This window comes from Winogradskyella vidalii, assembly GCF_013403955.1.
In the GTDB taxonomy this organism is placed as follows: Bacteria; Bacteroidota; Bacteroidia; order Flavobacteriales; family Flavobacteriaceae; genus Winogradskyella; species Winogradskyella vidalii.
This window is the reverse complement of sequence record NZ_JABFDG010000002.1, coordinates 1-57671: the sequence shown is the minus strand read 5'-3', so window position 1 is coordinate 57671 and position 57671 is coordinate 1. Positions and strand designations below refer to the sequence as shown.

Annotated in this window: 49 protein-coding genes and 4 tRNA genes; 22 read left to right on the top strand and 31 right to left on the bottom strand. The window is 33.3% G+C overall.

What is annotated here, in order from left to right:
* Nucleotides 1-83 precede the first annotated feature (83 nt).
* The 8 genes from HM982_RS07055 to HM982_RS07020 all read right to left on the bottom strand — a co-directional run bounded on the left by HM982_RS07055 (nucleotide 84) and on the right by HM982_RS07020 (nucleotide 7134).
* Nucleotides 84-1184 carry a hypothetical protein gene (locus HM982_RS07055; protein WP_179352443.1) on the bottom strand — a complete coding sequence of 367 codons (1101 nt, stop codon included), beginning with the start codon at nucleotides 1182-1184 and terminating at the stop codon, nucleotides 84-86.
* 16 nt (nucleotides 1185-1200) lie between these two features.
* Nucleotides 1201-2280 (bottom strand): magnesium/cobalt transporter CorA, encoded by a 1080-nt coding sequence (gene corA, locus HM982_RS07050; RefSeq protein WP_179352442.1) that lies wholly within the window; start codon nucleotides 2278-2280, stop codon nucleotides 1201-1203.
* Nucleotides 2281-2283: 3 nt separating this feature from the next.
* Nucleotides 2284-2817 carry a mechanosensitive ion channel domain-containing protein gene (locus HM982_RS07045; protein WP_179352441.1) on the bottom strand — a complete coding sequence of 178 codons (534 nt, stop codon included), beginning with the start codon at nucleotides 2815-2817 and terminating at the stop codon, nucleotides 2284-2286.
* Between the two features lie 45 nt (nucleotides 2818-2862).
* On the bottom strand, nucleotides 2863-3804 hold the full coding sequence (locus tag HM982_RS07040) for a septum formation inhibitor Maf (RefSeq protein ID WP_179352440.1): 942 nt from the start codon (nucleotides 3802-3804) through the stop codon (nucleotides 2863-2865).
* A gap of 80 nt (nucleotides 3805-3884) precedes the next feature.
* Nucleotides 3885-4478 carry a Maf-like protein gene (locus HM982_RS07035; RefSeq protein WP_179352439.1) on the bottom strand — a complete coding sequence of 198 codons (594 nt, stop codon included), beginning with the start codon at nucleotides 4476-4478 and terminating at the stop codon, nucleotides 3885-3887.
* Between the two features lie 27 nt (nucleotides 4479-4505).
* Nucleotides 4506-5432 (bottom strand): geranylgeranylglycerol-phosphate geranylgeranyltransferase, encoded by a 927-nt coding sequence (locus HM982_RS07030; protein WP_179352438.1) that lies wholly within the window; start codon nucleotides 5430-5432, stop codon nucleotides 4506-4508.
* A gap of 361 nt (nucleotides 5433-5793) precedes the next feature.
* Nucleotides 5794-6327 carry a KdsC family phosphatase gene (locus HM982_RS07025; RefSeq protein ID WP_179352437.1) on the bottom strand — a complete coding sequence of 178 codons (534 nt, stop codon included), beginning with the start codon at nucleotides 6325-6327 and terminating at the stop codon, nucleotides 5794-5796.
* 9 nt (nucleotides 6328-6336) lie between these two features.
* Entirely contained in the window at nucleotides 6337-7134 is a 798-nt protein-coding gene (locus HM982_RS07020; protein WP_179352436.1) for a Rossmann-like and DUF2520 domain-containing protein, read from the bottom strand.
* A gap of 204 nt (nucleotides 7135-7338) precedes the next feature.
* On the opposite strand from HM982_RS07020, the gene HM982_RS07015 reads away from it, so the two are divergent.
* The 4 genes from HM982_RS07015 to HM982_RS07000 all read left to right on the top strand — a co-directional run bounded on the left by HM982_RS07015 (nucleotide 7339) and on the right by HM982_RS07000 (nucleotide 12935).
* Entirely contained in the window at nucleotides 7339-7728 is a 390-nt protein-coding gene (locus HM982_RS07015) for a group III truncated hemoglobin (RefSeq protein ID WP_179352435.1), read from the top strand.
* Between the two features lie 55 nt (nucleotides 7729-7783).
* Complete coding sequence (gene mscL, locus HM982_RS07010; RefSeq protein WP_179352434.1) at nucleotides 7784-8233, top strand: large conductance mechanosensitive channel protein MscL; 450 nt, start codon at nucleotides 7784-7786, stop codon at nucleotides 8231-8233.
* 100 nt (nucleotides 8234-8333) lie between these two features.
* Complete coding sequence (gene ccsA, locus HM982_RS07005; protein ID WP_179352433.1) at nucleotides 8334-11651, top strand: cytochrome c biogenesis protein CcsA; 3318 nt, start codon at nucleotides 8334-8336, stop codon at nucleotides 11649-11651.
* 132 nt (nucleotides 11652-11783) lie between these two features.
* Nucleotides 11784-12935: a trans-sulfuration enzyme family protein gene (locus HM982_RS07000; protein ID WP_179352432.1), complete on the top strand. Its 1152-nt coding sequence runs from the start codon at nucleotides 11784-11786 to the stop codon at nucleotides 12933-12935.
* On the opposite strand, the gene HM982_RS06995 is transcribed toward HM982_RS07000, so the two are convergent.
* Both HM982_RS06995 and pckA read right to left on the bottom strand, forming a co-directional pair.
* Nucleotides 12916-13602, bottom strand: a complete 687-nt coding sequence (locus tag HM982_RS06995) for a DUF2490 domain-containing protein (RefSeq protein ID WP_179352431.1) — start codon at nucleotides 13600-13602, stop codon at nucleotides 12916-12918. The genes HM982_RS07000 and HM982_RS06995 overlap by 20 nt on opposite strands.
* A gap of 52 nt (nucleotides 13603-13654) precedes the next feature.
* Nucleotides 13655-15292: a phosphoenolpyruvate carboxykinase (ATP) gene (gene pckA, locus HM982_RS06990; RefSeq protein ID WP_179352430.1), complete on the bottom strand. Its 1638-nt coding sequence runs from the start codon at nucleotides 15290-15292 to the stop codon at nucleotides 13655-13657.
* A 472-nt stretch (nucleotides 15293-15764) separates the two neighbouring features.
* Between pckA and bshB1 the strand changes: the two genes are divergently transcribed.
* The 8 genes from bshB1 to HM982_RS06950 all read left to right on the top strand — a co-directional run bounded on the left by bshB1 (nucleotide 15765) and on the right by HM982_RS06950 (nucleotide 27431).
* A complete protein-coding gene (gene bshB1, locus HM982_RS06985; protein ID WP_179352429.1) occupies nucleotides 15765-16487 on the top strand; it encodes a bacillithiol biosynthesis deacetylase BshB1 in 723 nt (240 codons plus the stop codon).
* 59 nt (nucleotides 16488-16546) lie between these two features.
* A tRNA-His gene (locus HM982_RS06980) sits at nucleotides 16547-16622 on the top strand.
* 741 nt (nucleotides 16623-17363) lie between these two features.
* Nucleotides 17364-20141, top strand: a complete 2778-nt coding sequence (locus tag HM982_RS06975; RefSeq protein WP_179352428.1) for a bifunctional aconitate hydratase 2/2-methylisocitrate dehydratase — start codon at nucleotides 17364-17366, stop codon at nucleotides 20139-20141.
* A 240-nt stretch (nucleotides 20142-20381) separates the two neighbouring features.
* Nucleotides 20382-22652 (top strand): aconitate hydratase, encoded by a 2271-nt coding sequence (locus HM982_RS06970; RefSeq protein WP_179352427.1) that lies wholly within the window; start codon nucleotides 20382-20384, stop codon nucleotides 22650-22652.
* A 116-nt stretch (nucleotides 22653-22768) separates the two neighbouring features.
* Nucleotides 22769-25036, top strand: coding sequence for a T9SS type A sorting domain-containing protein (locus HM982_RS06965; RefSeq protein WP_179352426.1), 2268 nt, complete (start codon nucleotides 22769-22771; stop codon nucleotides 25034-25036).
* Nucleotides 25037-25144: 108 nt separating this feature from the next.
* The gene (locus HM982_RS06960; protein WP_179352425.1) at nucleotides 25145-25816 is read left to right on the top strand and encodes a Crp/Fnr family transcriptional regulator; all 672 of its coding nucleotides are present in this window, start codon (nucleotides 25145-25147) and stop codon (nucleotides 25814-25816) included.
* A gap of 72 nt (nucleotides 25817-25888) precedes the next feature.
* On the top strand, nucleotides 25889-26767 hold the full coding sequence (locus HM982_RS06955) for an anti-sigma factor (RefSeq protein WP_179352424.1): 879 nt from the start codon (nucleotides 25889-25891) through the stop codon (nucleotides 26765-26767).
* Between the two features lie 28 nt (nucleotides 26768-26795).
* A complete protein-coding gene (locus tag HM982_RS06950; RefSeq protein WP_317167419.1) occupies nucleotides 26796-27431 on the top strand; it encodes a TlpA family protein disulfide reductase in 636 nt (211 codons plus the stop codon).
* Between the two features lies 1 nt (nucleotide 27432).
* On the opposite strand, the gene HM982_RS06945 is transcribed toward HM982_RS06950, so the two are convergent.
* The 7 genes from HM982_RS06945 to HM982_RS06915 form a co-directional block, all read right to left on the bottom strand.
* Complete coding sequence (locus HM982_RS06945) at nucleotides 27433-27879, bottom strand: sterol desaturase family protein (protein ID WP_179352423.1); 447 nt, start codon at nucleotides 27877-27879, stop codon at nucleotides 27433-27435.
* A gap of 18 nt (nucleotides 27880-27897) precedes the next feature.
* Nucleotides 27898-28737 carry a phytoene/squalene synthase family protein gene (locus HM982_RS06940; RefSeq protein ID WP_179352422.1) on the bottom strand — a complete coding sequence of 280 codons (840 nt, stop codon included), beginning with the start codon at nucleotides 28735-28737 and terminating at the stop codon, nucleotides 27898-27900.
* Nucleotides 28738-28759: 22 nt separating this feature from the next.
* The gene (locus HM982_RS06935; RefSeq protein WP_179352421.1) at nucleotides 28760-30220 is read right to left on the bottom strand and encodes a phytoene desaturase family protein; all 1461 of its coding nucleotides are present in this window, start codon (nucleotides 30218-30220) and stop codon (nucleotides 28760-28762) included.
* Between the two features lie 6 nt (nucleotides 30221-30226).
* A complete protein-coding gene (locus HM982_RS06930; RefSeq protein WP_179352420.1) occupies nucleotides 30227-31126 on the bottom strand; it encodes a MerR family transcriptional regulator in 900 nt (299 codons plus the stop codon).
* A 221-nt stretch (nucleotides 31127-31347) separates the two neighbouring features.
* Nucleotides 31348-31431 (bottom strand) — tRNA-Leu (locus HM982_RS06925).
* Between the two features lie 61 nt (nucleotides 31432-31492).
* Nucleotides 31493-31565: transfer RNA gene (locus HM982_RS06920), tRNA-Lys, on the bottom strand.
* A 273-nt stretch (nucleotides 31566-31838) separates the two neighbouring features.
* Nucleotides 31839-31911, bottom strand: a tRNA-Lys gene (locus HM982_RS06915).
* Between the two features lie 128 nt (nucleotides 31912-32039).
* On the opposite strand from HM982_RS06915, the gene HM982_RS06910 reads away from it, so the two are divergent.
* Nucleotides 32040-32558 (top strand): shikimate kinase, encoded by a 519-nt coding sequence (locus tag HM982_RS06910; RefSeq protein ID WP_179352419.1) that lies wholly within the window; start codon nucleotides 32040-32042, stop codon nucleotides 32556-32558.
* Here the strand turns inward: HM982_RS06910 and HM982_RS06905 are convergent.
* From HM982_RS06905 to HM982_RS06895, 3 genes are all read right to left on the bottom strand, one after another.
* On the bottom strand, nucleotides 32555-33058 hold the full coding sequence (locus HM982_RS06905; RefSeq protein WP_179352418.1) for a phosphoribosyltransferase family protein: 504 nt from the start codon (nucleotides 33056-33058) through the stop codon (nucleotides 32555-32557). The two genes, HM982_RS06910 and HM982_RS06905, sit on opposite strands and share 4 nt — an antisense overlap.
* Before the next feature lie 56 nt (nucleotides 33059-33114).
* The gene (locus tag HM982_RS06900; protein ID WP_179352417.1) at nucleotides 33115-33714 is read right to left on the bottom strand and encodes a methyltransferase domain-containing protein; all 600 of its coding nucleotides are present in this window, start codon (nucleotides 33712-33714) and stop codon (nucleotides 33115-33117) included.
* 66 nt (nucleotides 33715-33780) lie between these two features.
* A complete protein-coding gene (locus HM982_RS06895; protein ID WP_179352416.1) occupies nucleotides 33781-34152 on the bottom strand; it encodes an RNA-binding S4 domain-containing protein in 372 nt (123 codons plus the stop codon).
* Between the two features lie 134 nt (nucleotides 34153-34286).
* Between HM982_RS06895 and HM982_RS06890 the strand changes: the two genes are divergently transcribed.
* The gene (locus HM982_RS06890) at nucleotides 34287-35354 is read left to right on the top strand and encodes an FKBP-type peptidyl-prolyl cis-trans isomerase (RefSeq protein WP_179352415.1); all 1068 of its coding nucleotides are present in this window, start codon (nucleotides 34287-34289) and stop codon (nucleotides 35352-35354) included.
* A 96-nt stretch (nucleotides 35355-35450) separates the two neighbouring features.
* On the opposite strand, the gene HM982_RS06885 is transcribed toward HM982_RS06890, so the two are convergent.
* The 3 genes from HM982_RS06885 to HM982_RS06875 are packed head-to-tail and all read right to left on the bottom strand — an operon-like array spanning nucleotide 35451 to nucleotide 37954.
* The gene (locus HM982_RS06885; protein WP_179352414.1) at nucleotides 35451-36056 is read right to left on the bottom strand and encodes an outer membrane beta-barrel protein; all 606 of its coding nucleotides are present in this window, start codon (nucleotides 36054-36056) and stop codon (nucleotides 35451-35453) included.
* A 54-nt stretch (nucleotides 36057-36110) separates the two neighbouring features.
* On the bottom strand, nucleotides 36111-37064 hold the full coding sequence (locus tag HM982_RS06880) for a transketolase family protein (RefSeq protein ID WP_179352413.1): 954 nt from the start codon (nucleotides 37062-37064) through the stop codon (nucleotides 36111-36113).
* A gap of 44 nt (nucleotides 37065-37108) precedes the next feature.
* Nucleotides 37109-37954, bottom strand: coding sequence for a transketolase (locus tag HM982_RS06875; protein ID WP_179352412.1), 846 nt, complete (start codon nucleotides 37952-37954; stop codon nucleotides 37109-37111).
* Nucleotides 37955-38274: 320 nt separating this feature from the next.
* Here HM982_RS06875 and tgt point away from each other — a divergent pair, with 320 nt between their 5' ends.
* The 7 genes from tgt to HM982_RS06840 all read left to right on the top strand — a co-directional run bounded on the left by tgt (nucleotide 38275) and on the right by HM982_RS06840 (nucleotide 46860).
* Entirely contained in the window at nucleotides 38275-39405 is a 1131-nt protein-coding gene (gene tgt, locus HM982_RS06870) for a tRNA guanosine(34) transglycosylase Tgt (protein ID WP_179352411.1), read from the top strand.
* A 72-nt stretch (nucleotides 39406-39477) separates the two neighbouring features.
* Nucleotides 39478-40554, top strand: coding sequence for an LptF/LptG family permease (locus HM982_RS06865; RefSeq protein ID WP_179352410.1), 1077 nt, complete (start codon nucleotides 39478-39480; stop codon nucleotides 40552-40554).
* Nucleotides 40541-41434: a DMT family transporter gene (locus HM982_RS06860; RefSeq protein ID WP_179352409.1), complete on the top strand. Its 894-nt coding sequence runs from the start codon at nucleotides 40541-40543 to the stop codon at nucleotides 41432-41434. Before HM982_RS06865 ends, HM982_RS06860 begins: the two co-directional genes overlap by 14 nt.
* A gap of 278 nt (nucleotides 41435-41712) precedes the next feature.
* A complete protein-coding gene (locus tag HM982_RS06855; protein ID WP_179352408.1) occupies nucleotides 41713-42666 on the top strand; it encodes an acetyl-CoA carboxylase carboxyltransferase subunit alpha in 954 nt (317 codons plus the stop codon).
* Between the two features lie 167 nt (nucleotides 42667-42833).
* A complete protein-coding gene (gene dnaB / locus HM982_RS06850) occupies nucleotides 42834-44366 on the top strand; it encodes a replicative DNA helicase (protein WP_179352407.1) in 1533 nt (510 codons plus the stop codon).
* Between the two features lie 71 nt (nucleotides 44367-44437).
* Nucleotides 44438-45472, top strand: a complete 1035-nt coding sequence (locus tag HM982_RS06845) for an AI-2E family transporter (RefSeq protein WP_179352406.1) — start codon at nucleotides 44438-44440, stop codon at nucleotides 45470-45472.
* A 203-nt stretch (nucleotides 45473-45675) separates the two neighbouring features.
* On the top strand, nucleotides 45676-46860 hold the full coding sequence (locus HM982_RS06840; RefSeq protein ID WP_394354348.1) for an asparagine synthetase B: 1185 nt from the start codon (nucleotides 45676-45678) through the stop codon (nucleotides 46858-46860).
* Nucleotides 46861-46904: 44 nt separating this feature from the next.
* Here HM982_RS06840 and HM982_RS06835 read toward each other — a convergent pair whose 3' ends face one another.
* Together HM982_RS06835 and HM982_RS06830 are read right to left on the bottom strand one after the other, a co-directional pair.
* A complete protein-coding gene (locus tag HM982_RS06835; protein ID WP_179352404.1) occupies nucleotides 46905-47672 on the bottom strand; it encodes an AraC family transcriptional regulator in 768 nt (255 codons plus the stop codon).
* A 45-nt stretch (nucleotides 47673-47717) separates the two neighbouring features.
* Nucleotides 47718-48860, bottom strand: coding sequence for an MFS transporter (locus tag HM982_RS06830; RefSeq protein WP_179352403.1), 1143 nt, complete (start codon nucleotides 48858-48860; stop codon nucleotides 47718-47720).
* Between the two features lie 251 nt (nucleotides 48861-49111).
* Here HM982_RS06830 and HM982_RS06825 point away from each other — a divergent pair, with 251 nt between their 5' ends.
* Complete coding sequence (locus HM982_RS06825) at nucleotides 49112-49534, top strand: secondary thiamine-phosphate synthase enzyme YjbQ (protein WP_179352402.1); 423 nt, start codon at nucleotides 49112-49114, stop codon at nucleotides 49532-49534.
* Here HM982_RS06825 and HM982_RS06820 read toward each other — a convergent pair.
* The 6 genes from HM982_RS06820 to thrS all read right to left on the bottom strand — a co-directional run bounded on the left by HM982_RS06820 (nucleotide 49508) and on the right by thrS (nucleotide 57091).
* Complete coding sequence (locus tag HM982_RS06820) at nucleotides 49508-50311, bottom strand: HAD family hydrolase (RefSeq protein WP_179352401.1); 804 nt, start codon at nucleotides 50309-50311, stop codon at nucleotides 49508-49510. The genes HM982_RS06825 and HM982_RS06820 overlap by 27 nt on opposite strands.
* 72 nt (nucleotides 50312-50383) lie before the next feature.
* On the bottom strand, nucleotides 50384-53641 hold the full coding sequence (locus HM982_RS06815; RefSeq protein WP_179352400.1) for an amidohydrolase family protein: 3258 nt from the start codon (nucleotides 53639-53641) through the stop codon (nucleotides 50384-50386).
* A gap of 169 nt (nucleotides 53642-53810) precedes the next feature.
* A complete protein-coding gene (gene rplT, locus HM982_RS06810; RefSeq protein WP_179352399.1) occupies nucleotides 53811-54155 on the bottom strand; it encodes a 50S ribosomal protein L20 in 345 nt (114 codons plus the stop codon).
* A 100-nt stretch (nucleotides 54156-54255) separates the two neighbouring features.
* Nucleotides 54256-54453, bottom strand: a complete 198-nt coding sequence (rpmI, locus tag HM982_RS06805) for a 50S ribosomal protein L35 (RefSeq protein WP_026753164.1) — start codon at nucleotides 54451-54453, stop codon at nucleotides 54256-54258.
* 108 nt (nucleotides 54454-54561) lie between these two features.
* Nucleotides 54562-55110, bottom strand: a complete 549-nt coding sequence (gene infC, locus HM982_RS06800) for a translation initiation factor IF-3 (protein WP_179352804.1) — start codon at nucleotides 55108-55110, stop codon at nucleotides 54562-54564.
* 40 nt (nucleotides 55111-55150) lie between these two features.
* Complete coding sequence (gene thrS / locus HM982_RS06795) at nucleotides 55151-57091, bottom strand: threonine--tRNA ligase (protein ID WP_179352398.1); 1941 nt, start codon at nucleotides 57089-57091, stop codon at nucleotides 55151-55153.
* Nucleotides 57092-57671 lie beyond the last annotated feature (580 nt).

Below are 57671 nucleotides of genomic sequence, written 5' to 3'. Positions count from 1 at the left end.
ATAGAAAAGTTTGAAATTTATAACCTTGCTTTTAGATTTATTTAACGATTGGAATGCTGTGCTGAAAGTAAGTTGAAGTGTTTTTAATTGTTTAGGTTAATTTCTAAAGGTTCGCCAGTTGACCGCTGGTAAGGATTAAATTTATAGACCTGAAATTTTGTATCTGTTTCAGATAGGACTAAACTTAATTTTTTAGTCTGAACCTCATCGTTTTCACCTTTAAAAAATGTTTTATTGAGTGTTATAGTTTCAATGGTTTTGCTTAAGAAGTGGATGTAGAGTTGTTGTGTTTTGTAATCGATTTTAATTTCAATTGAGGTGATTGGAAATGCTTCGGTTTCAGTTGAATTGATTGTTAAATATTGTGCTGGAATATTAAAATAAGCCCCTTTATATAAGTCTATTGTTATTTTTGGTTGAAGTACTTCAGTTTCAATTTCGTTAATAATAGTTTTATTATTAAAGAGTTGTGCCATGTTGGCTTTGGTGGTTACGTCATTGGTTTTGTCTAGAATAAAAGAATCAAAAATTTGTGGTGCTATGGTTTCGCTTTCAATTTCATCGAGAATAATATCTAGCATTAGCTCTTCGACTTCGGTGCTGAGTAGGTCTTCGTTTTCTTCATCGTTTTCAATTGTGTTGAAATCTAAAGTGTCTTCAATTTCAAAAGCTTCTGCTAAAGTTTCAAAAAACTGTAGACGTTTGGTGTTATAATCTAGTTCTGGTTTATAAATAGAAAGTGTCTTATGAGCCAGGTCATAGTCGTCTAAATCATAATATTTAGTCGCTAAATCAAATATTGAGGATAGTGAAAATGTAGATTCGTTAATATCAAACTCATCAAAATAATTACGGTATTTAAAATTATAACCAACGTGAAACGTATAATCTAATAATGGGGCTTTTGTGGTTTTGTCTAAAAAGTTTAAAGAAAAACCGTTAAGCATTGGTAGCTCAATTTCAAGTCCATTTGTAGATTTTAAATCAAACTGAAAATTTTCGCTTCCACCAAAAATATAATTGTAGATTAAAATATCTGAACTAACCTCTTCAATAAAAGACTTGCTATTTTTCATTTCTTCTGGAAACGAATCTAAATCGTATAAACTTTTGAGTAAATTTTGACTATAGCTAGTGCCAACAGAAATGGTTAGTACCATAAAAATAAGTATTGTTTTAATCATAAAATTAAATTTGATATTACAACCATTTTTTACGCTTAAAATAAAACAAGAGTGTTATAAATATAAAGAACATAACACCTAACAAGATAAAATAACCATTGCGATATTGTAATTCTGGGATGTATTGAAAGTTCATGCCGTAAATACCTGCCAGAAAGGTTAGCGGAATAAATATGGAGGACATTATAGTCAGCACTTTCATCACTTCATTCATTTTATTGCTAATGGTAGTCATGTACATATCCATTAAACTCCATATCATTTCACGGTAAATGTCAATGTTTTCAGAGACTTGAATCAGGTGGTCATAAATGTCTCTATAATAATTAATGGTTCGTGCTTGAATTAAGCTGTGTTCGGCTTTTTCAACTCGATTAATAATTTCTCGAAGCGGAAAAATAGCACGACGAACTTTTAAGATTTCACGTTTTAATTGTTGAACTTCAACATTGATGTCTTCTCTTGAATTTCCTGTAAATAAATCAGTTTCTAGATCTTCAATTTTATTACCGAGTGTTTCAATGATACTAAAATAATTGTCTACTACAGCATCAATTAAGGCGTATAATAAATAGTCCGATTTTAGACCTCTAATTCTTCCGTTTCCACTTCTAAGTCGCTCTCTTAAGTTATCAAATACATCACCTTCAGATTCCTGAAATGATAACACATAATTTTCGCCTAAAATAAAACTTACTTGTTCTATAATGATGTTTTCGTCACTATCATAGTATAGCATTTTTAATACGATAAAGAGGTAGTCATCATACTCATCAATTTTGGGACGTTGTGTAGTATTTACGATATCTTCTAAAACAAGCGGGTGTAACTGGTAGTGTTTTCCTATGTTTTCTATTTCGTCAATGGCATTAAGACCATCGATATTAATCCAAGTTACGGAGTCAGTATCTCTATAGGGTTTGGCCTCCTCAATGTTAGTTAGAAAGTTTTCGGTAAGAGTTTCTTTGGTATAATCGAATGCTTCAATTAAAAGCTCTTTATCTGTTTTTTTTCCTGTATATACTAAGGTGCCTGGCGCTTTGCCAATATGTTTTTTGTAATTCTGAGTACGTTTCTTTGCCGTTTTTTTCTTCATGTGTTATAAAATACTACTGTCGTCTAAAGCATCCTTTTGCAATAAAGTTACGGCTTTTTGAAGAATAAGATTATTGGGGTATGTGACTAAGTCGCCATTGTCGTCTCTTAAAATAAGTTGAAAGGCTCTGATGTCTTCAATAATGGCTTCTACAGGATGATCTTTATCGTGAATTCTTATTTTATCGCCCACTTTATAGGGAAAAGAAAAGAACATAATTACACCAGAGGTAATATTGCTTAAAATAGACCAAATGGCAAAGAGGGCGATGCCAATCACTGCAAAAACAGAAGAGAATACAAGTGTGATGTCTCGTGTTTGGGCACCGAGAATAAAGGCTTCTATTAATATTGCCATTAGTACAAGTGTAACTGTAACATAACGACCAATTAAAGCGGCTCGTGCTTCTGTAGTACCACTTTTTTTACCAATTTTTTTTACGGTAATAACTATAATTGTTCTAATAATCAATAGAATAATTAGTAGTATAGTAGAATAAATAATCTTATCTAAGTGATTAGAGAAAAATAAGGTCATAAATGGATGGATTTACAGCAAAGGTAATTTAGATTGCAAATGAATCTATTGTAAATTTAAAGAATCTCTTAATCTTAAATCTGAATTACTTTTTTTATTCCAATAATCAGATTTTATAGTTTGTAATTTGGTAGCTTTAGTGGTTAAAGTTTCAGAAGTTGTGCTTAATCCCTGCGATGTTGTTTCTTCCCAACCTAATATGTCATAGGGGAAATCAGGATTGAAATTAATTTTTAATATTCTGTTTAAATCTTTATAAGATAAGGTGTAACTATTATTTTCTTTGCTTGCGTAGGCATTATACGCTTTAAATTCGGTAGGATTTAGTCTGTTGTATTCTAAGGAAGGAACGACCTCTATTTGCCCTACAGGAAGACGCTCAGGATCTAACCTTAATTTGGTCCACAATTCATTTTCGGTCCAAGTTTTTTCTAGCGTAAAATTTCTGTCAGCTTCATTTTGAAAGTAGGAATGGGATTGTACTTCAAACGCTTCACGATTATTAAGTTGAGTATAAGTATGACCACACCATTCTTGTACTGATGCCGAAATTTTTATAGCGTGTTGGTTATTAGCAACAGGATAAAAAGTGCTCTGCATAATGGAGTAGGGATAAATCCCTGTGTTAAATTTTTTAGTCGTATTTAATTTTAATACTGGAATATTATTCTCATTGTAATTATCGGCTTTAACTTGTGCTTCTGGTAAAAAATCTTCGGTAACAAATACTAAAACGGCTTTACCTTCTCGTATTTCACCGTAACGTGCTTGTTCTAATTTATAGGATGTTATTTCGGCTTCACCATTGTGCCAATACGCTTTAAAATCTTCGGATAATTTTATTTTTGGTGCTATGGTATCGGCTTCAGGTTTTGAAACTATTGTATCATTAGGAGCTGTAGTGCTGTTTTCTTTACAAGACAGAAAGGTTAAAAGGCAAGTAAGGATTAAAATATAGGCTGTGTTAAGCGGCGTAGTCTTTATCATAGTATATTGAATTTTTAATCCTCAGCAACAATGTGTTTTGACTCAGGATAGTAAATTATTTTTATAATAAAGATAAGGTTCTAAACGTCTTTAGCAATGCTATTTAACGTTTCGTAAAGTAAATGGGTTGGTAAGCCAACAACATTGTTATATGAGCCTTCAATATTAGTGATGCCTACTGCACCTATCCATTCTTGAATACCGTATGCGCCTGCTTTGTCTAAAGGCTTGTAGGTGTTAATATAGTACTGAATCTCATTGTCGGTTAAGGCTTTAAAAGTGACTTTTGTACTGGTGTTTACGAGATGTTGTTTCGTTTTTAAAGTAAAACAGATTGATGTGACAACCTCATGAGTTTTATTGCTTAAGGATTTTATCATCTTAAAAGCATCAGCTTCATCTTTGGGTTTTCCTATGGCTTTATCTTCTAAGCATACAATAGTGTCGCTTGTAATTAGTATATCGTTATCCTGAAGATTTTTAATAAAAGGTTCTGCTTTTAATTGCGCTAAAAAATCGGTTATGGCTTCACGTTTTAAATGCTTCGGGTATATCTCGTCTACAGGTTGAAGCTGAATTTCAAAATCGAGATTCATTTCTTTTAAAAATGCATGACGACGCGGAGAGGCTGAAGCCAGAATAATATTGAAGTCTTTGAGGGTTTCGTTAAGCATTTTTATCAATTTAAAGTTCGATAAACCTTACTTTAGCGTAAAGTTGTATAGCAATAGAGACAGCATGCCTGTAAGCATCACTAATTTTAAAATTAGACTAATATGATTGTATTGCGCTTTGTTTTCAGCACTAAATAATTTTATGCTAACATAAATTAGAGGTGCAACAACCAGAATTAAAAAATAGCCCACAACCAATTCTTGTTTAAACATATAGGTCACTACGTAGTAGCTAATAGCAATGATTGGCACTATAGAAAGAACAAATATGATTTTGTTAGCACGTTCTCTACCTATAAGGATAGGGAGGGTCTGGATACCTGCTTTATAATCGCCATCAATATCTTCGACGTCTTTAATCAATTCTCTAACGAGATTTATCATAAAAGCAAAAATAGCATAGTCTCTAATGATATTTAGAAAAGTGGTTTGAACGGCTTTGTTATTGCTTGTCATTACCGGAATTAATTCAAAAATCCCTACCAATAAAATACTCAAAGCAACGACTATAGAAACAACAACGTTACCTACAACTGCAATTTGTTTTAAAGAGGTGGAATAAATGTAGAGTAGTGCTGAAGCTATAAAAAAGATAGCGAAAAAACTAGATTTACCAATGCCTTGAGATAAATAAAATCCTAGACCAACACCGATAATATTAAGAATAATAAATAATGTGGAGCCTGTTTTTTCTGCTATATATTTATTGATTACAATTTGATTTGGTTTATTGATTTTATCCGTGTCAACGTCATATATATCGTTAATAATATAACCACCAGCAGCGATACATAAGGTAGCTAAAACCATGAGGAAAAAGTTGAAATTACTTAGCGTTATATGTACACCATGGCTCTCTTGAAAAGGCAACAAAAGCGCATATTTAATTAAGTATTGCATTAATGCAATCATTAATAGGTTTTTCCAACGGATTAATTTAAAAAAGTGAATCATTTTAGGATTTAGTGGGATAATATTATAGTAATTAAATAATAAGCAAAGCATGCAATTATAACAAAAAGAACTGTGCTAATAATCGTTGTCTTAATTAAAAGTAAGCGCTCTTGCTGTTTTATTTTGTCTTTAATTTTTTGTTTTTCTTCAAGCGATAAATCTTTGTGCAAAAAATGCATTTTATAATGCAGATGCGCTTCAGTATTTAGTTTGTCTTTATATCTAGAAAAAGGTTTTGAAGCCGTTTGGTTATGTGTCGCTCCACTATTACCAAAGCCAACATATCCAAATCCTGTACTATGTTTCCGCTTACGTAAGATATTATTTCAGTTTAAAAAAGTTATACTTTAAAGTTTTATAATTAATCATATTTAGCATTAAAATTTCCATTCCATTTCCCTTGGACTTTAAGGACTTGCTCTATAACATCTCTTACGGCACCTTTGCCACCGTTTTTATGAGAAACATATTTAGATATGGCTTTAATTTCTGGAACGGCATCTTGCGGACAACATGGCAAACCTACCAATTTCATGACAGGGAAATCTGGAATGTCGTCTCCCATATATAACACTTGTGATTTTGAAATACGGTGCTGCTCTAGGTAGCTATTAAGTTGATCTATTTTATTATGAGCTCCTAAAAAAATGTCTTTAATTCCTAAACCGGCTAAGCGTTTACGAACCCCTTCGTTAGATCCACCAGAAATAATACAAAGATTGAAACCAGCATCAATGGCTGTTTTTAAAGCGAATCCATCTTTAATATTCATCGTTCTTAGCATTTCGCCATCTGTCGTTACGGTAATGTTTCCGTCGGTTAATACACCATCGACATCAAAAATAAAGGTAGTGATGTCTGCTAAATATTCTTTGTAACTTTTATCGTCGCTCATTGTTTTATGTTAGTTGGTTTTGGTCTGTCCTTTTCTAGGTCGAAAATTAGATACACCATGAGTTTTTTTAATCGAAGCGGTAAGCATTTTATAAATTGACTCATGCTCTTCTTTTTCGATTAGTTTTAATTGTCGCTTAATGGTTTTTTTATCATTCCGTTTTGCAGGACCTGTTTGTGCCATAAAAGGCGACATATCTTGAATTTTTTTAGCTGTTTCTTCAATTAAAGGATGTAAAATCTCAAACTCAATATTTTTAGTTTCACAAATTTCATGACCAATTCTATAAAATTGATTGGTAAAATTATTAACAAAAACAGCTGCTAAATGGAGGGTTTGTCGTTGTTCTGTTGTGATTTTGTGAGGTTTGCAATTTACAGCAATTGCTAAATCTTTTAAAAGTTGAAGGTTTTCCTTTTCATAAACTTCAATACATATCGGAACTTCAGAGAAATTAATGTCTGCAGCTTTTGAAAATGTTTGTAAGGGATAGAAAACACCAATCTGATTTTTTTTATCAATATCGTGCATGGCAACACTCCCGGAAGTGTGTACCACAAATCGATTTGTAAAAGGTAAATCCGATGATAATTGCGCAATGCTATCATCGCTAACTGCAATGATATAAATGTCGGCTTCTATTAAATCTTCTAAAGTGTCTGTTATTGCAACATCATTAGCATAAGAAGAAATGGAAGACCGTGTACGATTATACCATTGTGTAATCGAAATAGTTTCAGAATTTGAAAAGGCTTTATATAGGTGTGTGGCAACATTACCAGCACCAAGTAATACAACTGATATCATGCCGTAAAAGTAATAAGATTTCTTATTTTAGTAGCAAATGATAGCGATTAAAATTGATGAGCTTGGAGATGTAAAATAATCATCAAAATTAATTGATTTTCCCGTCGAGGGACAACCTACAGGTAATAAAAAGGCACAATATCAATATCATGTCTCTTAAGGGACAACATATCGGTAGCACATATCGATAAACAAAAAAACAAAATGAACAAAAAAGACATAAAAACAAGAGAAGATATCTACCTATTGGTATCTAAATTTTACGAGAATGTTAGAAGAGACGACACATTAGGACCATTTTTTAACGAGACCATTACAGATTGGGACGCACATTTAAAACATTTAACCACCTTTTGGGAATCGAGTTTGTTTCTAAAAACAAAATATTATGGTAATCCGTTAGAAGCTCATACTAAGGTGGATGCTGCGTTTAACCATAATATAACAGAATTACATTTTGGCCTATGGTTAAATTTGTGGTTTCAAACCATAGATGAATTATTTGAAGGCGATTACGCCGAAAATGCTAAACGTAGAGCGCGTAAAATGGGCACCTTTATGTATATGAATATTTTTGAAGCACGAAAATCTTAATTGTAGCTTACATCTTTCTAAATTTGCGCCATTAATTATTTAAATAAATAATAAAATGGGTTTATTAAAAGAGTTTAAAGAATTTGCTGTAAAAGGAAATATGATGGATATGGCTGTAGGTATCATCATTGGCGCAGCATTTAATAAAGTGATTGATGTATTAGCTAAGCAAGTGCTTTTGCCGCCAATCTCATTATTAACAGATGGGGTTAATTTTAGTCAGAAAAAATGGGTGTTAAGAGAAGCAATAACTGATACCTCTGGTACAATTACTACAAGTGAGGTTGCTATAGCCTATGGTGAATTAACCGAAGTATTTTTCGATTTTATAATTATCGGTTTTACAGTCTTTATTGTTGTGAAATTCATGAATAGACTCCGAACCAAATCTCATGATGCTAAAGATAAAACCGTTCAAACACCAAAAGATTTACAATTACTTTCCGATTTAAAAGACTTAATGGAAGAGCAAAATAAAATCTTAAAAGCTAATACAAGATATTAAAAAGTAAGCTTAGAATTTTAACATCTTTTGATGCGTTAAAGGGATTACCTAAATGGTTTAAAAATCATATCTTTGCGCGAGCTTAAAAAAGCCTTTACTTATGCAAAAGAAAATCGCTAACTTCCTATTCAACACCAGACTCACTGCGTTCTTATTTATTGCCTTTGCCGTTGCCATGGCAGCAGGTACTATTTTAGATAGAAACATGGATACTTCACCAACGCCATATACCAGAACATTAATCTATAACACTTGGTGGTTTGAAGCTATAATGGTATTTTTTGTAATCAATTTTGTAGGAAATATTTTTAGATATCGACTGCATAAAAAAGAAAAATGGGCGACTTTAATATTGCACTTGTCTTTCGTATTCATTCTTTTCGGTGCTTTTATAACGCGTTATATTGGTTATGAAGGTATGATGCCAATTAGAGAAGGTGCTACAGAAAATGAGTTTTTCTCTCAAAAAACATATTTAGGTGGACGTATTGTAGGCGATTATAAAATAAATGGCCAGTTACAACAACGAAAAATAGAAGAAGAAGTTGATTTTTCGCCCCGTCTCGATAATGAGTTTGAAGAAACGTTTGATTATGGTGACACTGATGTCACTATTAAACTCGAAGAATTTATACAAGGTGCTGAAAGTGATGTGATTCCTAGTGACACCGGAAACCGTTATTTAAAGATAGTTGAAGCAGGGGATGGTGCACCACACAATCACTTTTTAGAAGATGGAAAGGTGGCCAACCTTCATAATATGTTGTTCTCTTTGAATAAGTTTCAAGAAGGCGCTATCAACATTATGGAAACTGAAGAAGGCCTTTTTATTCAGTCGCCTTATGATGGCGATTACTTAACCATGGCTACCATGGCTAGTGGTAAGTTAGTTAAAGATAGTTTACAACCTTTAATTCTAAGGTCTAGGTATATTATTGGTAATATGACAATTGTACTGCCAAAACCAATAATTAAAGGTGAGTTGGGAGTTGTAAAAAAATCACAGCTTTTAAAAACCGATAGCGACGGTTTAATTTTAAATGTAACGGCTAACGGAGAAACAAAAAAAATAGGTTTATTAGGTGGTCCAGGTAGCTATTCCGCTTTAAAAGAGTTTGAAGTTGGTGGGTTAGAAATCGCTTTACAATATGGTCCTAAAATTTTAAAATTACCTTTTGATATAAAACTCAATGATTTTATAGCCGAAAAATATCCTGGTACAGAAAATGCTTATTCATCTTATGAAAGTAAAGTTTCTGTTTTTGATAAGGAGGAAGGCGATTTTGATTATCATATTTATATGAATCATGTGTTAGATCACAGAGGATATCGTTTTTTTCAAGCCAGTTTTCACCCCGACGAAAAGGGAACGGTACTTTCTGTAAATCATGATCAATGGGGAACTTATATTACTTATATCGGTTATATGCTATTGTATTTTGGCTTGTTGGCTATTCTATTTGCTAAAAATACCCGCTTTGATGATTTACGTAATAGGCTAAATAAATTGCGAAAGAAAAAGTCAGAAATGATGACTATGATTTTGCTTTTAATTGGGTTTTCTGGTTTTGCCCAAGTGCATAATGATGACGATGGACATGATCACGTTAATAAGCCAAAGGTAGAACAGATAGATTCTATTTTAAAAGTTCATATTACACCAGAAGATCATGCGTCTAAATTCTCCGAAATGGTGATTCAGGATTACAGTGGTCGTATGATGCCAATGCATACTTATACATCTGAGTTGCTCCGTAAGTTGAGTAAAAAAGATAGCTATGGAGATTTTAATTCGGACCAAGTTTTTTTGTCTATTCAAGAAAGTCCAATGTTATGGTATAATGTACCCATCATTTATTTAAGAGCAAGAAAAGCAGATTCTATAAGAACGATAATAGGGGTAGATTACGATGAAGAATATTCGAGTTTAGTCGATTTCTTTACGCCAGAAGGACGGTATAAATTGGCCCCCTATTTAGAAGAAGCTTATAAAGCGCAAGTGCCTAACGGTTTTCAAAAAGAAGTTAAAGAGGCCGATTCTAAAGTTAATTTGCTGTACAATGCGATTGAAGGGCGTTCTAATAAAATATTTCCTGTCCCAGGTGATGAAAATAATAAATGGATTTCATCATTAGAGTTTCGAGAACAAAATTACAGAGCTCAAATTGAAGATACCCTTTACGGAAACTTTATAAATAATGGTTTTAGTGCTTATTTAGTGACATTAAATAATGCGAAACAAACAGGCGATTTTACCAAGGCAGAAGAGTTGTTATTAGGTATTAAAAAAACACAACAACGTTTTGGAAGTGATGTAATGTTGACTGATGAAAAAATTCAAGCAGAGATACTTTATAACGATTACGATATTTTTAACCGACTGTTTAGTTGGTATATGTACGCCAGTACAGTACTAATTTTGCTAATTATTGTTCAGATATTTAAATATAGAAGCAATTGGTTAAACGCTGCTATTAAGTTTTTTGTTGGTGTTTTAGTGTTTTTGTTTTTACTTCACTTAGGAGGCTTAGCTTTACGTTGGTATTTGTCGGGTCATGCACCATGGAGTGATGCTTATGAATCAATGATTTATGTGGCTTGGTCCGTAATGTTCTTTGGTTTTGCCTTAACTGTAGATCAATGGACAATGACGACTAGGTTATATAAATTTAATAAAAAGTACTGGCCATTGTTTATCATTACATTTCCGGTGGTGTATTTTTTAACCACTTTATACGATTTACTTTTTGCTAAGAAAACGTCAGCGTTAACAGTGGCATCTTCAGCATTTGTATGTTCTATGATTTTAATGGTAGCTCATTGGAATTGGATGGACCCTGCAATTGGTAACCTAGAGCCTGTTTTACAAGGGTATTGGTTAATGATTCACGTATCGGTAATTGTAGCGAGTTATGGACCTTTTGCCATCGGAATGATTTTAGGTGTCGTTTCTCTATTACTGATGATTTTAACCACTAAAGAAAACAAGCAACGTATGTTGGTCAATATTAAAGAATTAACCATTATCAATGAAATGGCTTTAACGGTTGGTTTAGTTTTACTTACCATAGGAAATTTCCTTGGTGGTATGTGGGCTAACGAAAGTTGGGGACGTTATTGGGGTTGGGATCCAAAAGAAACTTGGGCACTTATTAGCATAATGATTTATGCCTTTGTAATACATATGCGTTTGGTACCTGGTTTAAGAAGTCGTTGGATTTATAACCTCATGTCAATATTAGCTTTTGGAAGTATTCTAATGACTTATTTTGGGGTGAATTTCTACCTTTCTGGGTTACACTCATATGCTAGCGGAGATCAGATATTGAGTTTCCAGTTTATCGCAATTACCATAGGAGTTATTGCTGTTTTAGGATTTTTCTCATATTTACAGTATCGCAAGCATTATAAGAAGTAAATATAAACGTCATTTTAGTATAATAGTATTAAATTGGTTGATGAACATTTAAGTTTGTCAACCAATTTTGTTTTATAATTAACAAAAATTGTTTTCATAATCATTAATTTTATAGTTCTAATATATAAAGTTATGTCTAAGAAAAAACCAGGATTAAATACCATTTGTACCCATATAGGAGAAGTAAAAGATGAACAGTTTAAAGGCGCTGTATCACCTATGTATTTAAGTTCTTCTTATGAGTTTTTAGATGTTGATGTTAAACGTTATCCTAGATATTTTAATACACCCAATCAAGAATATCTAGCCAAAAAAATAGCTGCTTTAGAACATACAGAAGCCGCATTAATTTTTGGTTCGGGTATGGCAGCGATTAGCACTATGTTTTTAGCGTTTTTAAAACAAGGTGACCATATTGTTGTTCAAAATACGTTGTATGGTGGTACGGTTAATTTTATAAAAGAAGAATTTCCAAAATATGGAATTGAATTCACATTTACCAATGGCTATAATGTTGACGATTTTGATATTGCTATTAAACCCAACACCAAACTTATACATATTGAAACCCCTTCTAATCCTTTAATGACTGTAACAGATATTAAAGCGATTGCTAATTTAGGAAAGGAGAGAGGCGTGTTAACATCAATAGATAACACATTTGCATCGCCTGTTAATCAAAATCCAATGGATTTAGGAATTGATATGGTGATGCATTCGGCCACAAAATATTTTGGTGGTCATAGTGATATTTTAGCAGGAGCAGTTGCAAGTTCTAATGAACATATAGAGCGCATTTGGAATGTGGGTAAAAACCTCGGCGGAAACTTAAGTGATATGACCGTCTGGATGCTAGAACGCAGTATGAAGACTTTGGGTTTACGTGTAAAAGCGCAAACCAAGAATGCTATGAAATTAGCAAAATGGTTAGAAAAGCAGCCTAAAGTTTCAAGAGTCTATTATCCAGGATTAAAATCACATCCGGAACATCAATTAGCAAAATCTCAAATGCGTGGCTTTGGTGCTATGTTATCGTTTGAATTAACAGACGATTTAGAGGCGCAACAATTTCAAAAGCAATTACAATTGATAAAATCCTCTATGAGTTTAGCTGGTGTAGAAAGTACAATGCTTTCTCCGCATTTAACTTCGCATGCCTTATTAACGCAAGAAGAACGTGATGCTGTTGGGATTAGTGACCAATTGATTCGTTTTTCTGTTGGAATTGAAGATGTCAAGGACTTAAAACACGATATCAGTCAGGCTATTGCTGCTTTAGATTAGATTTCCTAGAATCTGTTTGAATACTAATACCAACCTGAATTCTATTGAGATTATTTTTTTTAATATGATGTTTCATATAACCCATTTGTAATTGTGTATGCGCTATTAAGTTAAAACCTATACCAATATATAATCGGTTTTCATGAAACGCTTGATTTTCAAAATTTACAAAAGGTTCTTCTGTAAGTCCTAAAAACAGAAGCCGGTTAATATTGTATTTTAAACTTAAGCGGTATCTAAAGCGGTTTTGTAATTCGTGTTTATCTACGAACTTTAAGAAGCGTTGCTCTAGTCTAAAACGGTGTTGTACATTTAAAGTCCCTATATTATGTCTTTTTGAGTATTGCTCCATAATCCGATGTTCTATTGTGTTTGGTGTGTTATCTGTACCAAAAGCACTATCGATATCTAAATAGGCACAAGCAAGTGTAAGGGTATTATTGTTTTTAAAATGGTAATTAGCATTTAAACTTAAGAAAGTTAAATTATAATTAGAAGTGGGTTCATACAGTCTTAATTCAGCATAAGGCATTAAGCTAAAATGTTCTGTAAATCTATGATTCAGTCCAAATGTATTCCAGGTTCCTAAATAGTCTTCCTTGTTATCTTGGGAATACAAATTCACGCTTAAAAACAGCGTTATAGAAAAAGCTATAAAATATTTCATAATAAGTCAAAAAAAAAGAGCCCATAAAGGGCTCTTTTAATTCATGGAACTATTAAACATGGTCGTTTAATTGATGATGTTGGTCAATTAACGGTCCACCTTCTACGATTTCTTGAGAAGCTTCACTTGCGAATTTTTCAAAATTCAAGTGGAATGAATGTGCTAAAGCAATAGCTTTACTAATATAAGCTCCTTTTTGTAACCACGTGTTCATTGGATCTAATATTTCCGTTGGAACACCAGGACAATATTTTGGCATAAATAATCCAAATACTGGGTGTTGTTCAAAATCTACATTATCTAATTCACCATCTAATATAGCAGTAATCATAGATCTTGTATATTTTAATTTAATACGAGACCCTACACCGTAAGGACCGCCACTCCAGCCTGTGTTAATTAGCCAAACATTTACACCTGCATCTTGCATTTTTTTACTTAGCATTTCTGCATATTTTGTTGGGTGTAATGGCATAAATGGTTCTCCAAAACAAGCAGAGAAAGATGGTACTGGCTCAGTAATCCCTGCTTCTGTACCAGCAACTTTAGCGGTGTAACCAGAAATAAAGTGGTAAGCCGCTTGTCCTGGTGTTAGTTTAGATACTGGAGGTAAAACACCAAACGCATCAGCAGTTAAGAAGAAAATGTTCTTAGGATTGCCAGCGAAAGATGGCTTTTGGATATTGTCAATATGGTAAATAGGGTAACTTACACGTGTATTTTGTGTAATGGTACTATCCATATAATCAACTTCTCCATTGTCTTTAAAAACTACGTTTTCAAGAATCGCTCCTGGTTTAACAGCTCTAAAAATGTCTGGTTCTTTTTCTTCAGATAAGTCAATAACTTTAGCGTAGCAACCACCTTCAAAATTAAAAATATTGTTTTCAGCAGTCCAACCGTGTTCATCATCGCCAATTAACTTACGTGAAGGATCGGCAGATAACGTTGTTTTTCCTGTTCCAGATAGTCCAAAGAAAATAGCCGTATCACCTTCTTCGCCTACATTAGCAGAACAGTGCATTGGTAAAACATTCTTTTCAACAGGAAGGATAAAGTTTAAAGAAGAGAAAATTCCTTTTTTAATTTCACCTGTATAAGCTGAACCACCTACTAAAGCTACTTTTTTAGTAAAGTTAAGGATTGAGAAGTTACCTTGACGTAAACCAACAGCTTTTGGGTCTGGTGCTTCATAACCTGGTGCACAAAGTACCAACCATTCTTCTTCAAAGTTTTCTAACTCAGATTCGTCAGATCTTAAAAACATGTTATAAGTAAACATATTAGACCATGGTAACTCAGTTACCGTTCTAACATTTGTTTTATATTTTGGGTCTGCACATACATAAGCATCTCTTACATAAATTTCTTTACCACTTAAGTATTTAGTGATTTCAGTTTGTAACTTATCAAAGTTTTCAGGAGAAAGGCCTTTATTAGTTTTTCCCCACCAAACACGGTCTTTTGTATAATCGTCTTTCACAATAAAACGGTCTTGAGGAGAGCGTCCTGTGTATTTTCCTGTGTTAACAGCTAGTGTTCCATTTGCTGTTTCTTTTCCCATGCCTTTCTCAATGGTAATGCGTTGCAATTCTTCTGGTGAAAGGTTCCAATGAGCGTTCGTGTCTTTTAGTCCGTACTTTGTAAGGTCTCTTGTTTTCATAATTGGATTATTTAATAAAGTTTCCATGATTTAATTTCTTTAATTAGACTTGTCAATTTAACTTGCCAACTTTTGGCGTTATTTGTGATTATGTTACTATAATAAGAGCAGTATTGCTCTCTATAATTTAATAACCATTTTCACGCGTTGCAAAATCTTTGTTGATGTAATTAGTAAAAGTAAAATATTGAAGTGCTGTCAGCAGCTACAATTTTAAAACAACATAAGAAATTCTAAGTATATTAACATCATTATTATAAATACTATATTGTATCTGTGTAAATGGTATGTTTTAATTATGGTATAAAGGTAAAGTTCATGGTAAGTATTATATATGACGAATGTCATACTTTGCTATTATTGTGAATTTTTAGATTTTGATTAGTAAATTTTGAAAAAAAAATATAATACGCTAATCTATAACGTTTGCGCATTAAAAATAAAACGGATATCCATATACTTTTTAATATTTTTGACATTCTAAAAAACCAAAATAAGTATGAAATTAGACATTTTAGCAATCGGATCACATCCTGATGATGTTGAATTGGGTTGTGGAGCAACTTTAGCAAAGGAGATTTCTAAAGGAAAGAAAGTTGGTATAATAGATTTAACACGAGGCGAATTGGGTACTAGAGGTACTGCCGAAACAAGAGATGAAGAAGCTTTTAATGCCGCTAAAATATTAGGTGTTCAGTCACGAATCAATATGCAGTTTGCGGATGGTTTTTTTCTTAACGATAAAAAACACCAATTAGAGATTATAAAAATGATTCGCTATTACCAGCCAGAAATCATAATTTGTAATGCTATTGACGATAGGCATATTGATCATGCTAAAGGAAGTCAATTGGTAAGTGATGCTTGTTTTTTAAGTGGTTTAAAAAAAATTGAAACGACATATAAAGACAAAAATCAACCCCAAGAACCATGGCGACCTAAGGTAGTTTACCATTATATACAGTGGAAAGACATTGAGCCAGACCTTGTTGTAGATGTTTCTGGTTTTATTTCTAAAAAAATGGAATCTGTGCTAGCTTATAAGACTCAATTTTTTGATCCTAATAGCAAAGCCCCTGAAACTCCGATTTCTAGTAAAAACTTCACCGATAGTGTAGATTATAGAGCTAGAAATTTAGGAAGATTAATTGGCGTGGAACATGCTGAGGGTTACACTGTTGAGCGTTATGTTGCCGTAGATTCGTTATTTGATTTAAAATAAAATGGAAAACTATTTGCAAGAAATAGAAATTAATTTACCTTTGCAATCCAATTTAAAATGGTGGTTGTAGCTCAGCTGGTTAGAGCGTCGGTTTGTGGTACCGAAAGTCGCCGGTTCGAACCCGGTCTTCCACCCAAAATCACAAAGCTTCTCTGAAAAGAGAAGCTTTTTTTGTGGAATAAACTTTAGTTGTATAACGGAAATTGCTTGTTTTTAAATAACATAATTTTCTCTTTAAAGATTAGCTCCAATAAATTACAACCCCTTTTATAGAATTCTTAAAAAATGAAAACGTTTTCGCTAGAATGAATTTTTAGAGCTCCTTTGGTGTGTTTGGCGATTAAACTTGTAGATGTAGAAAACAGGTGGATTGTTAAATTGATATTAATTGGTGTTGTTTTTTGTGAATAATATAAATTATGATTGGTATTTGTGTTTTGTTTTGAATTATTTTTACCATATAGCCATTTTTATTACATATTTTAAAAAACACTTTAAAATTTGTAAATTTGTGTCACTAAAAAATACAATTATTAACCTTTAAAAAAACATTATGGTTTTTAGCATTCATAGGTCATATAAGGTTTTTACTTATATCACAAAATGTTTAGATATTTCCATAAATTTAATAGGTCAATCATTAACCTTTTTAGAACAAAACATTATACTTTCACTTATGGGGCAAATGCGCTATAAAGATTTTTATAACAGCTAACCACAATAGGCATATCTTCAATGTCTAGAATAGCCGTTTCTCAATATACAACACACCTAAAAAAGGCGTCTTTAAAAAATTAAAGAAGCTAAAAATAAAACTTCATACCGTTACAGTTATAAAACTTGGATTAACATTAAAAGAATTCTATTAATTATTATATGAACATTTATACAGATTACATTAAAGAGATTGAAGAACGCAAAGGTCAGGGTCTTCATCCTAAGCCAATCGATGGCGCAGAATTGCTTAGCGCAATTATTGATCAAATTAAAGATTTGAACAACGAGTATAGAGAAGATTCTCTCAACTTTTTTATCTATAATGTTTTACCGGGAACAACAGCTGCCGCAAATGTGAAGGCTAAGTTTTTAAAGGAAATCATATTAGGAACATCTGTAGTTGAAGAGATTACGCCAGCTTTTGCATTTGAACAATTATCTCATATGAAAGGAGGCCCTTCTGTAGAAGTGTTATTAGATTTAGCATTAGGTAGCGATGCTGCTATAGCTAAAGAAGCTGCTGAAGTTTTAAAAACACAAGTATTCCTTTACGAGGCAGATATGGCACGTTTAGAAAAAGCTTATAATGAAGGTAGTGCAATTGCAAAAGAATTATTGGAGAGTTATGCTAAGGCTGAATTCTTTACAAAGCTTCCAGAAATAGAAGAAAAAATAGATGTAGTAACGTTTATCGCTGGAGTAGGAGATATTTCTACAGATTTATTATCGCCAGGTGGTGATGCACATTCACGTTCGGATAGAGAATTACACGGTCAGTGTTTATTTGAGCACAATAAAGAGCAACAAGCCGAATTAAAAGCGGTACAAGCACAGCATCCTGATAAACGTGTGATGTTAATTGCAGAGAAAGGGACCATGGGCGTGGGGTCTTCAAGAATGTCTGGTGTAAATAATGTAGCGCTGTGGACAGGTATTAAAGCAAGTCCTTATGTGCCATTTATTAATATTGCTCCAGTAATTGCAGGAACAAACGGTATTTCTCCAATATTCTTAACTACGGTTGGAGTAACTGGAGGTATTGGTTTAGACCTTAAAAACTGGGTACAACAAAAAGATGCTGATGGAAACACAATTTGTGATGAGGAAGGCGAGCCTATTTTAAAAGAGGTATATTCTGTAAAAACAGGAACAGTACTTACAATCAATACAAAAGAAAAGAAATTATATAATGGTGACACCGAATTAAAAGATATTTCTGCTGCATTTACCCCACAAAAAATGGAGTTTATGAAGGCAGGTGGTTCTTATGCTGTTGTTTTCGGTAAAAAATTACAAACATTTGCATCTCAAGTTTTAGGTGTAGATGTGGTGCCAGTATACGCACCATCAAAAGAAATTTCTATTGAAGGACAAGGCTTAACTGCTGTTGAAAAAATATTCAACAAAAACGCCGTAGGTACAACGCCAGGAAAAACTTTACATGCAGGGTCAGATGTTCGTGTTGAAGTAAATATTGTAGGGTCGCAAGATACTACAGGGTTGATGACGTCTCAAGAATTAGAGATGATGGCTGCTACGGTAATTTCTCCTATTGTAGACGGAGCTTACCAATCGGGTTGTCATACCGCTTCTGTTTGGGATGATAAGTCTAAAGCCAACATTCCAAGATTAATGAAGTTTATGAACGACTTTGGTTTAATTACCGGTCGTGATCCTAAAGGGGTATATTTTCCAATGACGGATGTTATCCATAAAGTATTAAACGATATTACTGTTGGCGATTGGGACATCATTATTGGTGGAGATTCACACACACGTATGTCTAAAGGAGTTGCTTTCGGAGCCGATTCAGGAACTGTGGCTTTAGCATTAGCTACAGGCGAGGCTTCTATGCCAATTCCACAGTCAGTGAAAGTAACGTTTAAAGGTGAAATGAAATCTTATATGGATTTCCGTGATGTGGTACACGCAACGCAGCAACAAATGTTAAAGCAATTTGGTGGTGAAAACGTATTTCAAGGTCGAATTATCGAGGTGCATATTGGAACCCTAACTTCAGATGAAGCTTTTACATTTACAGATTGGACAGCTGAAATGAAAGCCAAAGCGTCTATCTGTATTTCAGAAGATGATACCTTAATCGAATCTTTAGAGATTGCTAAAGGGCGTATCCAAATTATGATTGATAAAGGCATGGATAACGAAAAGCAAGTGCTAAAAGGACTTGTGGATAAAGCAAATACGAGAATTACTGAGCTTAAGACCGGCATTAAACCATCATTAAGACCAGATGCTAATGCTAAATATCACGCTGAAGTTATTATTGATTTAGATGAAATTGCTGAGCCAATGATTGCTGATCCAGATGTAAATAACGAGGACGTTTCTAAACGTTATACGCACGATAATATTCGTCCGTTATCTTATTACGGTGGAACTAAGAAAGTAGATTTAGGTTTCGTGGGGTCTTGTATGGTGCATAAAGGTGATATGAAAATATTAGCTCAAATGTTGAAGAATATTGAAGCGCAAACAGGCAAAGTAGAATTTAAAGCGCCGCTTGTAGTCGCACCTCCAACATACAATATCGTAGATGAATTGAAAGCCGAAGGTGATTGGGAAGTATTGCAAAAATACTCAGGATTCGAGTTCGATGATAGCGCACCAAAAGGTTTAGCGCGTACTAAATATGAAAACATGTTGTATTTAGAGCGTCCTGGTTGTAACCTGTGTATGGGGAACCAAGAAAAAGCTGAGCCAGGAGATACTGTTATGGCTACATCTACACGTTTATTCCAAGGTCGTGTTGTAAAGGATGATGGTGAGAAAAAAGGCGAATCTTTATTATCGTCAACACCAGTTGTGGTATTATCTACAATTTTAGGTAGAACGCCTACTTTAGCTGAATATGAAGCTGCAGTTGATGGCATTGTTTTAACGAAGTTTAAGCCTTCTCAAAAGCAACTAGTGAGATAATAAAACTTTTAAATATTAGTTTATAATGAAAAGCCTGAATCTGTGATTCGGGCTTTTTTTATTCCTAATAGATAATTTATAAATACAGAACGCTATCGGTTTTTATCTAAAAAATAATTGGAGATGTGTTAAAAACAAACTTTTTATGAATGATTTAAACTTAACGCCTTTCATTTTTATAGTTATTCGATATTTTGTATATTGTAGGATTGAATTAATTTAAATATAACAAGAAATAATATGGCATTTGATATCGACATGATTAAAGGTGTTTACAACCAAATGACTGAACGTGTAGACAAAGCACGCAGCATTGTGGGTAAACCACTAACACTTTCAGAAAAAATACTTTACTCACATTTGTGGGATGGAAAAACAGATAAGGCATTTACCAGAGGAAAGGATTATGTAGATTTTGCACCAGACCGTGTGGCTTGTCAAGATGCAACGGCACAAATGGCGTTGTTACAATTTATGCAAGCTGGTAAACCAAAAGTGGCAGTGCCCACAACGGTTCACTGTGACCACTTAATTCAAGCCAAAGATGGTGCTGCTGCAGATTTAAAGCATGCGAATACGACTAGTAATGAGGTTTTTAGTTTCTTAGAATCGGTGTCTAATAAATATGGTATCGGATTTTGGAAACCAGGAGCTGGTATTATTCACCAAGTTGTATTAGAAAATTACGCATTTCCAGGAGGAATGATGATTGGTACAGATTCACATACTGTAAACGCAGGTGGATTAGGAATGGTGGCTATTGGTGTTGGTGGAGCAGATGCAGTTGATGTGATGGCAGGAATGGCTTGGGAACTTAAATTTCCTAAGTTAATTGGTGTTAAGTTAACCGGTAAATTATCGGGCTGGACGGCACCTAAAGATGTAATTTTAAAAGTGGCTGAAATTCTTACTGTAAAAGGGGGAACAGGAGCGATTGTAGAATATTTTGGTCCAGGAGCAACGGCTATGTCTTGTACCGGAAAAGGTACTATTTGTAATATGGGCGCTGAAATAGGAGCAACGACTTCTACTTTTGGTTATGATGATTCTATGGAGCGTTACTTACGTGCAACCGATAGAGCTGACGTGGCAGATGCGGCCAATGCAATTAGACCATATTTAACTGCAGACGAAGAAGTTTATGCCAACCCAGAACAATATTTTGATCAGGTTATTGAGATTAACCTTTCAGAATTAGGGCCTTTATTAAATGGTCCTTTTACACCAGATTTATCTACAACTGTCGGTTCAGAAATGACAGAAAAAGCAAAGGCTAACGAATGGCCAATGCAAGTAGAATGGGGACTTATTGGTTCTTGTACCAACTCCTCATACGAAGATTTATCTAGAGCATCATCTATAGCACAACAAGCCTTAGATAAAGGTTTGAAAATAAAAGCAGAATTAGGAATCAATCCAGGTTCAGAGCAAGTGCGTTACACAGCTGCTCGAGATGGAATTATTGATATTTTCGAAAAATTAGATGCAAAAATATTTACAAATGCTTGTGGACCATGTATTGGACAATGGGCAAGATATAACGATCCAAAAAATGCACCTAAGAATAGTATAGTGCATTCTTTTAATAGAAATTTCGCAAAACGTGCCGATGGAAATCCAAATACGCATGCTTTTGTGGCGTCTCCAGAAATAACAGCGGCTATTGCAGTTGCTGGCCGTTTAGATTTTAATCCAATGACGGATAAATTAATCAACGAAAATGGTGAAGAAGTCATGTTCGATGAGCCAACAGGATGGGAATTACCACCTAAAGGTTTTGAAGTTAAAGAAAATGGTTATTTAAAACCGGAAGCTGATGGAAGTGGTGTTGTAGTTTCAGTAGATCCAACTTCAGAGCGTATTCAATTATTAGAGCCTTTTACACCATTAGGAAGTTCTATTACTGGAGCTAAATTATTGATTAAAGCTTTCGGTAAGTGTACAACTGATCATATTTCTATGGCAGGACCATGGTTACGATTTAGAGGGCATTTAGATAATATTGCCAACAATACCTTAATTGGTGCTGTAAATGCTTTTGGTAAGAAAACTAACTTTGTTAAAAACCAATTGACAGGAGAGTTTGGTGGTGTACCAGATACGGCGAGAGCTTATAAAGCTGCAGGAATAAAATCGATAGTAGTAGGTGATCATAATTATGGTGAAGGTTCTTCTAGAGAACATGCGGCTATGCAACCTAGACATTTAGGAGTTGCTGCTGTTATAGTGAAGTCTTTTGCGCGTATTCACGAAACCAACCTTAAAAAACAAGGGATGTTAGGTTTAACCTTTGATAACGAAGCGGATTATGATTTAATTCAAGAAGATGATACCTTCAACTTTACAGATTTAAATGAGTTTGCTCCTGACAAACAATTACATGTAGAAGTTGTTCATGCAGATGGAACTAAAGACCTTATTGCATTGAATCATACCTATAATGACGCGCAAATTAAATGGTATAACGAAGGTTCTGCTTTAAATTTAATTAAAAAAGAAAACAACGCTTAGTTGTTAAATTATAATTAATAAAAATCCGTTAGTGTTTCTAACGGATTTTTTTATGCCAATTAATAAAGGATTAACACTAAACTAAAAAGAGTATATTCGTTTTTAAATAAAATCATATGAAAAAAACACTACTCTTTTTAAGTGTCATCTTATTATTGCAAACCAATGCAATTTTTGCTCAAACCATCGATTTGCCACCTAGTTTATATTTGTGTGATACTGGTTCTCTTGAACTTGATGGAACTGTAATAAACACAACCGATACAAATATTACTTATCAATGGTATTACGGATTCTCATTTAGTTCTGCAAATGAAGAAATTGTTGGAGCAACGAATCCTTTACTAACAATCACTGGAAACAGCAATGGACTTGGGTTTTACAAGGTGGTAGCCACATTATCTGACAATAGCAATCGTATTGGTTGGGTTGAAATCTTAAAGAGTGACTATCTATACAATAACAACGATGAATTTGTTCAGTGTAATGATTTTTTTATTCATGAATTGCAGAGCTATAACTATTTATCTAGCGCTTCTAATATAACAACTAAATATTATCATACTGAGAGTGGAGCTATTCTGGGTAATGATAACAATATTTTTTATTATAGTTTATATGACTACGTAGCTATATTATATCTACGTATTGAAGAAAATAATGGTTTATGTGTAGATATTATTCCTCTAGAGGTTATTACTGAAATTCCGAATTTATTTCCTAACTGGGTTCCTAATATGGGGGATTGCTCTACTGATTCCGCAAATAATGTATTTGATTTAACAAGTAATGATAATCAAATTTTAGGAGGTCAACTAGCAACAGTAGGCTATTTTGAAAGCTATAATGATGCTAGTAATTTTAGTAACCAAATAGCGAATGCTTCTACTTATACGGCATTGTCACCTAGTCAAACTATTTATGCTAGAGTCTATGATCCAAGTAACGTTAATTTTAATTGCGATCCATCTCAAAGTATTATCCAATTTCAATTATTATCAATTTCAGAACCAACGCCAAATACCGAATTAGATTATATCGTTTGTGATACTACAAGTGGTTCTGATACTGATGGTATTGGTGCTTTTAATTTAACGAGCAGAAATAGTTTAGTCCTATCTGGCTTAAGTACATATCAGTATAATATAAGTTATTATAATACTTTAGTTGATGCTGATGCTAATACCAATCCCATTTCATCTCCTAATAATTATATAGGGAGTAATGAGGTAATCTATGTTAGAGTAGAGAGCAGTATAAACTCTGAATGTGTTCAAATTTCACAGATGAATTTAATAGTACAAGATACTTGCGATGATATTTCAGTAAATTTACTTTCTTATTGGCAGGCTCCAAGACCAGGATTTACATACAGAAATATGCTAATTGTAAAGAATAATGGCGAGTCAACGGTAAGTTTTGGTAGTGTAACATTTGCTAACGATGCTATTGCGGCATATTCAGGCGCAACAGGATTAAGTGCAGGCAATACCATTACACCAACAACAACTGGATTTACTTTAGACTTTGTGGATTTACTACCAGGAGAAAGTGAAGTAATTTATATTGATTTATTGATGTCCACGTCTGCGAATTTAGGAGATATGATCACCAATGTTGCTGAGTATACAACATCTTCAAGTGATGTGGTCATTGAAAATAACACTTCTAGTTTATCAGAAATTATTATTGGTTCTTATGATCCTAATGATATTAATGAGTCTCATGGACCAGAAATTGAACATGTTAGTTTTACGGAAGACGATTATCTATATTATACCATTAGGTTTCAAAATGTAGGTACTGCTAGTGCCATAAATGTAACCATAGAAAATACTTTAGATCTTAAGTTAGATAAAACGACTTTCCAAATGTTAAGCGCTAGTCATTCGTATGGCATTGAGCGCGATTTTGATAATTTAACATGGAATTTCTATAATATAAATCTAGCAGATGAAACTACTGATGAACCTAATAGTCATGGATTTGTTTATTATAAAATAAAACCATTAGCAGGCTATGAAGTCGGTGATATTGTACCAAATACAGCAGCTATTGTTTTCGATTTTAATGAACCTGTAATCACCAATACGTTTAATACAGAATTTGTAGCTCCCTTAAGTATATCAGAAAATAGTATTAAAAGTGATTATTTATTATCTCCTAATCCTTCAAAAGATATGGTGAGTTTAAGTTTTACATCAACACAATCAAATATTGAAATTGCCGTTTTTGATATTTTAGGAAAAATGGTATTAACACGCAAAGCGCAACAAGTTTTAGCAATAGATCTAAATATTTCAGTATTAGAAAAAGGAGTTTATTTTGTGAAAGTAAAAAATGATATAGGAGAACTTAAATCGAAAAAGATTATTAAAGAGTAATCTCTGATATTTTAGTAAAAGCAAAGCCTTTGAGAAATCAAGGGCTTTTTTATGTTAGGATGCTATTTTTATCTCGACAATTATGCTATCTAACAAATACGTCCTCAAATGCAGTCACTGTGGTTCTTTGACAATGTTAACCTGTTCAAGGTGCTCTGTCCTCACAAAGTCAAAATTTACGCTAATGAACATGATTTTTGTTCTTATAAAAAGAAAGACTACATCTATATTCAAGCAGATGCAGCCAATAAAGTTTATTTGATAGCGCATGGAAAAGTTAAAATTGGCTATTACAGTGAAGATGGAAATGAAATTGTAAAAGCTATTCTTACTAAGGGTGAATTATTTGGTGAAAAAGCTATTTTAGGAGATGAAAAGCGGGATGAATTTGCGCAGTCCATAGATAATGAAACGTCTATATGTCCTATTAGTGTTGATACTATGCATGATTTAATGCGAGACAACCAAAATTTTAGTTTTAAGATCTATAAGTTTATTGGTTTAAAATTTAAAAAATTAGAACGTCGGTTACAAATGTTATTATTTAAGGATACTAAAACACGCTTAGTTGAATTTATAGATGAGCTTTGTATTGATTTTGGTTCCGATTGTGACAAAACAGGAGATCATGTTATTAAGCATCCCTACACTCAAAAAGATATAGCATCGTTAATTGGGACCTCGAGACCAACAATTAATATCCTTTTGAATGAACTTAAAGAGGAAAATTATTTAGATTTTAACAGAAAAGAAATAAGAATCTTAAAAAAATCAGCATAGTGTTAGCTATCTAACATTTCATTAGACTTTAGGGCTTTAATTTTGAAATATAATTTTAAAATTAAAAAAGCGATGAAGAAAACAATGATTTTAGCGGTATTGGCATTAGGTATTTTTGCCAATTCGTGTAGTAATGATGACGACAACAACAGTTCTGTAAATTCTAATTTAACTCTTAATCTTGATGGTTTAGAAGCGTTAGGAGATGATTTTGTTTATGAAGGATGGATTATAGTAGACGGATCTCCCGTATCTACAGGGACCTTTAGTAGTGTAGATTTTCCACAGACATTTAGTGTAAATTCAGAAGAATTAGATATGGCGACAACGTTTGTATTGTCTATTGAGCCAGCAGTGGATTCTGATCCTTCACCGGCAGCAACAAAAATTTTAGCAGGCGATTTTTCAGGTGCTTTGGCTAGTGTAGATTCTAACGGTATAGTTGCAGATTTTAGCTCTGCTACAGGTAATTATATTTTAGCAACACCAACAGATACAGATGATACTAATGAAGAAAGTGGAGTTTGGTTTTTAGATAATTCAAGTGGAATTGCTGTTGCAGGTATAGACTTGCCAACATTAACAGAAGGATGGAAATATGAAGGTTGGGCTGTATTTGATGGTACACCAATTAGTACAGGGACATTTACCGAAGCAACATTAGCAGACGATAATGCAACGACTTCAGTTTTTAAAGGTGATGCTGGAAATGGACCAGATTTCCCTGGTGAAGATTTTTTGCAAAATGCACCAGCAGGACTAACATTTCCAACGGATTTGAGAGGAGCTACAATTGTAATATCAGTTGAACCGAGTCCAGATAATAGTCCAACACCTTTTACTTTAAAGCCATTGGCACATGATGTACCTAGTGATGCTGCGGTTCATACGACTATTTCGATGGGAGTAGGACCAACTGCAATTATTTCAGGTTCTGTAACACGAAATTAAAGCAAATTTAAATTGTTAGATTTGAAGCGTGATACCTATTTTTGGTGTTGCGCTTCTTCAATTTGATTATGTTATGACTAAAGATAAAACGACCAAAGATAAAACGACTAAAAATAGAATCTATAATGTTTTAGCTATTTTGATGATTATTTTGTTTGTGATTCCGCAAACCAGAGAGCCAATTCAGGTCTTGTTTCATAAGGGGTTTAGTTACATTAATACATCAACACTTATAGATAAGGTAGAACGAAAAACGGTTAGCAACCTGAATTGGGATCTAGTATCTGATAAAGGTGAACGGTTAGATTTTAACGCTATAAAAGGTAAAGTCGTATTAATAAATTTTTGGGCTACATGGTGCCCGCCATGTATTGCAGAAATGCCAAGTCTTCAAGAATTGTATACTGATTATGGAGATGAAGTTGTGTTTTTATTTGTAACCAATGATGATTTTGAAAAAGTAGAACAGTTTAAATCTAAAAACGGATTTAATTTTGAAGTTTTTAATCCTCTGAGTCAACCTCCATCAGAATTATCAGTGCACTCTATTCCAAGAACGTTTATAATTAATAAAAAAGGTGAAATTGTTGTTGATGAATCTGGAGCTGTAGATTGGAATAGTGCTAAAGTGAGAAGTCAACTAGATGCTTTGCTTTCTGAGTAATCTACTTGAAATATTTAAAAGGCACAATTAACATCCCAAAATTTTCACCCTTGTGTTTCCCTAAGTGTTTATGATGTATTTTGTGCGCACGTCTTAATCCTCTTGCATATTTATTGTCAACATTTCTAAATAATTTAAAGCGTTGATGAATAAAAATATCGTGAACAATAAAATAAGCCATACCATAAACTAATATACCTAAACCTATAGGAAGGCAGTACCAAATATTTTCATAGCTCCACAAGTAAAAGCAAGTGATACTTACAATAGCATAAAAGATAAAGAAGGCATCGTTGCGTTCAAACCAGCTATCGTGATCTTTATGATGATGATCTTTATGTAAATTCCATAAAAATCCATGCATAATATACTTGTGGGTAAACCATGCATTAAATTCCATGATGAAAAAGACGCCTAAAAAGATTAATATCCATAAAAAGGTTTGCATAATAATTCTTGTAAATAGTTATAGTAAATTGAGTTGATATTTAACATAACTACGAGTTAGTAATTCTATTTTTCGATAATTGGGTACTCTTATTCGGGTCGATTTTATTTGTAAAGCCGGTGTCTTTTTTAATTTTTCTAATAATTTACTGTAATAACGGTAAGCCATAAATACACCAAAACGAGCTTCTAAAGGTAAGTGCTTTATGCCTTCTAAACCATGAGCAAAATCAGTTTCTATCTCGTTAATAATTGTTTTTTTAGACACTTCATCCAATTGGCTTAAATCCGTGTTTGGAAAGTAAGTACGACTCAAATCTTCAAAATCTGCTTTTAAATCTCTTAGGAAATTTACTTTTTGGAATGCAGAACCTAAGCTCATCGCTGAGTCTTTTAAATCGTCATATTTTTCAGTATCACCTTTTACAAAAACCTTGAGACACATGAGTCCTACAACATCTGCTGAACCATAGATATAATCATTGTATTCTTTTGTTGTTAAATAGTCTGTTTTGTGCAGGTCTAAACGCATGCTGTTCATAAACGAATCTACTAGATGTTTGTCTATGCCGTAATTGTGATAAGTCTCTTGAAAAGCATTTAAAATAGGATTTAGGCTAATTTTATCTTCTAGAGCGGCTTCAAGATCTCTTTCAAAATTATTAAAAAGTTTCGCTTTGTCATAATCATGAAACGTATCTACAATTTCATCAGCAAATCTTACAAAGCCATATATATTGTAAATATCTTGTCTAATACTCGTCGATAGCATTTTTGTAGCTAAGGAGAAAGAGGTGCTATAAGCGTTGGTAACGGCCTTGCTGCATTCTTTAGAAACATTGTCAAAAATTAATTTCATAGGTGTAATTTTTTCTTTGTTGTTAAACTTCATTTTTTCTAATCAGTTCAGCAACGAGCTTTCCTGAGATTAAAGCAGGTGGAACGCCTGGTCCTGGTACTGTTAATTGTCCGGTAAAGTACAGTCCTTCTACTTTTTTGCTTTTTAATTTTGGTCTTAAAAAAGCAGTTTGCATAAGTGTGTTTGCCATGCCATAAGCGTTTCCTTTATAAGAGTTGTAGTCTTTTACAAAATCGTTGACACAATACGATTCTTTAAATAATATATGTTTTTTAATGTTTTGTTGTGTTATGTTTTCGAATCTGTTAATTATAATGTCAAAATATTGTTCACGTAATTGTGGTGTGTCTTTTAAGCCTGGAGCAATTGGAATAAGGAAAAAACCTGTTTCACAACCCTTTGGCGCCATGCTTTTATCGGTTACCGAAGGGAAGTTAGCATAAAATAATGGATTTTTAGGCCATTTAGGATGGTCATATATTTCTTCGGCATGGATTTCAAAATTGGTATCAAAAAATAAATTGTGATGACCAATTGCTTGTAATTCCTTGTTAAACCCAACATAAAAAAGTAGGGAAGAAGGCGCAAACGTCTTACTTTCCCAATAAGATTCGCTGTATTGCCGGTGTTTATTATCTAAAAGTGTTTCGGAATGGTGATAATCTGCGCCACTTAAAATAACATCAGAATGTACATGCTTTCCGTTTACAATAATACTTTTTGCTTTCCGATTTTCTACATTTATTTTCTCAACATTGCTATTGGTGTAAATTAAGACTCCTAAGCTTTCGGCTAGACTTTTCATAGCTTTAATAACTTGGTACATACCACCTTTGGGATGCCATGTGCCTAAGCCAAAATCAGCATAGTTCATAAAACTGTAAAATGCTGGAGTTTGATTAGGTTTTGCGCCCAAAAACAACACAGGAAACTCTAACGTTGAAATCAATTTTGGGTTTTTAAAGTTCTTGCGTACTTCAGAGCTAATCGTTTTGAAAAAGCGATCGATACGAGTAATCGTATCTTTTGTCACCAGTTCAAAAGGTGAAAGACCAGGTTTTAAAACTATTTTATTTATGGCAATATTATAGTGGTCTTGTGCTTGGGCGATAAATTTGCGTAATGGTTTTGAGCTGCCAGCTTCAATACGTTCAAACTCATTACAGATTTGATCCATGTGGTCACCTATAGTAATGACATCATCTGAAAAGAAAATTTTATAGGCAGGGCTTAGTTTATCGAGTTGGTAATAATCATTTGTTTTTTTACCAAAATCATTAAAGAATTTATCAAAGATATCGGGCATCCAATACCAGCTCGGTCCCATATCAAACGTAAACCCGTCTTTAATTAATTGTCTAGCTCGTCCACCTACGGTGTCGTTCTTTTCAAAAATAGAAACCTCATAACCTGCTTGTGCTAAGTAGCAAGAAGCTGATAGCGCAGAAAATCCGGAACCTATTATAGATACTGTTTTAGGCATTGGCTGTTATAAGGTTTGAGTTAAGGATTTTATCGTTTCAAAAGCTTCAATACCATTTGGTAATTCATCAGTATTAATAGTAGAGAGCATTTGTCCAAGAATCCACAATTTAGTTTTAGGTGTTTTTATGATAAGTTGTTCAAAATCATTTAAATATTTCAAAAGACCTTCTTTATGTGGTTTAATGGTGAAATATGAAATAAAGGTGACGTCGTCATAATAATTAAGAAGGTCAACTAAACTTTCTATAGGTACACTTTGTCCTAAAAAAATAGAATGATACCCCTTATTTATCAGTTGATGGTTAATAAACATTAAGCCGAGCTCGTGTATTTCATTTTCTGGTAAATAAAGTACAAAAGTTTTGGTGGATTTGTTAACTTGATTAAATGCTGTTTTTTCGGTGTTTAGTAAGGTTTTCTGACGAATAAGCATACTTATAAAATGCTCGTGTGCAGGCGTGATAGTATTGGTTTGCCATAATATACCTGTCTCGTTTAATAGAGGAATAAATATATCGTAGAAAATAGCCTCAAAATCTTTTTCTTTTAATAGCGATTCGTAGGTTTTATAAAACAAAGCCTGGTCAAAGTTGAGCATGGCTAGCTTAAATGCATTTATAGCATGACTTTCTACATCGCTATCCGTAGCTATTTCTCTTACCAACTGTGGTATTTCTTGTTCTTCAATAGTGGCAATTTTAGAAATTTTATAGCCATTGTTATTGAGGTAGCTTACGTTAAGCAATTTCTGAAAGCTTTCTAAATCATAATACCGTATGTTGGTATCTGTACGCTTAGGCTCTAAGAGATTGTATCGTTTTTCCCATATTCTAATGGTGTGTGCTTTTATACCTGTAAGATTTTCTAAATCTTTTATGCTAAAGCTATTTTTTATATTGTTCATTTTTTTGTAAAAATGTTTAAACAAAAATACAACTTATTATAATATGATTTTAACTTTAACAAAAAAATAGTAAAAGAAATACGGGTTTTTGCTGTTTAGTTGTTTCAGTTAGTGCTGAACATAGACTAATTTTGACCTAAATATATAATGGAGAATTATAAAAAGTGCTTAATGCTTCTCCTAATGTATTAGAAAATAAATGGAATAGATTTGAGTAATTGTGCGCACGAGAAGACTCGAACTTCCACGGACTAATGTCCACCAACCCCTCAAGCTGGCGCGTCTACCAATTCCGCCACGTGCGCATTATAATTACAATAAAGTAAAGATATAAAAAAAGTTAAGCTTAATGCTTAACTTTTTTAGTGACCAGTCTGGGGCTCGAACCCAGGACCCTCTCCTTAAAAGGGAGATGCTCTGCCAACTGAGCTAACTAGTCTAGTTGAGATGTTTCTCAAACGAGGGTGCAAATATAATATCTTTATTTAAATACAAAGAATAGAATTAATAAAATTTTCAAAATTTATTTTTTGTTAAAACTAAAGGATGCTGTGTTATTAAATTCATAATCTTAAAAGTGTTGATTATTAGTTGTAATTGGTTGTTTTATTTGTTTGGATTGATGTTTGGGCTAGTAAAATTTTTTTATTTCAATGGAAGAAAAACTTCATTAAAACAAAAAAAGTTAAGCTTTTACACTTAACTTTTTTAGTGACCAGTCTGGGGCTCGAACCCAGGACCCTCTCCTTAAAAGGGAGATGCTCTGCCAACTGAGCTAACTAGTCTTTTGAGATATTTCTCAAACGGGGTGCAAATATATAAGCTTTATTCAATTTAACAATATTTTTTTTAATTTTTTTTGTTTTTTTGTAGTCTGATTTTCTATCAGTTTAATAATCAATTTATAAGTAATATGATCATAGTTTTAATTGGGTATATGGGATCCGGAAAATCGACACTTGGTAAGGAATTAGCTACAGCGCTTAAATTCAGTTTTTTAGATTTAGATGATTATATCGCTAAAGAAGAAAACGCATCAGTACCAGAGGTTTTTAATAATAAAGGTGAAATCTATTTTAGAAAAAAAGAAACCGAATATTTATCTAAAATTATAAATTCTTCAGATAATTTAGTTTTAGCGCTTGGAGGTGGTACACCTTGTTACGGAAATAATATGGCCTTGATATTAGAAAATGAAAATGTAACATCAGTCTATTTAAAATTGTCAATACCGCTTCTTGCGCAGCGTTTATTTTTAGAACGTAGCACCAGACCTTTAATAAGTCATATTAATTCAGAAGAAGATTTGCAAGAATTTATTGGTAAGCATTTATTTGAACGTATCCCGTTTTACAGTCAGGCAGCACAAACAATAAATACAGATGCTAAAACCCAAGAAGAGGTTTTAGAAGACTTAATTGCGCTTTTTTAATCTAAATACGCTTCGTAAGGCTGCTTAGAAAGGTTAACATGTACATGTTCAAATAAAGATGTAGAAAGTGAAATACCTTTAAAATCTGCCTTTACAGGGTATTTTTTGTGGTTTCTATTCACCAAGACAGCAGTTTTAAACTGTTTTAGAGGAACATCTAAAAAATGCTTAATACCATAAATTAAAGTGCCACCAGAATTTAGCACATCGTCAATTAACACTAATGATTTATTAGTGTACTCTTCTTTAGGAATAGAAGTTAGTATGGGGTCTGTTGGTTTAGTTTTGTTAACTTTAACCTTGCATAACGTCGATTCTATACTAGAGATTTTATCTAAATGCGCTTTTATTTTTCTCGCTAATAAATAACCATTACTTTCTATACCAGCAATTACAAGTTCGGTTTCGTTAACGTTGCTTTCATAAATTTGATATGCAATACGTTTTATTTTATGCTCAATTTCTTTATGACTTAAAATAGTATTCTTTGTGAGTGCCATAGATTTTATTTTACAAAATTAAGGTTAGTTTTAAGCGACAATTTGTTAAATACGCCTTAAGCGTTTTCAAAGATAAAAAACAGTTCTTTACCTTGTCTTTCTTTTATGGAATTAATTGAGGGTTCTAAAATTTTTAAATTAAACTTAGTTTTAAAACGTGAGATATACTCAGCTTTACTTCCGCCAAAAGGAGGCCCTTCTTTAGTTAAGTTAAAATTAAAAAATAGCCCTACTAATTTGCCTTTAGGTTTCAGTAATTTATGAACTTGATTTACATAAGACGTTCTTAATGAAGGATGCAAAGCACAGAAAAAGGTTTGTTCAAAAATAATATCATATTGATTATTTAGGTCGCCAAATTTTAAGTCGAAAAAATTAGTGTTTATAAGCTGAGATTTCGGAAAATCTATAACACGCGCTTTAAAATTGTCTAATGGTTGTTGCGCAAAATCTAGTATATGAACATTCTTAAAACCTTTATTCCACAAATATTCGGCTTCATAACTATTACCAGCACCAGGAATTAGTATTTTTAAAGAGGTGTCTTTTAGTTGATCGATATACGTTTTAAGCGGTGTAGAGATATAACCAATATCCCAGCCAATTTTATGATGCTTGTAACGACTCTCCCAATAGGTTTGATTGATTTGACTCATGGTGCAGCTTTAAACTATTTTAGATTAAAATATCGAGGTTGGTAACTTAGCTTCAATGCTATAAAATTATTCTTCCTCATCATAAAAGTCATCAATATCACGACGGTCTTTTTTAGTCGGTCTTCCTGTACCTTTTTTCCGATAGTAATCTTTACTGTATTTTAAAAGCTCCTTAGCCTCAAAAGCAGATTTAGGTGTTGTATCAACTCTATAGATGTCAACTAGTTTTGCACCCACACGATTTGGGGGTAAATCATTAACAGTTAATTGATAGATGATTTGGTCTTTTCTCAGTTCAATTTTATCGGTAGGAAAAACTTCTCTAGAGGGTTTAACTGCAGAACCATTAACTTTTACCTGTCCTTTTTTGCAAGCTTTTGTGGCAATACTTCTTGTCTTGTAATACCGCACACACCATAAATATTTGTCAATTCGCATATCTTTTTTACTAAAAACTACGTTAATAGAATAGTACAAAAATATTATATTATTGTATCTTGCGGCTTAAAAATTAGCAATAATGAACTTCATACTTTAACTGTGGTGGTTAAAGATGAACAATATAAACGTCTATGAAAATAAAAACCTTGAGATTAAGTCTTTACTTGTTAACTATAACAACCTTATTTTTTTCTTGTAATAGTGATGATGATGACGACACAGTACCCTTTGTTGAAGCCGATAGAACTGAGCAACAAGCAATAGATAAAGATTCTTTGTTAGCGTATTTAAGTTCTCATTATTATAATTCTGGCTTTTTTGAAAATGAAGGTACTTACAGCTACTCTGATGTGATTATTAGCGAGTTGCCAACGGATGAAGATGGTAATTATTTAGCATTGCCAGATCCAGAAAATAACACTTTACTTTCTCAAGCAGTAGAAACCAGAACAACAGAATATTTAGATGTTAATTATGAGTATTATGTATTAAATATTACTCAAGGCGAGGGAGATTCACCAATGTATACGGATCGTGTACGTGTTAGATATGAAGGCAGTTCAGTAAGTGATGGCGATATCTTTGATTTTAGAGTAACACCAATTGACCTTTACCTACACGGCAATGGTTATGATATAGATGGAGCTATTAGAGCATGGCAATTGGTATTGCCCACGTTTAAAACTGCTGATAATTGGGATTTATACAATGGGAGTGTAGACTATACAAATTATGGTATGGGGATGATGTTTATACCTTCTGGCTTAGCTTATTTCTCTAGTTCAGTTACAGGAAGTTCTTATGACAACCTTATTTTTAAATTTGATTTATTACAGTTCGAAGTGGTTGATCATGACAATGACGGTATTCCTTGTTATGCTGAAGATATAGATAACGATTCAGATCTTTATAGTGATGATACCGACGATAATGGTCTTCCTAATTTTATTGATCGAGATGATGATGGTGATGATGTGTTAACCATTGATGAATTAATACCTACAACATATGAGCCTTATTTCCCTGAAGATTCAGATGGACCTACACTTGCTGAAAATGAATTTGTAAGAAGTAGAACACAAAACAATGATGGTTCTGTGACTCTTAAAACAGTGACTATAGCAGATTCTAATAGTGATACAATACCAGACTATTTAGACCCAACGATTACGATTAATTATAATGAAACTAATGAGTAAATTGTTTAGAAATAAAACGATATAAATAGAATTTATAAAGAAAGCCGCTCATTTACTGAGCGGCTTTCTTATGATATAAAAAGTGTTATTAATAATTTAAAGTCCAATAGATAGACTTAAAATTAACTGGTCGGGTCTGGTATCAATTCTACTTACAATTCCAGCGCCTAAGTTATTATCCATAAAAGTGGCTTCGTTGTGGTTAAACCCTCTTTCGTATCTTAAATCAATGCCTATTGTATTAAAGTTAAGACCAATTCCAAAGTTTAAACCAACAGAAAAATCATCTTCTACATCATTTATATTGATACCGTCAAATTCTGTATCTAAAATATATTGGAATGATGGGCCAGCAAAAACACTAACAGGACCTAATACTTTTATTCCAACCAATACTGGAGCATCAATTTTCTTTACGGAAAACTCATCACTGGTATAATCACTTTTAGTTGCGGTATAAACTAGCTCTGGTCTCAAATAAAGTTTGTTTCCAATTTTACCAAAAAGACCAATATGATATCCAATATTACGGTCTGGATGTTGGGCATTAGTACTAGCAGATTCGAAATAATCGCCATTAGCACTGTAATTTAAACCGCCTTTAATTCCAAATGTACTTTCACTCTGGGCATTGGCACTAATACTAAATCCTGCAAAAGCTAAGAATATAGTCAGGGCAACTGATTTTTTTAAATGTTTCATAATGTTCGTTTTTAAGATTAGAAAGTTACTATCCAAAACGATGCCAAAATAAAATTATTTTCTTTTCAGTACTTTTTTAACTGCTTTTTGAATAGCTGCACTATTTAAACCGTATTTATCCATCAATTGTACAGGAGTTCCAGATTCACCAAAAGTATCGTTGGTAGCAACAAATTCTTGAGGTGTTGGGTGATGCTGTGCTAAAACTCTAGCAACGCTTTCGCCAAGACCACCAAGGTAATTGTGTTCTTCTGCAGTTACAATACATCCTGTTTTTGCAACAGAATCTAAAATAGCTTTATCATCTAAGGGTTTAATAGTGTGTATATTAATTACTTCAGCAGATATACCAGCCTCGTTTAATGCTTTTGAAGCTTCTAAAGCTTCCCAAACTAAATGACCAGTAGCTACGATAGTAACATCTGTACCTTCAGTAAATTGAATAGCTTTTCCGATTTCAAATTTCTGATCAGCAGGCGTGAAAATTGGCACAGAAGGACGGCCAAATCTCAAATAAACAGGGCCATCATATTCTGCAATAGCAATAGTTGCTGCTTTAGTTTGATTGTAGTCACATGGATTAATAACAACCATTCCTGGTAACATTTTCATTAAGCCTATGTCTTCTAATATTTGATGTGTTGCACCATCTTCTCCTAAAGTTAAACCAGCATGAGATGCACAAATTTTTACATTTTTACCAGAGTAAGCAATTGATTGGCGAATTTGATCATAAACTCGACCTGTTGAGAAGTTAGCAAACGTACCAGTAAATGGAATTTTTCCACCAATAGTTAAACCAGCAGCGATACCCATCATATTGGCTTCTGCAATACCGATTTGGAAAAAACGTTCAGGATTTTCTTTAATGAATTCATCCATTTTTAAAGATCCAATTAAATCTGCACAAAGTGCTACAACATTAGGATTTGTTCTTCCTAGTTCTGCTAAACCAGCTCCAAAACCACTTCTTGTATCTTTTTTTTCTGTGTATGTGTATGTTTTCATAATAATGCCCACAAGAGTGGGTATTTTTTTAATTAGTCTTTAATTTAATAATCTCCTAAAGTTTCAGGATTCTGAGATAAACCTTCTTTTAATTGCTCATCGTTCGGTGCTTTTCCATGCCACGCGTGAGTGTGCATCATAAAATCAACGCCATTACCCATAACGGTATGTAAAAGAACGCAAACAGGTTTCCCTTTTCCTGTTAAAGATTTAGCTTCTTTCATACCTTCAAGAACAGCTTCGATATCGTTACCTTTTTCAATATCTAAAACAGTCCAACCAAAAGCTTCAAATTTTGCTCTAATACTTCCCATTGGAAGAACATCATCGGTAGAACCATCAATTTGTTGTTGGTTTAAATCGACGGTAGAAATAAGATTATCTACTTTTTTAGCTGAAGCATACATTATAGCTTCCCAGTTCTGACCTTCTTGTAATTCACCATCTCCATGAAGACTGTAAACAAGGTGATCATCATTATTTAATTTCTTTGCTTGTGCAGCTCCAATAGCAACAGACATACCTTGACCTAAAGAGCCAGATGCAATGCGGATACCAGGTAAACCTTCGTGTGTTGTTGGGTGTCCTTGTAAACGCGAATCAATAATTCTAAAGGTGTTTAATTCTTCAACAGGAAAGTAGCCTGATCTCGCCAATACACTATAATATACAGGTGAAATATGTCCGTTTGAAAGGAAAAATAAATCTTCGTCAGTACCATTCATATCAAAACCATCTTTGGTTTCCATAAGGTTTTGGTAAAGTGATACAAAAAATTCGGCACAACCTAATGATCCTCCAGGGTGACCAGAGTTTACCTTGTGTACCATTCGTAAAATATCTCTACGAACTTGTGTTGTTAAATCAGTTAATTCTTTAATGTTTGGCATGTTATGTTGCTTAAGTTTTATAATGCAAAAATAGCTTTTTAAGGGGACTTAATCAAAAGTTGATTTAGTGCACTTATTAACGAATTCTGTAATTTGCTAACAATATTCTGAAAACCTTTAAATTCTGAATAACATTTTTTTAGAAGTTCATTTTTTAAATTTAATTTAAGAAGGAATGTTAAAGAGTTATTTATATTTGCCGTCCGACCTAGATGTAATGAAACTTGTATATTCAAAATTTTATCAGCAGGAGGTTGATTAATAATGAATAGTTCTGATTGCTTTCAGGATATCCATTGAAAAACAATAAGTGAATACGCATGAAATTTCAAAAAATAGCAACTGACAAAGAAACGAAGGCCAGAGCAGGAACCATTACCACTGATCATGGCACCATAGAAACACCTATTTTTATGCCAGTTGGTACGGTAGCTTCTGTAAAAGGTGTGCACCAACGCGAATTAAAAGAAGAGATTAACCCGGATATAATATTAGGAAACACCTACCATTTATATTTAAGACCGCAAACGCCTATTTTAGAACAAGCAGGAGGTCTCCATAAGTTTATGAACTGGGATCGTAATATTTTAACCGATTCTGGTGGTTATCAGGTGTATTCGATGTCTTCAAATCGAAAAATTAAAGAAGAAGGCGTAAAATTTAAGTCGCATATAGATGGTAGTTATCATGTGTTTACACCAGAAAATGTAATGGAAGTACAGCGTAGTATTGGAGCCGATATTATTATGGCTTTTGATGAATGTACGCCATATCCCTGCGATTATAACTATGCCAAACGATCAATGCATATGACGCATCGTTGGTTAGAACGTTGTTTAACGCATCTTAAAAAGACCCCTTTTAAATACGATTATGAGCAAACGTTTTTCCCTATTGTACAAGGAAGCACTTATAAAGATTTAAGAAAACAATCAGCAGAATATATTGCCAATGCTGGAGCAGAAGGGAATGCTATTGGAGGACTTTCAGTAGGGGAGCCTGCAGAAGAAATGTATGCCATGACGGATGTGGTTTGTAGCATTTTACCAGAAGATAAACCACGCTATTTAATGGGCGTGGGGACACCAATCAATATCTTAGAAAATATTGCCTTAGGTGTAGATATGTTTGATTGTGTGATGCCTACACGAAACGCTAGAAATGGAATGCTATTTACAGCACACGGCTCTATAAATATTAAAAATTTAAAATGGGCAAACGATTTTTCGCCTGTAGATGAAATGGGAATAACATTTGTAGATACCGAATATAGTAAAGCTTATTTAAGACACTTATTTACGGTTAATGAACTGTTAGGAAAACAAATTGCAACCATACATAATCTTGGTTTTTACCTTTGGTTAACTAGAGAAGCTAGAAAACATATTATAGCAGGTGATTTTAGAACTTGGAAAGAGAAAATGGTGAAACAAATGGATAACCGATTGTAAACATAAAAGTAGGAAGCCAAAGTTTAGGCTGCTAACATAAGAAAAACGTCAAAACAAATAATAATAAGAAGTTTGAAAATCCTAGATTGGTATATATTAAAACGGTATTTATTTACATTTTTAATGATGTTATTGCTGTTTGTTCCTATCGGAATTACAGTAGATTTAGCAGAAAAAGTAGGAAGAATAATAGAAAATGAAGCACCTTTTGGTGAAGTGATTTTTTATTACATGAATTTTACGGTCTATTTTGCCAATTTGTTATTTCCGCTATTCTTATTTCTTTCCGTGATTTGGTTTACCTCAAAATTAGCAAACAATACAGAGGTTGTTGCTTTTTTAAGTTCTGGGGTGTCTTTCTCTAGGTTTCTTAGACCTTATATGATTGGTGCCAGTATAGTCGCTATTTTTGCGCTGTTTTTAGGCATGTATTTAGCACCTATTGCTAGTCAAGGTTTCAATGAATTTAAGTTTAAATATCTAAAAAACAACAAAAACATACAACAGACTAGAGATGTTTATCAGCAAATTAATGATAATGATTATATCTATGTCAGTAACTTCATCCCTTCAAACAGTACAGGACAAAACTTTACTTACGAACATTTTGAAGGTAATGAGTTAAAGTATAAGATTTTTGCAGATAATATTCGATATATAGATAAAGACAGTGCTTATAGACTTGTGAATTATTTAAAACGTTCTTTTGAAAACGGTATTGAAACTGTAGAAAAAGAAAATCGAAAAGAGCTAGATTTACCTTTTGAACTCGAAGATCTCACACCCGTTCAGTATGCTGCAGAAACAAAATCTTATAATGAATTACTCAAATTTATTGCAGCCGAAAAACGTAGAGGATCTCCTAATATTGGACGCTATGAAGTAGTGAAATTAAAAAAATGGAGTTTACCTGTTTCCATATTTATTCTAACCATTATCGCAGTTGCAGTATCTTCTGTAAAACGACGCGGTGGTATGGGGGTTAATTTAGCTGTAGGTATTGCTATTGCAATGATTTATGTCTTCTTCGATAAAGTTTTTGGTGTCATGGCAGAGCAGTCCGATTTTCCAGCTGTGGTTGCTGTGTGGTTTCCTAATGTAATATTTGGTATTTTAGCGATTTACCTGTTGCAAAATGCCAAACGCTAAACTAAAGCATTATTTACACTTACATGTTCTAGTATTAATTGCTGGCTTTACTGCAATACTTGGAGAACTGATTACCATTGGTGCTTTAGAATTGGTATGGTACAGAATGGTAATGGCTAGTGTTTTTATGTTTATCTACATAAAAATTATAAAACTTAATATAAAAATTACAAGAAAAACATTCTGGCAGTTTTTCGCGGCAGGTGTTATTATTGCGCTTCATTGGATAACTTTTTTTGAAGCCATTAACCAAGCTAACGTTTCCATTGCTTTAGCTATGTTTTCTTCCGGTGCTTTTTTTGCCTCTTTTATAGAACCCGTTTTCTTTAAACGTCGGATTCTAGGTTATGAGATTTTATTTGGTGTTGTGGTTATCCTAGGTGTAGCTTTAATCACCAGTAGTGAAATGCATTATATCAACGGAATAATTTTAGGTTTGCTCTCAGCATTATTATCAACACTATTTGCAGTTATCAATGGGCGTTTTATAGAACGTTATAATGCCACTGTGATTTCGTTTTATGAGTTTGTAAGTGGTGTGTTATTTCTAACTGTATTCATATTGTTTACAGGACAAACATTTAATGCTGAATTTTTTACGCTTTCTAATTCCGATTGGTTATATCTTTTCATTTTAGCTTCAATTTGTACTGCTTATGCGTTTATAGGTTCTGTTAAAGTCATGCGTTATATAAGTCCATTTACTGTAATTCTAAGTTATAATTTAGAACCTATTTATGGCATTGCCATAGCTTTAGTTTTATTTCCAGATACAGAACAAATGTCATTACAGTTTTACTTCGGTGCGCTCTTAATTTTGGTGACGGTTTTATTAGATGTCATTTTCAAAAACTATAAAAGAAGAAAATCGAAATCTTGATTAGTATATTTTTTTTGTGAAAAGCTAGCCATAAAAAAGTAGCCAATATTCAATTAAACTTAGAACTAGTACTTTTTCAATATCAGGTTATTAACTATTAAGTTTTTATATTTTATTTTAGAATCCCTATTTTTGTTTTATCTCAAGCGTATTACTTTTGAATTTATTTTTAAAAAAATACATTTAGAATACGTAGGTTTGCAAACGCAATTCATTTTTAAGAGCGTTTTTAACTAAAATGGATGCACTAACTAAACAAAAAACTAACTTCAAATTGTATGGAATATTTAGAGTTTGAATTACCCATAAAAGAGCTAGAAGAACAGCTAGATAAATGTCAGATTATAGGAAAGGAAAGTGAAGTAGATGTTTCTGAAACCTGTAAACAGATAGAAAATAAATTGGCTGTGACTAAAAAAGATATCTATAAGAATCTTTCGGCATGGCAGCGTGTACAATTATCTCGTCACCCTAACCGACCTTATACTTTAGATCATATTAACGCCCTTTGTGGTGATACGTTTTTAGAACTACATGGTGATAGAAATGTAAAAGACGATAAGGCCATGATTGGTGGTTTAGGTAAAATAGGAGATCAATCTTACATGTTTATCGGCCAACAAAAAGGGTATAATACCAAAACAAGACAATATCGTAATTTCGGAATGTCTAACCCAGAAGGTTACCGAAAAGCATTAAGACTTATGAAGTCTGCTGAAAAATTTGGTATTCCTGTGGTCACTTTAATAGATACACCTGGTGCATATCCTGGTTTAGAAGCGGAAGAACGTGGACAAGGTGAAGCGATAGCTAGAAATATTTTAGAAATGGCACGTCTTAAAGTTCCAATCATAACCATTATTATTGGTGAAGGTGCCTCTGGTGGTGCTTTAGGGATTGGTGTAGGTGACCGTGTGATGATGTTAGAAAACACTTGGTATTCTGTAATTTCACCAGAATCTTGCTCATCTATCCTATGGAGAAGTTGGGAATACAAAGAACAAGCAGCAGAAGCTTTAAAACTGACAGCTAAAGACATGAAGCGAATGAAATTAGTTGATCAAATTATTAAAGAACCTCTTGGTGGTGCGCATACAGATAGAGCAAAAACATTTAATTCTGTAAAAAATGCGATTGTTAAATCTTATGAAGAGCTTAAAAACTTATCACCAAAAGATTTAGTAAATCAACGTATGGAGAAATACGATACTATGGGAGTCTATAAAGATTAAATCCATAAAACATAAGATACTTTAAAAACTGAAGTTTTAGCTTCGGTTTTTTTTGGCACTATTAACAATAAATCAAACTTATTAACAGTTAAATTGTTGAAGACCTGTTAAGATTGTAAATCGTTCTTAAGCATTTGGTCAGCACTATTTAACTACTTTTGTTACTTATGAAACAACCCAATCCAGTACAAGGCTACAAAGTAGATAAAAGCGCTATTATCAACCTAGAAAAAGGAAAAATACCACCTCAAGCAACTGATTTAGAGGAGGTTGTGTTGGGTGCAATGATGATTGATAAAAAGGGTGTCGATGAGGTTATTGATATTTTAAGTGCCGACGCTTTTTACAAAGAAGCGCATAAACACATCTTTGAATCTATTTTTAAATTATTTGAAAACAGTGAACCTGTTGATTTATTAACCGTTTCGAGCCAATTAAAAAAAGACCAAAAATTAGATATGATTGGGGGCGATTTTTACCTCATATCTTTAACACAACGTGTGTCATCTTCTGCTCATATTGAGTTTCATGCACGTATTATTCTTCAAAAATATATTCAACGAAGTTTAATAAAAATTTCAAACGAAATTATTGAAGATGCTTATGATGAAACCCAAGATGTCTTCGACCTTCTAGACACTGCAGAAGCTAAATTATATGAAGTGACTCAGGGTAACGTTAAAAAATCTACAGAATCAGCTCAGAGTTTAGTTATACAAGCTAAAAAGAAAATTGAAGAAATTTCTAACAAAGAAGGGATGAGTGGTATTCCTTCTGGTTTTGACAAGCTCGATAAGTTAACTTCGGGTTGGCAACCTTCAGATTTAGTCATTGTAGCTGCTCGTCCTGGTATGGGTAAAACAGCTTTTACATTAACAATGGCTCGTAACGTTGCTGTAGAAAGTAATATTCCCGTAGCGTTCTTCTCATTAGAGATGTCTTCTGTACAATTAATAACACGTTTAATTTCGAGTGAAACAGGATTGTCTTCTGAAAAATTAAGAACAGGAAAACTTGAAAAACACGAATGGGAACAGCTTAACGTAAAAGTAAAAACCTTAGAAAAAGCCCCTTTATTTATAGATGATACCCCGTCACTTTCTATTTTTGACCTTAGAGCAAAAGCAAGACGATTAGCTTCGCAATATGGTATAAAAATGATCATGATTGATTACTTGCAATTAATGACAGCAGGAGGAAGTCAAAAAGGAGGTAACCGTGAACAAGAAATCTCTATGATTTCTCGTAACCTTAAAGCCTTGGCTAAAGAGTTAAGTGTACCTGTAATCGCCTTATCACAGTTATCTCGTGCGGTTGAAACACGTGGAGGAAGTAAACGACCTTTACTTTCAGATTTACGTGAATCTGGAGCGATTGAGCAAGATGCCGATATTGTATCATTTATCTATAGACCAGAATATTATAAAATTGATGAATGGGATGATGAAGAACGTTCACCTACCGAAGGTCAAGGTGAGTTTATCGTCGCAAAGCACAGAAATGGTGGTTTAGAAAATATTAGATTGAAATTTATCGGTCACTTAGGTAAGTTCGATAATTTAGATGATTTTGATACCCCTTTTGGAGAATTCCACTCTAAAATGAATGAAGCTGCAAACGACAACACTTTTAGTCCAGATAATTTCCCATCTGCCTCAGATGCATTTGGTGGACCAGAAGATGATGGTGTGCCGTTTTAAAGCATTTTTTTTGAAAATAAAAAATGTTTTTAGCTTATCTTTACATGCTTTAGATAAAACCAAATTGCCACATGTTAGATCAAAGACGTACAACAAACGTTTTGTTGTTAATTTTAGTAGTCCCTCTAGTATTTTATTTACTAAAGATTCTGTCTTTTATATTCATTCCATTGATATTTTCAATGTTTATTGCATTGTTGTTTCTACCATTAATGCGATGGTTAGGGCGTAGAAGTGTGCCAAGATTTGTGAGTATTGTTATTGTATTACTATTGGTAGCATTGGGATTAAAAATAGGGATTGAGCTAATTCAATTATCAAGTAAACAGATTTTAGAAAACCATACCGAGTTTTTAGATAAAGCCGAGTTAAAACTAGATGACCTTAAAATTTATCTATCTAGCCATTTCGGAATTGAATTTGGAGAAGATGAAAACTTCATTGGTCAATTTTTTGAAGGTGATAATTTAGGATCAACACTTGAGTTTTTGAATTCATTTCTAACATCCCTGTTAATGACCGTTTTCTTTGTGGTTTTATGGTTAGCAGAATCTATTAATGTACATAAGTTGCTAAATATAACGTTGCTAAAACGTAAGCATACCTCCATAAAAGCCTTTATGAAAATAGAAAATGACCTTATTAAATTCATAAAAGTGAAGTTTTTAGTGAGTGCACTAACAGGAATATTCACCGGTTTAATGTGTTTGTTTTTTGATGTGAGCTTTCCAATATTTTGGGGATTATTTGCATTTGCCATCAACTTTGTACAAATGGTAGGCTCGTTTATTTCTGTAATTATGTTGTCTATATTTGCCTTTGTAGAGTTAGATCCAACAAGTACATTATTCTTCTTTATACTTGCTATTTCTCTTGTTCAAGTTACGTTTGGTGCTATTTTAGAACCTATTTTTATGGGAAAATCGTTTTCTATAAATGTAATAGCAGTTTTAGTTATGCTGATGTTTTGGGGATTTCTTTGGGGCATTCCAGGTTTAATAATGGCAATTCCTATCACTGTTTTTGTCAAAATTATTTTAGAACAGTTTGAAGGAACCAAAGTTATTGCCAGTTTAATATCTGGTAATCAAACGACCATTAAATAAATATAGTATTCACTTGCTAAACAATCCAGGGGTTTAGTTTTAAACGGTATCGTTTTGGTCTTAAAAGAATGATAAATTCAGATGCTATAGACTAAAAATTAGTTATATTTCGTTTTAAACTTATGAACTTGAAAAAAATACTCTTATGTTGTCTTGCGCTAGTTTTAAGTAGTAATGTTTTTGCTTCTTATATACTGATTCCCATGGATGCTGAGACTCAGAAAAATCACCTTAAGGCATATGGCGTTACTTATTGGACGTTAGAGCGAGAACTAAAAGTGAATTGGTTGCTCAACTACAGAGGTGGTTCATTCTTATTACCAGACGCTGAAATTATTCAACGCGAATGTCAAATTAGAGGTGTTTCGTTTGAAGTAATTTCTAATGCAAAAGCAGCTCAGATATTAGAAGATATTGCTAGTCCTGCCGTTAATCAAGAAGCTGTTATTTTAGAAAAAGCACCCAAAATTGCAGTTTACACACCCACAGGATTAAAGCCATGGGATGATGCAGTAACCATGGTCTTAACCTATGCAGAAATTCCGTATGAAACCATTTATGATGAAGAGGTTTTAAACGACGAGTTATTACTTTACGATTGGTTGCATTTACATCACGAAGATTTTACAGGACAATACGGTAAGTTTTACAGAGCGTATCGTTCTGCAGCTTGGTATATTGAAGAAAAGAAAAGTGCTGAAGCATTAGCTGAAAAGCTTGGATATTCTAAAGTGTCTGATGCAAAATTGGCGGTTTCATTAAAAATACGTGATTATGTAGTTGGTGGTGGTTTTATGTTTGCCATGTGCTCTGCGACCGATAGTTTTGATATCGCCTTATCTGCAGAGGGTGTAGATATTTGTGAGCCGATGTTTGATGGTGATGCCAGTGACCCAGGATATCAAAATAAAATTGATTATTCTAAAACCTTTGCTTTTAAAGATTATATTTTAGAACGTAGTCCTAATGTCTATGAGTTTTCCTCTATAGATATGACTCAAAAACGCCAAATCCCTAAAACAACAGACTACTTTTCTTTAATGGAGTATTCTGCAAAATGGGACCCTATTCCAAGTATGCTCACCCAAAATCATACCGCATTGGTTAAAGGGTTTATGGGACAAACCACATCGTTTACCAGAGAGGAGATCAAATCTAATGTTTTGGTAATGGGAGAAAATAAAACAAATGGCGAAGCCAAATACATCCACGGTATTAAAGGTAAAGGCTTTTTTACGTTTTACGGAGGTCATGATCCCGAAGACTATACGCATAGAGTAGGTGACCCAAAGACTGAATTAGACTTACATCCAACATCACCAGGTTATCGTTTAATTTTAAATAACGTATTATTTCCTGCAGCTAAAAAGAAGAAACAGAAGACTTAAAATTTTCTCCCATTAAACCCTCATTAATTTAATTGCAGTATTGTTTATATATCGTGCCCTTGCCTAAAAGTAGAAGGACTAACACCAATATGTTTTTTAAAAAATCTTGAAAAACTACTCGTAGAATCAAAACCTAGTTTGTACGCTAACTCTTTAGTGGTAATTTCACTTTTGATGAGTTTACGTTTGGCTTCTGTAAGTTGGCGTTGTTGAATGATTTGTTTTGCAGTAAGATTAAGTTTTTCTTTTAAAATTTGATTGAGGCGTTTGCTACTAATTCCTATTTCTTTGGCATAAAAATGAGTCGTAGTTTGTTCTAAAAAGTGAATTTCCATTAATTCTAAAAACTGAAATACTCTTTTTTGACTTAAATCTTGTTTTAAAAAGCAATCTTTTTGATATCTAATTAAATGCAATAACAAGACCTTTAATAAAGTCTTTAGCATAATGTGTGTTACCATAGTACTATAAAACTCTTTTTTAAGTAAGTCAATGATATGATGTATTTGCTCAATCTCATTCTCATTGGTCAATACAAAATCTGGGAATTTATTAAAAAGTGACATCACATCTAATGCATATTCAATGTCATCTTCATCAATAAGATCTCGTTCAAAATTTATTAAAAGACCTTCACTTTTATTAAATATGTTGTTTTTAAATACTTCATTTAAAGGTTTAAAATGAATAGCTAAATGGTATGGAGTCTTAAATTCAAAAAAAATCCCCATAGAATTTCCAGAAAGTAATTGGGTATTACTTTTAAGTTGTTGGATAATTTGAAATTTATTTTTATGATTCGTGTTATTCATCTATTTTGAAGTGTGTGCTTCAAAAGTAAGAAGAATTTTTCTAGTTTATTTTTTTGATAATTTTTTAAACATGATGTAGAGTGTACAGGCAATAATTAAAGCTAAACCTACCGAAACAGCATATATAGCAGTATAATTATCTGAAACGTATTCTATAAATGTAGATAAGAACTGCCCTCCAAAAACAGCCATAGAAAATAAGCCCAAATTTTTTCCTTGGTTATTAGGCGTACTCGCTTCAAGCATCATATGGTTTAATAATGGGATTGTAAATCCAAAACCAGTCCCTATAAAAATAACAGTTACTATTAAAAAAGGCAGGCTCATTGTGCTAGCTAAAACCAAATAACCGAGCATAAATAATATAAAACCAAGCACAACCGTTTTACCATCACCAAATGCTTTTACCATTTTGGGCATCTGGCTTGCTGTAATTATAGCGACTACAGAAATTGAAGCCATTAAATATCCTGTTTCAGATTCACTAAAACCAAACGACTGCGGTAAGTATAAAGGTAGCGTAACAAAACCGACAAAAAATAACATCATAGCTAGAAGTGAAGCCACAAAAATGAGTCTAACTTTTGATTTACTTTTTTTATCAGTTGGTTCGTTAACAGATTTATCTGCGATTTTATGTTCAGGTTTAGGTAATGTGATTGCCACTAAAAATAAACACAGTAGTGCAATAAGGTAAATGTAAAACGGAAATTGCCAATTTATTTCACCCAAAATACCACCAATAGCTAAGAAGATAACACCTCCTAATTCAATAGACATCCCTTGCCAAGCAATCATTTTCATTCGAGCTTCACCTGTAAAAAAGTCGGCGATATAAGCGGTTACAGATACTTGGATTGCTACTGTAGCTGCTCCAAGTAAAATTCTATCTATTATTAATATATAATCATTAGTAATAAATGCTCCTATAAAACCAAAAATAGCATAAGGTAGAAGACCTAAACGCAATAGTTTTAGCGTGCCTAATTGGTTGAGCAATCGGCCCACAATTGGTGCAAAAAGTACAACACCTAATGAAGGTAAGGTAATTAGCCAGCTTGCTGAAAAACCTAAGTCCTTGTGTTTTACAATTCCAGACAATGAAGGTGCGATGACTGTACCAACCATTATGGTTAAGCTACTAACAAATAAGATGGTAAAAATTCCGAAGTTTGATATTTTATTCATAATGCAAAAGTCAGATTAATTGCAAAGAATAGGTATACCTCTTTTCTAATATCCTATGCAAAAATGGAAATCGAATTTATAAACGATAGTTTAACCGTATTTATTTTATTGTTAACTTTAAGGGTTAACCACACCGCTAAAGAGATTAAATTAATTATTATTGTTTAGAAACAATTTAGAATATATTGAACGTTTTTTCATGAATAATAATAGGCACAATGTATATAGTAGAATTAAAATAATTTAAGCGTATGCAATTCTTCCAAAAAAAAATACAACTTCAACCATTTTCAAGAGGTTTTCATTTAATCACCACGGAAGTGTTAAATGCTATACCAGAAATTAGTGAAATCAATGTCGGTCAATTACAAGTGTTTATTAAACACACATCTGCAAGTTTAACTATTAATGAAAATGCTGATCCAACGGTAAGATTAGATTTTGAAAGTCATATTAATAAAATGGTACCAGAAAACCAACCTTATTATAAACATACTTATGAAGGTGCTGATGATATGCCTGCCCACATAAAAGCTGCTTTAATGGGGACATCTGTTCAAATACCTATTTCAAATGGAAAACTTAACCTTGGCATTTGGCAAGGCATTTACCTTTGCGAACATAGAAATAGAGCAGGAGGGAGACGATTAGTACTTACAGCTTTCGGTAATTAGTGCTTCTAAAACTAATTCGACGCCATTATTATCGTTGGTTTCTGTTTTATAGGTAGCAACCGCCTTAACATCTGGATGCGCATTAGCCATCGCATAGCTATATTTAGCACATTTCAACATTTCTATGTCATTGTTATAGTCTCCAAAAACCATGGTTTCAGATGGATTTATACCAAGTTGTTCTTGTAAAAATGTAAGCGCATTGCCTTTATTGGTAATAGCTTCAGAAATATCTACCCAATGATTTCCTGAAACAACAACATTAAGTTCAGGCTTTAAATGTTTTACATGTGGAAAAATATTAGTTTCAGCATTTGTAGGGTGATATAGAGCTATTTTAATAATATCGTCTGTAATTTCTTCAAAAGAATCTATTAGGGTATACACCGAATAATATTCAGAAAAAGTTTTAACCAAGTCGTCCGATGCTCTGAGAATAAATGCTTGATGTTTTGTGCAAAATATAGGGTAAGCACCTTCTATATTTGTCACTAATGTATAGAGTTCTTTAACCCGATTTTTATTAAATTCATAAGAAAGAAGCAGTTCTTCTTTTTCCATAATTAACCCCCCATTTTCGGCAACGATGATAATTTCATTTTTTATAGGTTGAAGTTTCTCTACAATGCTATAATACGGTCTTCCACTAGCTGCAACAAATTGAATATTCTGTTCCTTTAAGTGTTTAAATATTTCAAAGAATTTGGAACTCACTTTATGATTAGAGTTGAGCAAAGTACCATCCATATCACTGACAACCATTTTTATGTCTTTCATAGAATTACAAATCAAAATTTATTCAAATTACGGAAAATAAACACCGATTCACAACTGAAGTGATGTTTTGTTTTAATGCGAACCAACATGGCAACCACAGGTTTCTCTAGTAAAACTTTGTGATGTTTCATGCCAAGGAAAAGCTTGATTATATTTGTTGTTTTCCCAATAAAATTCGGAGCGTTCTTTTGGGTGATTTCCAATTTCATTCATAGTTTCAGTATCGTATAATCGACCATTAATCATAGTGTAAATAATGCTTTCTGAATGTCTTATATCTTCTAAAGGGTTTTTATCCATAACAATTAAATCCGCTAATTTTCCCCTTTTTAGAGAACCGATATCTTTACCAGCACCAATATAATTAGCACCATTTATAGTCGCAGCTTTAAGTACATCGTGATTAGACATGCCGCCTTGTTGAAGCAACCACATTTCCCAATGTGCTCCCAGTCCTTGTAACTGACCATGTGCACCAAGATTAACTTTTACACCTGCATCACTAAGTGCTTTGGTTGTTTTAGAAACCAATATATGTCCATTTTCATATTCTTCATCCGGAACCATGACACGATGTCTAGAACGTGAATCAATAATACCTCGTGGTGTGTATTTAAGCAGCTTTTCATTTTTCCAGACATCGGTTTTCTGATACCAGTAAATTTCACCATTCATACCGCCATAATTTACAATTAGTGTTGGGGTATAACCCACATTACTGCTACCCCAAAGTTCTAAAACATCTTTATATATAGGAGCTACAGGAATATTGTGTTCTACACCAGTATGGCCGTCCATAACCATGGTGATATTGTGATAAAATGTAGAACCTCCTTCGGGTACTACAAAGATACCTTCTTCTTTTGCAGCTTGTAGTACTTGTTGGCGTTGTTCTCGTCTTGGTTGGTTATAACTTTTAACCGATAATGCACCAAAAGCTTTAGTTCTTCTAATCGATGAGCGTGCATCTTCAAGGTTGTTGATTACGGCTTTAAAATCACCTTCTGCGCCATAAAGTATAAAACCTGTAGAGTAGAGGCGTGGGCCAACGAGTTCTCCTGTTTTTTGTAATTCGGAAAGTGCAAAAACAGTTTCAGAATGCGCGGAAGGATCATGTGAGGTTGTTACACCATAAGCTAAATTGGCATAAAATTGCCAGTGTTTTTGAGTCGTTAGTCCGTATCTAAAACCACCAATATGCGCATGAGCATCGACCACTCCTGGCATAATTGTCTTTCCGGTTACATCATATACTTTTGCATCGCTAGGAATTTTTACTTCTGAAGCAGCTCCAACAGACTCAATTCTATTGTGATGGATTACAATAGTACCATTTTCAATAATGGCATCACCTTCCATAGTGATTATTCGAGCACCTTTAAAGGCAATTCTACCGGAAGGTTTATCAGTTTTGGCTTCTAAGTTAATGGTGATCCCTTTTTCAACAAGCTTTAAATCTTCAGTTACATTCGCTGAAAAATATTGGTTACCTAAGGTCCAATGTAAGGTTTTGCTGTTTTTAGACCAATGCAAATTAATACCGGCATCTTTAGATAGTTGTGTAACAGGGACAAACTTACTTTTATCCGTTAAATCAATAGTCTTACCAGGTTTAGGCATAGGGGCTAAATACACTTTGTGTAGATGAACAAATGCTATCCAGTTTTTATCCGGACTTGGAACCAAAATATTACCGTGTTTTGATTTTACAAGTGTACGCTCATCAAAACCATTGAGGTCTACACTTTTTAATTCTTTGGTTAAAGCACCAAAAAACTGTCCGCCTTTTTGATAGATAATTCTAGAATCATCAACATTAAACATAGGATAGTCACCTTCTTTGGTTATAAATTTTGTGTTTGCGCCATCCTGCTTCATTATATATAAGCCAGGTTTTTTTGAAAATGTTCGACCTTGTTCATTATTACCACTCTCTTTACGGTAAACGATGTGTTTTCCATCATGTGAATAGGATGGGTTTCTATAAATTCCTTTTTCTGAAGTTAATTTTGTAGGTAGACCTCCAGCTGAAGGAATTGAATAGATAGCACCTAACGTTTCGTCATTCCAAGTTACATAAGAAATGGTTTTACCATCAGGAGAAAAGGTCGGTTCAAATTCAAAATCTGTTCCAGTAGTTAAACGCTTTGCTTTTCCGTTTGGTAGTTTTTGGAGGTGTAAATAACCAAGGGCGTTGAATACCACTGTTTTTCCATCTGGTGAGGTTGTCGCGTGGCGAATCACTTTTGCTTCAAACGTATCTGGAGCAACAGGGGTATCAAACTCTATAGCTTTTGCTATTTTAATAGTAGCATTGGCCTCAAAAGGAATATCTGAAACTTGAAGCGAATTAATATTAATTTTATTAATTTTTCCACCAGACCATATAATGATATCTTCATTATTAGGCATCCAATTAAAGTTTGTATAAACGCCAAAAATAGCCCAAGCTTCTTGCTGATCTTTATTAAGTTGGTCATAGACTGGCCATTCTTCACCAGTTTCTAAATCATGGATAAATAAAACAGATTTCGTTCTAACCCGTTTTACAAAAGCAAGTTTTTTACCATCTCTAGAGATTTGGGGACGAGCAGCGCCTCCAGGTCCACCGGTGACTCTTGTAATTTTACCCGTTTTCATATCATAGCGATTAATCACATAAATCTGACTGTTGGGGTCTTTGTTATATTGAAAAGCACCACCTGGATAAACATCTTCACTAAAATATAAATACTTACCATCTGGTGATATGGTTGGTTCATTAACGTCTTGTTGGTCATTTTTCTTTTTTGTTAATTGTAAACCACTACCACCTGTTTTATGATAGAGCCACAATTCTCCGGCACCTAAAGAACGGCCAGAAGTAAAGTGTTTTCTGGCAATTATATAATCGCCATCTGGTGTCCAAATTGCATTGTTTAATAACCTGAAGCTTTCTTTTGTGATTTGTTTGGCTTCAGAACCATCACTGTTCATCACCCATATATTATCTCCACCACCTGCATCACTTGTAAATAAGATATGTTGTCCGTCAGGACTAAATCGAGGTTGAATTTCAAACGCTAAACCTTCTCTTAGAAGTTCGGCTTTGCCACCTTTAATGTCGAGCTTGTAAATGTCTCCTAATAAATCGAAAACAATAGATTTACCATCAGGGCTCACATCGAGATTCATCCAAGTCCCTTCGTTAGTCGATAGTTTTAAATCTTTAAAATCCCAATCACCTTCAGGATTAGACACATCCCACGGTTTAGAAGTATCTTTTTCTTGGCTATACGTATTAAAAGTAACAAGTAGAATGAGGGTTGCAATGAGTTGAATACGCTTCATAAAATTGGTTTTAATTGAATGGTAAGTTAAAAAATAAATAATGAATTTAGATACAGCTATGCTTTTTTGGATTTAGCTTTAATCGTTAGGTACAGACATAAAAAAACCGATTCAAATTAATGAATCGGTTTTTATAAGCGAAATGTTGTTATTAATTTGGCTAAAAGCCTTATTTTACTTTGTTTACTATGGTTTCAAAAGCATCTGGGTGATTCATGGCTAAATCAGCAAGCACCTTACGGTTCAAGTTGATATTATTAGCTTTTAATCCTCCCATAAATTTTGAATAGCTCATTCCATGCTGTCTTGCACCTGCGTTAATACGCATAATCCATAACGAACGGAATGTTCTCTTTTTAACTCTACGGTCTCTGTACGAGTATTGCATCGCTTTGTCAACCGCATTTTTTGCTACTGTCCAAACGTTTTTACGTCTTCCAAAGTAACCTTTTGCTTGCTTAAGAACCTTTTTTCTACGGGCTCTTTTTGCTACTGAATTTACTGATCTTGGCATTTCTTTTAATTGTTTTTTGTAGTAGGCGATTCGTTAATTTCGAATTCTTTTGAAGCCTAACTCCAGGGTTTATAATTTAATTTAACCGGTTAAAATATGATTACTTTAAACGTAACATTATTTTAACATTGTTCTCGTCAGCCTTATGTACTAATGTATCATGAGTTAACGCTAACTTACGCTTTTTAGATTTTTTTGTCAAGATATGACTCTTAAAAGCGTGCTTTCTTTTAATCTTACCAGTGCCCGTTAATTTAAAACGTTTCTTAGCACTCGATTTTGTTTTCATTTTCGGCATTTTGTCCTCTTTTATATTTACGTTTCGCTTATTTCTTTTTCGCTGAACGAGGTTCAGTTTCTTTTTAATTTCTACGACCTTAAATCAGGTAGTGAAATATAGCCGAAGCTATTTTTTCTTAGGTGCGATGAACATTATCATTCGCTTTCCTTCAAGCTTTGGCATTTGCTCTACTTTTCCGTATTCTTCAAGATCTTGGGCTAATCTTAATAATAAAATTTGACCTTGTTCTTTAAAAACAATCGATCGCCCCTTAAAGAATACAAAAGCTTTTAGCTTAGCACCATCTTTTAAGAACTTTTCAGCGTGTTTCTTTTTAAATTCATAATCATGGTCATCAGTTTGAGGACCAAAACGAATTTCTTTAACAACGACTTTTGTTGCTTTAGATTTTAACGCTTTTTCTCTTTTTTTCTGTTCGTAAAGGAATTTTTTATAATCCATAACCTTACAAACAGGAGGTTTCGCATTTGGCGATATCTCTACAAGATCTAAACCTTGTTCATCGGCTATCGATAAAGCTTTTTTAATAGGATAAACACCTATTTCGACATTATCTCCGACTAGTCTTACTTCTTCAGATCTGATTTTAGAATTTATACGGTGTTTATCTTCTTGAGATACCCGTCTTGTATAATTCTTTCTGTTTCTACGTATTGCTATGGCTTCTGTATTTTAAATTAAACTTATTTTTATCTTATTTAAAAGTCTTTAAACTTTTACTTATTCTATCTTTTACAATTTTAGAAAAAGCTTCTACAGTTAATGTACCTAGGTCTTCACCACCATGTTGGCGCACTGTTATTGTATTATCTTTTTCTTCTTGCTCACCGACAATAATCATAAACGGAAACTTTTGCATTTCAGCTTCACGAATTTTCTTACCTACAGTTTCATTTCTGTTATCTGTGAGGGCGCGAATTTCGTCATTTTCTAGCACATTTAAAACTTTTTGGGCGTATTTTTCATATTTCTCACTAATAGATAGTATAATAGCCTGCTCTGGCATTAACCATAACGGGAAGTTTCCGCCTGTATGTTCTAGTAATATAGCGATAAAACGTTCCATACTACCAAACGGTGCACGGTGAATCATAACCGGTCTGTGCATTTCATTATCACTACCTTTATAGGTCAAATCAAAACGCTCTGGTAAATTATAATCGACTTGAATTGTACCCAATTGCCACTGTCTTCCCAAGGCGTCTTTAACCATAAAGTCTAGTTTAGGGCCATAAAAAGCAGCTTCACCAGTTTCTACAACGTAATTTAACGCCTTGTCTTTAGCGGCACTTAGAATAGCTTCCTCGGCTTTTTTCCAGTTCTCATCACTACCGATATATTTATCCGGATTCTCAGGATCTCTTAAAGAGACTTGAGCCGTAAAGTTTTCAAAACCTAAAGAACCAAAAACGTATAAGACTAAATCAATAACATTTTTAAATTCTTCATCTAATTGGTCAGGTGTACAGAAAATGTGAGCATCATCTTGAGTAAAGCCTCTTACTCTTGTTAATCCATGTAGTTCTCCACTTTGTTCGTAACGATAAACAGTTCCAAATTCAGCAAAACGTTTAGGTAATTCTTTATATGAAAAAGGCTTAGCATTATAAATTTCACAATGATGCGGACAATTCATTGGTTTCAATAAAAACTCTTCACCTTCTGAAGGCGTTGTAATAGGCTGAAAACTGTCGGCACCATATTTTGCATAATGACCCGATGTTTCATAAAGCTCTTTTTGCCCAATATGAGGTGTCACCACCATTTCGTAACCCGCTTTCTTTTGTGCCGCTTTTAAAAAGTTCTCTAAACGCTCTCTCAATGCAGCTCCTTTTGGTAACCAAAGCGGTAAACCTTGCCCAACTTTTTGTGAAAATGTAAAAAGCTCAAGCTCTTTACCAAGCTTTCTATGGTCTCTTTTTTTAGCTTCTTCAAGTAAGTGAAGATATTCTGTAAGTTCTTTTTGTTTCGGAAAAGAAACACCATAAACTCGTGTTAGTTGTTTATTGTTTTCATCTCCTTTATAATAAGCACCTGCAACACTTAATATCTTCACAGCTTTTATAATACCTGTATTAGGTATATGACCACCGCGACATAAGTCTGTAAACGTAGAATGATCACAGAAGCTAATTGTTCCATCCTCTAGATTTTCAATTAGATCTACTTTATATGCATTCTTATCTTTATAATAAGATAGTGCTTCTGCTTTAGATACATCACGCATTTTAAAATCGTGTTTACCTCTAGCAATCTCAATCATTTTATTTTCAATGGTCTTAAAATCCTTTTCAGAAATAGCCCCTTCATCTAAATCAACATCGTAATAAAAGCCATTATCAATCGCAGGGCCAACCCATAATTTTACATTAGGATATAATTCCTCTAGTGCCTGTGCTAAAACATGGGCCGAAGAATGCCAAAAGGCTTTTTTTCCTTCATCATCTCTAAAGGTGTACAATGTAAGACTACCATCTGTTGTTAATGGAGTGGTGGTTTCAACAGTTGTATCATTGAATTTCGCAGAGATGACATTACGAGCAAATCCTTCACTTATGTCTTTAGCCACTTCATAAGGCGTTACATCTTTTTCAAAAGATCTAACCGAACCATCTGGTAGAGTAATTTTAATCATTATATATATAGTATAAATTTTAGCTCACAAAGATAAGTCTATATATATAATAGACAAAGTGAAGTTTCTATAAATATTGTATTGTGTTTTATGGGCGTTTCCCTTTTGCTTTTTAGGCGCAAAAGGGCCGCGTCATCCGCTATATCTTTTTTTAGGATAAGGATTATTTGCAGAATACGCCGATACCTAATATATAGTAAATCTGCCATTAGCCTATATTTTAAAAAAAAAGGATGCCGCTTCTACCGCTAACGCAAGCTCCAAACTAAGCTTTAACCATCTCAATTGTCCGTTTTTTACAGTGAAACATAAGTAAATTATGTTCCAAAAAAATATAAACCCAAAAAAGTAAGATGTATAACCTTTATTATTAGCGCTTTAAAAATTAAATTAAAATAAACTCACAAAAAGGGTTGTGGGTTTAGAAAAGGGATCTATATTTGCACCCCGAAACAAAGACATCGTGTCAAGTTTCAGACGTTCATTTCCAGACAACCTTAACATAGAAAAAATAAAAAAATATTTTTTCAAAATAAAGTTGTGAGAATGAAAAAAGGGTTTTATATTTGCACCCGCTTAG

Excerpts from the sequence above, each read along its gene's own strand:
- HM982_RS07055 (WP_179352443.1), bottom strand. The coding sequence starts at position 1,184 with ATGATTAAAACAATACTTATTTTTATGGTACTAACCATTTCTGTTGGC.
- corA (WP_179352442.1), bottom strand. The coding sequence starts at position 2,280 with ATGAAGAAAAAAACGGCAAAGAAACGTACTCAGAATTACAAAAAACAT.
- HM982_RS07045 (WP_179352441.1), bottom strand. The coding sequence starts at position 2,817 with ATGACCTTATTTTTCTCTAATCACTTAGATAAGATTATTTATTCTACT.
- HM982_RS07040 (WP_179352440.1), bottom strand. The coding sequence starts at position 3,804 with ATGATAAAGACTACGCCGCTTAACACAGCCTATATTTTAATCCTTACT.
- HM982_RS07035 (WP_179352439.1), bottom strand. The coding sequence starts at position 4,478 with ATGCTTAACGAAACCCTCAAAGACTTCAATATTATTCTGGCTTCAGCC.
- HM982_RS07030 (WP_179352438.1), bottom strand. The coding sequence starts at position 5,432 with ATGATTCACTTTTTTAAATTAATCCGTTGGAAAAACCTATTAATGATT.
- HM982_RS07025 (WP_179352437.1), bottom strand. The coding sequence starts at position 6,327 with ATGAGCGACGATAAAAGTTACAAAGAATATTTAGCAGACATCACTACC.
- HM982_RS07020 (WP_179352436.1), bottom strand. The coding sequence starts at position 7,134 with ATGATATCAGTTGTATTACTTGGTGCTGGTAATGTTGCCACACACCTA.
- HM982_RS07015 (WP_179352435.1), top strand. The coding sequence starts at position 7,339 with ATGAACAAAAAAGACATAAAAACAAGAGAAGATATCTACCTATTGGTA.
- mscL (WP_179352434.1), top strand. The coding sequence starts at position 7,784 with ATGGGTTTATTAAAAGAGTTTAAAGAATTTGCTGTAAAAGGAAATATG.
- ccsA (WP_179352433.1), top strand. The coding sequence starts at position 8,334 with ATGCAAAAGAAAATCGCTAACTTCCTATTCAACACCAGACTCACTGCG.
- HM982_RS07000 (WP_179352432.1), top strand. The coding sequence starts at position 11,784 with ATGTCTAAGAAAAAACCAGGATTAAATACCATTTGTACCCATATAGGA.
- HM982_RS06995 (WP_179352431.1), bottom strand. The coding sequence starts at position 13,602 with ATGAAATATTTTATAGCTTTTTCTATAACGCTGTTTTTAAGCGTGAAT.
- pckA (WP_179352430.1), bottom strand. The coding sequence starts at position 15,292 with ATGGAAACTTTATTAAATAATCCAATTATGAAAACAAGAGACCTTACA.
- bshB1 (WP_179352429.1), top strand. The coding sequence starts at position 15,765 with ATGAAATTAGACATTTTAGCAATCGGATCACATCCTGATGATGTTGAA.
- HM982_RS06975 (WP_179352428.1), top strand. The coding sequence starts at position 17,364 with ATGAACATTTATACAGATTACATTAAAGAGATTGAAGAACGCAAAGGT.
- HM982_RS06970 (WP_179352427.1), top strand. The coding sequence starts at position 20,382 with ATGGCATTTGATATCGACATGATTAAAGGTGTTTACAACCAAATGACT.
- HM982_RS06965 (WP_179352426.1), top strand. The coding sequence starts at position 22,769 with ATGAAAAAAACACTACTCTTTTTAAGTGTCATCTTATTATTGCAAACC.
- HM982_RS06960 (WP_179352425.1), top strand. The coding sequence starts at position 25,145 with ATGCAGTCACTGTGGTTCTTTGACAATGTTAACCTGTTCAAGGTGCTC.
- HM982_RS06955 (WP_179352424.1), top strand. The coding sequence starts at position 25,889 with ATGAAGAAAACAATGATTTTAGCGGTATTGGCATTAGGTATTTTTGCC.
- HM982_RS06945 (WP_179352423.1), bottom strand. The coding sequence starts at position 27,879 with ATGCAAACCTTTTTATGGATATTAATCTTTTTAGGCGTCTTTTTCATC.
- HM982_RS06940 (WP_179352422.1), bottom strand. The coding sequence starts at position 28,737 with ATGAAATTAATTTTTGACAATGTTTCTAAAGAATGCAGCAAGGCCGTT.
- HM982_RS06935 (WP_179352421.1), bottom strand. The coding sequence starts at position 30,220 with ATGCCTAAAACAGTATCTATAATAGGTTCCGGATTTTCTGCGCTATCA.
- HM982_RS06930 (WP_179352420.1), bottom strand. The coding sequence starts at position 31,126 with ATGAACAATATAAAAAATAGCTTTAGCATAAAAGATTTAGAAAATCTT.
- HM982_RS06910 (WP_179352419.1), top strand. The coding sequence starts at position 32,040 with ATGATCATAGTTTTAATTGGGTATATGGGATCCGGAAAATCGACACTT.
- HM982_RS06905 (WP_179352418.1), bottom strand. The coding sequence starts at position 33,058 with ATGGCACTCACAAAGAATACTATTTTAAGTCATAAAGAAATTGAGCAT.
- HM982_RS06900 (WP_179352417.1), bottom strand. The coding sequence starts at position 33,714 with ATGAGTCAAATCAATCAAACCTATTGGGAGAGTCGTTACAAGCATCAT.
- HM982_RS06895 (WP_179352416.1), bottom strand. The coding sequence starts at position 34,152 with ATGCGAATTGACAAATATTTATGGTGTGTGCGGTATTACAAGACAAGA.
- HM982_RS06890 (WP_179352415.1), top strand. The coding sequence starts at position 34,287 with ATGAAAATAAAAACCTTGAGATTAAGTCTTTACTTGTTAACTATAACA.
- HM982_RS06885 (WP_179352414.1), bottom strand. The coding sequence starts at position 36,056 with ATGAAACATTTAAAAAAATCAGTTGCCCTGACTATATTCTTAGCTTTT.
- HM982_RS06880 (WP_179352413.1), bottom strand. The coding sequence starts at position 37,064 with ATGAAAACATACACATACACAGAAAAAAAAGATACAAGAAGTGGTTTT.
- HM982_RS06875 (WP_179352412.1), bottom strand. The coding sequence starts at position 37,954 with ATGCCAAACATTAAAGAATTAACTGATTTAACAACACAAGTTCGTAGA.
- tgt (WP_179352411.1), top strand. The coding sequence starts at position 38,275 with ATGAAATTTCAAAAAATAGCAACTGACAAAGAAACGAAGGCCAGAGCA.
- HM982_RS06860 (WP_179352409.1), top strand. The coding sequence starts at position 40,541 with ATGCCAAACGCTAAACTAAAGCATTATTTACACTTACATGTTCTAGTA.
- HM982_RS06855 (WP_179352408.1), top strand. The coding sequence starts at position 41,713 with ATGGAATATTTAGAGTTTGAATTACCCATAAAAGAGCTAGAAGAACAG.
- dnaB (WP_179352407.1), top strand. The coding sequence starts at position 42,834 with ATGAAACAACCCAATCCAGTACAAGGCTACAAAGTAGATAAAAGCGCT.
- HM982_RS06845 (WP_179352406.1), top strand. The coding sequence starts at position 44,438 with ATGTTAGATCAAAGACGTACAACAAACGTTTTGTTGTTAATTTTAGTA.
- HM982_RS06840 (WP_394354348.1), top strand. The coding sequence starts at position 45,676 with ATGGATGCTGAGACTCAGAAAAATCACCTTAAGGCATATGGCGTTACT.
- HM982_RS06835 (WP_179352404.1), bottom strand. The coding sequence starts at position 47,672 with ATGAATAACACGAATCATAAAAATAAATTTCAAATTATCCAACAACTT.
- HM982_RS06830 (WP_179352403.1), bottom strand. The coding sequence starts at position 48,860 with ATGAATAAAATATCAAACTTCGGAATTTTTACCATCTTATTTGTTAGT.
- HM982_RS06825 (WP_179352402.1), top strand. The coding sequence starts at position 49,112 with ATGCAATTCTTCCAAAAAAAAATACAACTTCAACCATTTTCAAGAGGT.
- HM982_RS06820 (WP_179352401.1), bottom strand. The coding sequence starts at position 50,311 with ATGAAAGACATAAAAATGGTTGTCAGTGATATGGATGGTACTTTGCTC.
- HM982_RS06815 (WP_179352400.1), bottom strand. The coding sequence starts at position 53,641 with ATGAAGCGTATTCAACTCATTGCAACCCTCATTCTACTTGTTACTTTT.
- rplT (WP_179352399.1), bottom strand. The coding sequence starts at position 54,155 with ATGCCAAGATCAGTAAATTCAGTAGCAAAAAGAGCCCGTAGAAAAAAG.
- rpmI (WP_026753164.1), bottom strand. The coding sequence starts at position 54,453 with ATGCCGAAAATGAAAACAAAATCGAGTGCTAAGAAACGTTTTAAATTA.
- thrS (WP_179352398.1), bottom strand. The coding sequence starts at position 57,091 with ATGATTAAAATTACTCTACCAGATGGTTCGGTTAGATCTTTTGAAAAA.